This is a genomic window from Rhodococcus sp. NPDC057014 (assembly GCF_042673295.1).
Lineage (GTDB): Bacteria > Actinomycetota > Actinomycetes > Mycobacteriales > Mycobacteriaceae > Rhodococcus_F.
Genome location: NZ_JBHUSF010000028.1, coordinates 1 through 50,220 on the forward strand (window position 1 = coordinate 1; position 50,220 = coordinate 50,220).

Annotated in this window: 46 protein-coding genes and 3 pseudogenes; 17 read left to right on the top strand and 32 right to left on the bottom strand. The window is 65.4% G+C overall.

Translation table 11 applies throughout. From position 1 onward, the window contains the following. Positions 1 to 460: 460 nt before the first annotated feature. From ACFTZB_RS08705 to ACFTZB_RS08715, 3 genes are all read right to left on the bottom strand, one after another. Positions 461 to 1,240, bottom strand: a complete 780-nt coding sequence (locus ACFTZB_RS08705) for an enoyl-CoA hydratase-related protein (protein ID WP_378431100.1) — start codon at positions 1,238 to 1,240, stop codon at positions 461 to 463. Then, entirely contained in the window at positions 1,240 to 1,947 is a 708-nt protein-coding gene (locus tag ACFTZB_RS08710; protein ID WP_378431148.1) for a nitroreductase, read from the bottom strand. Before ACFTZB_RS08710 ends, ACFTZB_RS08705 begins: the two co-directional genes overlap by 1 nt. A gap of 147 nt (positions 1,948 to 2,094) precedes the next feature. Beyond that, positions 2,095 to 3,063, bottom strand: a complete 969-nt coding sequence (locus ACFTZB_RS08715; protein ID WP_378431102.1) for an NADPH:quinone oxidoreductase family protein — start codon at positions 3,061 to 3,063, stop codon at positions 2,095 to 2,097. A 139-nt stretch (positions 3,064 to 3,202) separates the two neighbouring features. On the opposite strand from ACFTZB_RS08715, the gene ACFTZB_RS08720 reads away from it, so the two are divergent. Then, positions 3,203 to 3,814 carry a TetR family transcriptional regulator gene (locus ACFTZB_RS08720; protein WP_378431103.1) on the top strand — a complete coding sequence of 204 codons (612 nt, stop codon included), beginning with the start codon at positions 3,203 to 3,205 and terminating at the stop codon, positions 3,812 to 3,814. 80 nt (positions 3,815 to 3,894) lie between these two features. On the opposite strand, the pseudogene ACFTZB_RS08725 reads toward ACFTZB_RS08720, so the two are convergent. Together ACFTZB_RS08725 and ACFTZB_RS08730 are read right to left on the bottom strand one after the other, a co-directional pair. Further along, positions 3,895 to 4,542, bottom strand: a pseudogene (locus ACFTZB_RS08725) (transposase); the annotation flags it as partial. A 410-nt stretch (positions 4,543 to 4,952) separates the two neighbouring features. Next, the gene (locus ACFTZB_RS08730; protein WP_378431104.1) at positions 4,953 to 5,300 is read right to left on the bottom strand and encodes a serine recombinase; all 348 of its coding nucleotides are present in this window, start codon (positions 5,298 to 5,300) and stop codon (positions 4,953 to 4,955) included. A gap of 322 nt (positions 5,301 to 5,622) precedes the next feature. On the opposite strand from ACFTZB_RS08730, the gene ACFTZB_RS08735 reads away from it, so the two are divergent. Beyond that, positions 5,623 to 5,745 carry a hypothetical protein gene (locus tag ACFTZB_RS08735; protein WP_378431105.1) on the top strand — a complete coding sequence of 41 codons (123 nt, stop codon included), beginning with the start codon at positions 5,623 to 5,625 and terminating at the stop codon, positions 5,743 to 5,745. Between the two features lie 352 nt (positions 5,746 to 6,097). Here ACFTZB_RS08735 and ACFTZB_RS08740 read toward each other — a convergent pair whose 3' ends face one another. Further along, positions 6,098 to 7,021 carry a LysR family transcriptional regulator gene (locus ACFTZB_RS08740; RefSeq protein WP_378431106.1) on the bottom strand — a complete coding sequence of 308 codons (924 nt, stop codon included), beginning with the start codon at positions 7,019 to 7,021 and terminating at the stop codon, positions 6,098 to 6,100. Positions 7,022 to 7,171: 150 nt separating this feature from the next. On the opposite strand from ACFTZB_RS08740, the gene ACFTZB_RS08745 reads away from it, so the two are divergent. Both ACFTZB_RS08745 and ACFTZB_RS08750 read left to right on the top strand, forming a co-directional pair. After that, positions 7,172 to 8,359: a DMT family transporter gene (locus ACFTZB_RS08745; protein ID WP_378431107.1), complete on the top strand. Its 1,188-nt coding sequence runs from the start codon at positions 7,172 to 7,174 to the stop codon at positions 8,357 to 8,359. Positions 8,360 to 8,435: 76 nt separating this feature from the next. Next, positions 8,436 to 8,894, top strand: a complete 459-nt coding sequence (locus ACFTZB_RS08750; RefSeq protein WP_378431149.1) for a LysR substrate-binding domain-containing protein — start codon at positions 8,436 to 8,438, stop codon at positions 8,892 to 8,894. Between the two features lie 134 nt (positions 8,895 to 9,028). Here ACFTZB_RS08750 and ACFTZB_RS08755 read toward each other — a convergent pair whose 3' ends face one another. Both ACFTZB_RS08755 and ACFTZB_RS08760 read right to left on the bottom strand, forming a co-directional pair. Then, positions 9,029 to 9,730, bottom strand: coding sequence for a GNAT family N-acetyltransferase (locus tag ACFTZB_RS08755; protein WP_378431108.1), 702 nt, complete (start codon positions 9,728 to 9,730; stop codon positions 9,029 to 9,031). A gap of 283 nt (positions 9,731 to 10,013) precedes the next feature. After that, positions 10,014 to 10,178: pseudogene (locus ACFTZB_RS08760) on the bottom strand (hotdog domain-containing protein); the annotation flags it as partial. On the opposite strand from ACFTZB_RS08760, the gene ACFTZB_RS08765 reads away from it, so the two are divergent. Beyond that, positions 10,142 to 10,342 carry a hypothetical protein gene (locus ACFTZB_RS08765; protein WP_378431155.1) on the top strand — a complete coding sequence of 67 codons (201 nt, stop codon included), beginning with the start codon at positions 10,142 to 10,144 and terminating at the stop codon, positions 10,340 to 10,342. The pseudogene ACFTZB_RS08760 and the gene ACFTZB_RS08765 sit on opposite strands and share 37 nt — an antisense overlap. Positions 10,343 to 11,245: 903 nt before the next feature. Here the strand turns inward: ACFTZB_RS08765 and ACFTZB_RS08770 are convergent. The 6 genes from ACFTZB_RS08770 to ACFTZB_RS08795 form a co-directional block, all read right to left on the bottom strand. Continuing rightward, positions 11,246 to 11,854, bottom strand: coding sequence for a TetR/AcrR family transcriptional regulator (locus ACFTZB_RS08770; protein ID WP_378431150.1), 609 nt, complete (start codon positions 11,852 to 11,854; stop codon positions 11,246 to 11,248). 400 nt (positions 11,855 to 12,254) lie between these two features. After that, entirely contained in the window at positions 12,255 to 13,952 is a 1,698-nt protein-coding gene (locus ACFTZB_RS08775) for an ABC transporter permease (RefSeq protein WP_378431109.1), read from the bottom strand. Then, positions 13,952 to 15,115, bottom strand: a complete 1,164-nt coding sequence (locus ACFTZB_RS08780) for an ABC transporter ATP-binding protein (protein WP_378431110.1) — start codon at positions 15,113 to 15,115, stop codon at positions 13,952 to 13,954. The genes ACFTZB_RS08775 and ACFTZB_RS08780 overlap by 1 nt, the downstream gene beginning before the upstream one ends. Positions 15,116 to 15,439: 324 nt before the next feature. Continuing rightward, on the bottom strand, positions 15,440 to 16,477 hold the full coding sequence (locus tag ACFTZB_RS08785; RefSeq protein ID WP_378431111.1) for an ABC transporter substrate-binding protein: 1,038 nt from the start codon (positions 16,475 to 16,477) through the stop codon (positions 15,440 to 15,442). Between the two features lie 592 nt (positions 16,478 to 17,069). Beyond that, positions 17,070 to 17,267 (bottom strand): hypothetical protein, encoded by a 198-nt coding sequence (locus tag ACFTZB_RS08790; RefSeq protein ID WP_378431112.1) that lies wholly within the window; start codon positions 17,265 to 17,267, stop codon positions 17,070 to 17,072. A 204-nt stretch (positions 17,268 to 17,471) separates the two neighbouring features. Next, positions 17,472 to 18,833: an FAD-binding protein gene (locus ACFTZB_RS08795; protein WP_378431113.1), complete on the bottom strand. Its 1,362-nt coding sequence runs from the start codon at positions 18,831 to 18,833 to the stop codon at positions 17,472 to 17,474. Between the two features lie 439 nt (positions 18,834 to 19,272). On the opposite strand from ACFTZB_RS08795, the gene ACFTZB_RS08800 reads away from it, so the two are divergent. Beyond that, a complete protein-coding gene (locus tag ACFTZB_RS08800; RefSeq protein ID WP_378431114.1) occupies positions 19,273 to 19,644 on the top strand; it encodes a YidH family protein in 372 nt (123 codons plus the stop codon). Next, a complete protein-coding gene (locus tag ACFTZB_RS08805) occupies positions 19,641 to 19,934 on the top strand; it encodes a DUF202 domain-containing protein (RefSeq protein ID WP_378431116.1) in 294 nt (97 codons plus the stop codon). The genes ACFTZB_RS08800 and ACFTZB_RS08805 overlap by 4 nt, the downstream gene beginning before the upstream one ends. A 206-nt stretch (positions 19,935 to 20,140) precedes the next feature. Here ACFTZB_RS08805 and ACFTZB_RS08810 read toward each other — a convergent pair whose 3' ends face one another. The 4 genes from ACFTZB_RS08810 to ACFTZB_RS08825 form a co-directional block, all read right to left on the bottom strand. Further along, positions 20,141 to 23,428: a protein kinase gene (locus tag ACFTZB_RS08810; RefSeq protein ID WP_378431117.1), complete on the bottom strand. Its 3,288-nt coding sequence runs from the start codon at positions 23,426 to 23,428 to the stop codon at positions 20,141 to 20,143. Between the two features lie 269 nt (positions 23,429 to 23,697). Beyond that, on the bottom strand, positions 23,698 to 24,501 hold the full coding sequence (locus tag ACFTZB_RS08815; protein ID WP_378431118.1) for an SDR family NAD(P)-dependent oxidoreductase: 804 nt from the start codon (positions 24,499 to 24,501) through the stop codon (positions 23,698 to 23,700). A 278-nt stretch (positions 24,502 to 24,779) separates the two neighbouring features. Continuing rightward, the gene (locus ACFTZB_RS08820; RefSeq protein ID WP_378431119.1) at positions 24,780 to 27,056 is read right to left on the bottom strand and encodes an arylsulfatase; all 2,277 of its coding nucleotides are present in this window, start codon (positions 27,054 to 27,056) and stop codon (positions 24,780 to 24,782) included. A gap of 419 nt (positions 27,057 to 27,475) precedes the next feature. Next, positions 27,476 to 27,634, bottom strand: a complete 159-nt coding sequence (locus ACFTZB_RS08825; RefSeq protein ID WP_378431156.1) for a hypothetical protein — start codon at positions 27,632 to 27,634, stop codon at positions 27,476 to 27,478. A gap of 180 nt (positions 27,635 to 27,814) precedes the next feature. Between ACFTZB_RS08825 and ACFTZB_RS08830 the strand changes: the two genes are divergently transcribed. Next, on the top strand, positions 27,815 to 28,354 hold the full coding sequence (locus ACFTZB_RS08830) for a reverse transcriptase/maturase family protein (RefSeq protein WP_378431153.1): 540 nt from the start codon (positions 27,815 to 27,817) through the stop codon (positions 28,352 to 28,354). 684 nt (positions 28,355 to 29,038) lie between these two features. On the opposite strand, the pseudogene ACFTZB_RS08835 reads toward ACFTZB_RS08830, so the two are convergent. From ACFTZB_RS08835 to ACFTZB_RS08870, 8 genes and pseudogenes are all read right to left on the bottom strand, one after another. Beyond that, positions 29,039 to 29,302, bottom strand: a pseudogene (locus tag ACFTZB_RS08835) (aldolase/citrate lyase family protein); the annotation flags it as partial. 157 nt (positions 29,303 to 29,459) lie between these two features. Further along, positions 29,460 to 29,783 carry an antibiotic biosynthesis monooxygenase family protein gene (locus ACFTZB_RS08840; protein ID WP_378431121.1) on the bottom strand — a complete coding sequence of 108 codons (324 nt, stop codon included), beginning with the start codon at positions 29,781 to 29,783 and terminating at the stop codon, positions 29,460 to 29,462. Between the two features lie 29 nt (positions 29,784 to 29,812). After that, the gene (locus ACFTZB_RS08845; RefSeq protein ID WP_378431123.1) at positions 29,813 to 30,280 is read right to left on the bottom strand and encodes a cupin domain-containing protein; all 468 of its coding nucleotides are present in this window, start codon (positions 30,278 to 30,280) and stop codon (positions 29,813 to 29,815) included. 32 nt (positions 30,281 to 30,312) lie between these two features. Then, positions 30,313 to 31,731: an NAD-dependent succinate-semialdehyde dehydrogenase gene (locus ACFTZB_RS08850; RefSeq protein WP_378431124.1), complete on the bottom strand. Its 1,419-nt coding sequence runs from the start codon at positions 31,729 to 31,731 to the stop codon at positions 30,313 to 30,315. A gap of 40 nt (positions 31,732 to 31,771) precedes the next feature. Beyond that, the gene (locus ACFTZB_RS08855) at positions 31,772 to 32,845 is read right to left on the bottom strand and encodes an isocitrate/isopropylmalate dehydrogenase family protein (protein ID WP_378431125.1); all 1,074 of its coding nucleotides are present in this window, start codon (positions 32,843 to 32,845) and stop codon (positions 31,772 to 31,774) included. A gap of 42 nt (positions 32,846 to 32,887) precedes the next feature. After that, positions 32,888 to 34,246: a 2-hydroxycarboxylate transporter family protein gene (locus tag ACFTZB_RS08860; RefSeq protein ID WP_378431126.1), complete on the bottom strand. Its 1,359-nt coding sequence runs from the start codon at positions 34,244 to 34,246 to the stop codon at positions 32,888 to 32,890. A 52-nt stretch (positions 34,247 to 34,298) separates the two neighbouring features. Beyond that, positions 34,299 to 35,168, bottom strand: a complete 870-nt coding sequence (locus ACFTZB_RS08865) for an amidohydrolase family protein (protein WP_378431127.1) — start codon at positions 35,166 to 35,168, stop codon at positions 34,299 to 34,301. A 180-nt stretch (positions 35,169 to 35,348) separates the two neighbouring features. Next, positions 35,349 to 36,221 (bottom strand): GntR family transcriptional regulator, encoded by an 873-nt coding sequence (locus ACFTZB_RS08870; RefSeq protein ID WP_378431128.1) that lies wholly within the window; start codon positions 36,219 to 36,221, stop codon positions 35,349 to 35,351. Positions 36,222 to 36,460: 239 nt separating this feature from the next. Here ACFTZB_RS08870 and ACFTZB_RS08875 point away from each other — a divergent pair, with 239 nt between their 5' ends. Genes ACFTZB_RS08875 through ACFTZB_RS08885 form a run of 3 tightly spaced genes read left to right on the top strand, consistent with a single transcriptional unit; the run spans position 36,461 to position 40,536 of the window. Further along, a complete protein-coding gene (locus ACFTZB_RS08875) occupies positions 36,461 to 37,642 on the top strand; it encodes an ABC transporter substrate-binding protein (protein ID WP_378431129.1) in 1,182 nt (393 codons plus the stop codon). Between the two features lie 22 nt (positions 37,643 to 37,664). Further along, complete coding sequence (locus ACFTZB_RS08880; protein ID WP_378431131.1) at positions 37,665 to 39,446, top strand: ABC transporter permease; 1,782 nt, start codon at positions 37,665 to 37,667, stop codon at positions 39,444 to 39,446. After that, positions 39,439 to 40,536, top strand: a complete 1,098-nt coding sequence (locus ACFTZB_RS08885) for an ABC transporter ATP-binding protein (protein ID WP_378431132.1) — start codon at positions 39,439 to 39,441, stop codon at positions 40,534 to 40,536. Before ACFTZB_RS08880 ends, ACFTZB_RS08885 begins: the two co-directional genes overlap by 8 nt. A gap of 100 nt (positions 40,537 to 40,636) precedes the next feature. Here ACFTZB_RS08885 and ACFTZB_RS08890 read toward each other — a convergent pair whose 3' ends face one another. Then, on the bottom strand, positions 40,637 to 41,425 hold the full coding sequence (locus tag ACFTZB_RS08890; protein ID WP_378431133.1) for an IclR family transcriptional regulator: 789 nt from the start codon (positions 41,423 to 41,425) through the stop codon (positions 40,637 to 40,639). A 174-nt stretch (positions 41,426 to 41,599) separates the two neighbouring features. Here ACFTZB_RS08890 and ACFTZB_RS08895 point away from each other — a divergent pair, with 174 nt between their 5' ends. The 3 genes from ACFTZB_RS08895 to ACFTZB_RS08905 are packed head-to-tail and all read left to right on the top strand — an operon-like array spanning position 41,600 to position 45,311. After that, positions 41,600 to 42,889, top strand: coding sequence for a lyase family protein (locus ACFTZB_RS08895; RefSeq protein WP_378431134.1), 1,290 nt, complete (start codon positions 41,600 to 41,602; stop codon positions 42,887 to 42,889). After that, entirely contained in the window at positions 42,882 to 44,243 is a 1,362-nt protein-coding gene (locus ACFTZB_RS08900; protein WP_378431135.1) for an MFS transporter, read from the top strand. The genes ACFTZB_RS08895 and ACFTZB_RS08900 overlap by 8 nt, the downstream gene beginning before the upstream one ends. Positions 44,244 to 44,300: 57 nt before the next feature. Next, positions 44,301 to 45,311 carry an asparaginase gene (locus ACFTZB_RS08905; RefSeq protein WP_378431136.1) on the top strand — a complete coding sequence of 337 codons (1,011 nt, stop codon included), beginning with the start codon at positions 44,301 to 44,303 and terminating at the stop codon, positions 45,309 to 45,311. A gap of 7 nt (positions 45,312 to 45,318) precedes the next feature. Here ACFTZB_RS08905 and ACFTZB_RS08910 read toward each other — a convergent pair whose 3' ends face one another. From ACFTZB_RS08910 to ACFTZB_RS08920, 3 genes are all read right to left on the bottom strand, one after another. Then, positions 45,319 to 45,810 carry an SRPBCC family protein gene (locus ACFTZB_RS08910; protein WP_378431137.1) on the bottom strand — a complete coding sequence of 164 codons (492 nt, stop codon included), beginning with the start codon at positions 45,808 to 45,810 and terminating at the stop codon, positions 45,319 to 45,321. 123 nt (positions 45,811 to 45,933) lie between these two features. Beyond that, positions 45,934 to 46,638: a type 1 glutamine amidotransferase domain-containing protein gene (locus tag ACFTZB_RS08915; protein ID WP_378431138.1), complete on the bottom strand. Its 705-nt coding sequence runs from the start codon at positions 46,636 to 46,638 to the stop codon at positions 45,934 to 45,936. An 83-nt stretch (positions 46,639 to 46,721) separates the two neighbouring features. Beyond that, positions 46,722 to 48,011 carry an NADH:flavin oxidoreductase/NADH oxidase family protein gene (locus ACFTZB_RS08920; protein ID WP_378431139.1) on the bottom strand — a complete coding sequence of 430 codons (1,290 nt, stop codon included), beginning with the start codon at positions 48,009 to 48,011 and terminating at the stop codon, positions 46,722 to 46,724. Positions 48,012 to 48,065: 54 nt separating this feature from the next. Here ACFTZB_RS08920 and ACFTZB_RS08925 point away from each other — a divergent pair, with 54 nt between their 5' ends. Together ACFTZB_RS08925 and ACFTZB_RS08930 are read left to right on the top strand one after the other, a co-directional pair. Beyond that, the gene (locus ACFTZB_RS08925) at positions 48,066 to 48,242 is read left to right on the top strand and encodes a hypothetical protein (protein ID WP_378431141.1); all 177 of its coding nucleotides are present in this window, start codon (positions 48,066 to 48,068) and stop codon (positions 48,240 to 48,242) included. A 115-nt stretch (positions 48,243 to 48,357) separates the two neighbouring features. Then, entirely contained in the window at positions 48,358 to 48,615 is a 258-nt protein-coding gene (locus ACFTZB_RS08930; protein ID WP_378431143.1) for a Rho termination factor N-terminal domain-containing protein, read from the top strand. A gap of 62 nt (positions 48,616 to 48,677) precedes the next feature. Here the strand turns inward: ACFTZB_RS08930 and ACFTZB_RS08935 are convergent, their stop codons facing one another. Next, the gene (locus ACFTZB_RS08935; RefSeq protein WP_378431144.1) at positions 48,678 to 49,178 is read right to left on the bottom strand and encodes a hemerythrin domain-containing protein; all 501 of its coding nucleotides are present in this window, start codon (positions 49,176 to 49,178) and stop codon (positions 48,678 to 48,680) included. Positions 49,179 to 49,393: 215 nt separating this feature from the next. On the opposite strand from ACFTZB_RS08935, the gene ACFTZB_RS08940 reads away from it, so the two are divergent. Next, positions 49,394 to 49,645: a DUF6480 family protein gene (locus ACFTZB_RS08940; RefSeq protein WP_378431146.1), complete on the top strand. Its 252-nt coding sequence runs from the start codon at positions 49,394 to 49,396 to the stop codon at positions 49,643 to 49,645. A 119-nt stretch (positions 49,646 to 49,764) separates the two neighbouring features. Here the strand turns inward: ACFTZB_RS08940 and ACFTZB_RS08945 are convergent. Beyond that, positions 49,765 to 50,220, bottom strand: a 456-nt coding sequence (locus ACFTZB_RS08945; protein ID WP_378431147.1) for a Rieske (2Fe-2S) protein, incomplete at its 5' end; no start/stop codon positions are given.

Below are 50,220 nucleotides of genomic sequence, written 5' to 3' on the forward strand. Positions count from 1 at the left end.
AGTTTGCGGCCGAATCGATCCGACAGGTATGCAGTCGTCGGAACGATGGGAATCATCACCAGAACAACTGAGTCACAGTTTCCTGTGCCGATACCCCCACGGGATTGCCCGGACCTCAATGCCCGAGCAGATCGTTACGGGGGGGGATACCCATCAGGGTGTGCAGCCCTGCAGGTGGTAAGCGACTTTGGCCCGAGACACATCGGGCACCAAGAGTGACCCATGCCATATCTGGCGTGACCTACGTTACAGCCCGAAGGTCGGCGCGTCAATACTAAATCAGTTGTCCCCCAGCCTCTTTGATGGCATTGCGCCGCACACAGCACGGCATTCGATGTGGACGCAGGTAGACGCAGTGTCGGCGACCGAATCGAACGCATCGGCGATGCGGATTTCGATTTCAACGTATTCCCCTGTCCGGTTCGACATCTCGAGATACAGGCGTGATCATGTGTAGCGCTCAGCTGCCCTGCCATCGGGCACGGCGTTTCTCGCGAAACGCGAGGAGCCCTTCATGAAAGTCGTTGGAATTACGCACTGTTTCCTCCGCTTCCGAGGTGTGAGCCCAACCTCGATCGTCGTCGCGACGCACGACGGCATCGACCGCGCGCAGGGTGGCCTGGACTGCTGCCGGGGCGTTGGCGGCGATCCGTTCGGCGGTAGCTGTCGCAGACTGCTCCGCGGTCCCGTCGTCGACGATGTCGTTGACGAATCCGCAGCTGTGGGCCCTGTCCGCGGTGAGCGGTTGACCGGTGAGGAGCATCTGTTTCGCGATGTTCAGCGGCAGGTGTTGATGGGCGCGGAAGAGGGCGCCCGCGTTGGCGACCACGCCGTGGGTCACCTCGGGCAGGCCGAACCGTGCCGAGCGACCGGCAACGATGATGTCCGAGACGAGTGCCAGTTCGAGGCCACCGCCGTAGGCGAATCCTTCGACGGCCGCGACGAGAGGTTTGGTTCGAAATCGGCCGACGACGCCATATCTGCCTCCCCGAGGGGTGCGCTCACCGGGTCCGTCGATCAGGTCCGTCCCGGCGCAGAAGTTTTGCTGGCCACCGCTGAGGACGCCGCACCAGATTTCCGGGTTGTCGTCCAACTCGTTGAATGCGGCATCGAGCGCCGCGGTCATGGCGGCGTCGATGGCGTTGCGTTTGGAAGGGCGATGGAGGCGGATGAGCAGCACTCGACCGCACCGCTCGGTGATCACCCGCGCGGAATCAGCCCCGTCGACGTGTTCGGACATCAGTTGTCGATCCAGTCGACGACGTCGTCGATGGGCGCGCGGGTGGTCCGGTAGCTGTTCGAGAGGTGCTCGACACGGGGAAACCCGAAGGAGATTCCGCACACGACGGTGCGGTCGGGATCCAGGCCGAGCTCGCGCCGCAGCACGCTCGGGTACATCGCGAGTGCCGCCTGGGCCACGGTCCCGACCCCGTGCGCGGCGGCGGCGGTGAGGAAGTTGGCCACGTAGCCGCCGCAGTCCACGGCGCCGTAAGGCCCCAGCGCCTCGTCGGAGTGGATGATCGCGACGTGGGGTGCTCCGAAGAACTTTAAGTTTTCCAACACCTGCTCGTGCTGGCGCGCCCGGTCCCCACGTTCGATTCCCAGGGCGTTGTAGAGCTGGAAGCCGCTTTCACGACGGCGATCGAGGTGAACGCCGCGGTATTCGCGGGGGAAAGGGATGTCGGTGTCCTCGGTGACGCCGGCCGAGGCTGTCGTGTACAGCGCATCGCGGAGTCGTTCGGTTCCTGCACCGCGGGTAATAGCCACCTGCCACGATTGGCTGTTGCACCACGATGCCGTCAGCTGGGCGGTCTGCACTATCCGCCGAATGGTGTCCTCGGGGACCGGCTCCGGCGTGAACGCGCGGTAACTGGCCCTGACCGCGAGAAGGTGTTCGAGCGTGTTTGCCGCATCCGCCGGAATCTGTGCAGATCGCCGTTCCGCCATGACGTCTCGGGTTTCGGTGCTGACCACGGTAGGCCTTTCTGTTGGGCCGTGTCGACGACACGGGCTTCCGGGTTGTTCGGTGACAGAGGTCAGGTGGCACCGCAGAGGCGGCACACGCACGGCTCGCGACGCGGCGCCACCAGACGATCAGCGCAGACTCAGCGAGATCTTGCCCGTCGCTGCACGCTCACTGAGCGACTGCAGGGCAGCGGCGGCGTTGTCCAGCTCGTAGAGCGTGGGCTCGGGGACCGTGAGGGCACCGGAGGTCAGGAGCGGCAACAGCTCGTCCCACTGCCGGGCGAGGTATCCCGAATCTTCGCGAATGAATTCGCCCCACCCGACGCCGACCACGGAGATGTTCCTGAGCAGGAGCCGGTTCACCTTGACCGTGGGGATGCTTCCCCCGGTGAAGCCGAGAACGAGGGCGCGCCCACCCGGAGCCAGGCTACGAAGGCTGTCGGTGAACCGATCCCCACCGACCGGATCGACGACGATGTCCACCCCCTTGCCGCCGGTCAGCTCGAGCACACGATCCTTGAACCCGTCGACCAGAACGGTGTGTGTGGCACCGTTGCCTTTGGCGACAGCGGCCTTCTCTGCACTGCTGACGACGGCGATCGTCTCGAGTCCCACAGCGGCCGCGAGGTGGAGTGCGGCAGTGCCCACTCCGCCGGCCGCCCCGTGCACGAGGACGATCTCACCTCGACGGGCACGGGCGCGTTCGACCAGCGCGAAGTGGACCGTCAGGTGGTTCATGACGAACCCCGACGCCGCGGTGAGCGACACCGTGTCCGGGAGGGGAAATGCATGGCCGACCGGCACCGCCACCGTCTGCTGCCATGAACCCGACAGCGCGAGCACCGCGACACGCTGCCCCTCCGTCAGACCACTGCCGCGCGGGGCGGACCGAACGATGCCGGCGCCCTCGACCCCCAGCACGCAGGGCAGCGACTGAACCATCTGATAGCTGCCAGTCGTCTGTAACAGGTCGGGGAATGAGACTCCGGCCGCATGCAGGTCCACCACGACCAGATCGCCGACCGGATCTAGATCTGGCAGCTCTGTCACACGAAGTCCGGACGGTCCGATTGATTCGACCAGCTGTACTGCTTTCATTCACTTCTCCGAGTCGAAAGTAGGGGTGGGACAACCAGGCGAGTGACCGCGTGGACATCGGCTTTTGGCCACTAAATGCCTTCCTGGCACTGAGTGGCAGGTTAGCACCAAGTGGCATCGAGTGGCTAGGATGCAATGCATGAGTCCCAGTGCTTCCGAGCCGTTACAGCAGCGCATGAAGGACCGCATGCGGTCGGAGGTCGCCGAGACCACGATCGGACTGTTCCTCGGCAAGGGCTTCGACGAGACCACCGTCGACGAGATTTGCGATGCCGCCGGGATCTCCCGCAGGACCTTCTTCCGCTACTTCCGCAGCAAAGAGGATGTCGTCGTATCACGGCTGAGCAAGCTCGCCGAGGAGGGTTGCCACTGCTTCGTCGCCTGCCCCATCGACGATGACCGGTGGACAGCGCTGCGACTGAGCATGACCCCGTTCGAAGAGTGGGCACACGCCAACCCGGCCCGAGCCCTCGCGCTCTACCACCTGGTCGAAGAAGCCCCCTCGCTGCGCGCGAGCTACCTCGACCGCGTCGACCGGTGGCGAGCAAGCCTCGCCACAGTCATCAGCACCAAGTTCGACCTGGATCCCCGAACCGACCTCGATGTCGCCGTCATCGCCGCGGCGAGCGTGGGAGCCTACCTGGCCGCGACCCGGGCGTGGGCCCAGTCAGACGGAACCGACTCCCTGCCAAGCCTGTTCGATCGAGCCTTCAACGCACTTCGCCCGGAGGCCCCACCACTCTGGGGCTGATCTTCACGCACACCACCCCAACCAGAGCAGCTGCACGCCGCACTCCCCCTCTCGGCAGAGATGGCGTGCAGCACAACGGCTTGAAGACAGTGATAGAGCTGGCCCAGGAGCCGGTTAAGACGTTACGCAGTGCGCGGCGGCGTGCCGGTCTCCGTGTTCGGCGCCGGTCAGGGTGGTGCTTGATCGGGTGAGGTCGCGGGATGGCGGCGAAGGCCCAGACGAAGCCGAGTGCGGCAAGTCGATTGTTCTTCACGTGACGGTGGGTAACGCAGGTGCTGCGCCCGGACGCTCTCGTGACGGGTGCGGAGCCGGCGAGCGCCTCGAGCCCGCGAGCGTCGACGACCCGACCGCGGTCGTCGCGATCGCGGCCAAGACCCTGGCGCCGGTCGCCTGACCCAGGCCCGGAAAGCTGGTGATGATTCGGTTGGTGTGACGACTGCCGGCGAATGCCGCGAGGAAGCCCGGGCGGTACTCGCGCAGCAGTGCCCGTGGTTCTTGGGTGGCCTTGGTGCGCCGCCAGATCGCATCCTGCGAGGCACGGGCGAGCACCGTGATCGCTGGCCGAGGTGATCGGACTTCTTCCCTGCCATCGAGTGCCGATCGCGGTACCGGGCCACCGTCATCGGATTGATGGCATAGACGTTTTTCTCCGTACCACGCAGCGCCGCGACAAGCAGGCCTCGTGAGGTCTCGATCGCCACGGGAATCGGAGCGTCGGGCGAATCACCCGTTGCTGACCGGACTCGGTTCGGCCGCCTGCGAACAGGGCCGCGAGTCCGCTACATCACCTGCGCCCCACTGGTCAACGAACTCGTCGAGGCCGCCGACGCCCGACCAACGGGCCAGACCACTTGACGAAACTCACCGGCATACGGGCCACGTCGTACCGAAACGCAACCGCGAAGGCTCGACCGATGTGGCCGGACCTTCGCGCCGCAGGGTGCGCGTACGCGGACTCTCACCCGGGACCGCCACCGGACTGGCGACCTCGTCGGTGCCGGCATGGAGTGACCCGACGGCGGTGCAGAACCAACGGTTCTGAGGTCGACCCGTGATCAGGTACTCATCGTCGAGTGACAAGTGACCAGTCGAGCCGTTCTCTCATTCACTTCACTGCCGCCGCCGTCGTCGCCGATGACTACCCAGGTGAGGCCGTCAGACGCTGGTGCGACTTCGCTGGATGAGCGTCGACCCTGGACCTCAGTGGTTTGCCGGCCTTGGCCACCCGACGTCCCGCAACCGTCAGCATCGGTCGTGGAATCCCGATCCCCATTACCGGCACCCCGGTGAGGTAGTTCTCCTTGAACAGAAACATCGAGGCGTCGGCCACTTCGTCGTGGGTGAGCGCCGAGGCCACCCACCCGACCTCCGCTCCGATGGCATCCGCGTCCAGAATCGGGCTGCGATAGCCCTCCGTCGTCTTCGCGAGAAGCCAACGCAGAACAGCGTCACGAACCGCCCACTGACGATCGGTGGCTGCACTCACATTTCAGTCCTCCAGATAGATGCCATTAACGCTGCCCTGCACCATAGCCATCGGCAGGAAATAAGCAAGCTCCGTGAAATTTACTGCGCGCCTTGCACCTCGGAAGCTCTGACCGTCATTGCAGGACGACCGGGTGCACGGTGCCGAGACGCACAGCGTCTCCGATCGGAGGTACAACCCGGTGACGTTGTTCCAAACCGGCCCCGTCCTCACGACCCGCCCGTACATGAGTCGCATCGTATCGGCCGCTGAACTGGACTTATTTCTTTTGTTGGGTATGGTCGAGGTCAGTTCGCGGTTGCCGATTCGGAAAGGACCGACAATGGCTGACAAGTCCGCCGTCAAGAGTTCGAAACAGTCTGCACGTGCTCTCAAGGAGCGCCGGGCGGAGAAGCGGGAGAAGGCCCTCGATTCGGCCCAATTCATCCGAAAGCGCAAGAGCTGACGGATAACTGACAACAACTGTTTCAGTTCGCCCTGTGTGTGACCACCTGATCGGGGGGCCAACTTCCGGCCTCTGGCATCTCGTCCCGGCCTCTCCCGGCCGGGACGATATGTTTCCCAAAGAAGTCCGGCTGAGCGAGACAAGGGCGACTCACCCAACATCCGGCGAGATCACTGTTTCCTGTGCCGGGCCCGCCGCATCGATCGGCAAGTCCGTCGGCCTTTGAGGTCGGTCGGGTGCAGCCACCAGGACGCCACACCCCACGGGTCGTCCCTCGCGCCGAGGACCCGGTTGATCTCGGCGACGATCGGGCGGACCTGCCGACGTTGACTGTTCCTCTCTCACAAGCAAACTACGATTCGATACCGCTGCCGGCGTTCAGAGTGGACGTGGCCTCGCGCAGCAACCCGGTGACTGCTGCCACCAAATTGTCGGCGATCTTCCCTCGGGGGTAACTCCGGAGAACGATCCGGCGGGTACCGAGCCCGGGCACGTCGATGACATCGACTCCCTCGCGCAGCATCCCCCGCAGCGCGAGCGATGGCAGCACCGTCATCCCCTCCCCGGCGGCCACCAGCGCCAGCGCGGTCTGCGTGCCGAAGTAGCGGTGCACAATCTGCTTGTTGCTCCCGGAGATCCGTCGCAGTCTCCGTGCGGGGTACGCTGTTGCCGCTTCGGGCTCACCAAGCCACGGCAGCGGGGTGTGTTCGAGGTCGGTGATGTCGGTGATCAGCGTCCCCGCCGGAACGACCAGTTTCCAGGGCTCATCGAGAAGGGGAACCTCGGCGATCCCGGCCGGTGGGGCGGTCTCGGCTGCTCCGGCGTCGAGTTCCACTATCGCGGCATCGAACTCGCCCTCCTTGAGTGAACGCAGATGCGGGTCCAGTTCGGTCTCCACCAGTTCGAACACCACCCCGGGCAGAGCGCGGCGCCACTGCGGGAGAGCGGGGGCGATCACGACCGACAGGAAGCTCTGAAAGCCCGCGATGCGCATCCTCCCGTGCAACTCCGCCGGGCCCTGCTGCAGCCGGGACCGTACCCCCGCCAGGGTTCGCTCGACCTCTTGCCCGGCTTCGGCGAGCAACGTTCCCTCCGCGGTCAACACCGAGCCCTGCGAGGTGCGCGTCATCAACACCTGCCCGGTTTCGCGTTCGAGCCGCGCGATCTGCTGCGACACCGCCGAGGGGGTCATATGCAGCTGATCCGCAGCCGCCAAGATCCCACCCGCCCGCGCCACAGCCAACAGGTAACGCAACCGTCGCGGATCGATCTCCATTCACAAATACTAAACCCCGGGTACAGATTCTTTCACTTGTCCTGAACACCTGAGTCGCCTCATACTTCGGTACGAACATCATGAGAGGGGGAGGAACCCGTGGCCCTGCAATCCCGTACACGACGAACCGATCGGCGCGCGGAGACGACAGTGCGGGCGAAGACTGCGATTCGTCACCACCCCGCCGCGTTCTGGTTATTCGGACTCGCCTCGGCGATCGCGTACGGGCTCACGCCGACGGCCGCCGCGATCGGCTACGCGGGCGGCGTCTCCCCCGCCGTCCTGGTCTGCCTCCGCAGTCTCGTCGGTGCCGTTCTACTGCTCGGGTTCGCTTGGGCGACCGGACGACTGCGCCGGGTGCCGCTGCGCCCGGCACTCGGACTGTCGCTGGTGTGCGGTCCGCTCTTCGGTCTGCAGTTGCTGTGCTTCTTCGCCGCCGTGCGCATCACCGGCGCACAGGTCGCCGTCGTCCTCGTCCACGTCTACCCGCTGGTCGTTCTCATGCTGCTGTGGCTCGGCGTCGGCAGCCGAGTCCACCGCGGCCAGCTGCTGCTCGCCGTCCTGATGACCGGCGGGATCGCGCTGGTGGCCGGCAGCGGCGCCACCGCCGTCGCACCGCTCGGAGCCGTGTCCGCGTTGCTCTGCGCGGTCGGGTACGCCCTCTATCTCGTCGTAGGGGAACGCTGGGTGCGGCAGACCAGCGCCCTCACCGCAGGCGGTCTCGCGGCCCTCGGCGCCGGTGTCACCAGCGGCGGCATCGCCCTGATCGGACGCGACAGCTGGTCGTTCGCCCCCACCGGGTGGGCCTCGATTCTGGTCCAGGGACTGGTGCTCATGCCGGTCGGAATCGCCGGTTCGTTCCTCGCGGTACGCGCTCTGGGGTCGGGCCCGGTGAGCCTGCTCGGCCTCCTCGAGCCGGTGGTCGGGGTCCTTGCCGCGCAGCTGTTCCTGGGAGAAAACCTGTCCGCGCCGCAATGGGCGGGCATGACCGTCGTGCTCGTCACCTCGGCGACGCTGCCCTGGGCCGGTGCCCGCCGCCCGGCACGGACCACCCCGGCGACAACTCCGGATTCAGGAGCGCGCTCGGCACCAAACCCGGAACCGGCGCAGGAGCAACGCTGCGCCACCGGCGCCGACGCCCGGACACACCCCCGTACCGCTGGACGCCGAAGCCGAAGCGCCGGCCGGGGTTCCGGCGCCGCCGCACGCACCTGCACCGGGCCCGGCACAACACCGACTACACCGGGAACCGGGGACGCGAGCGGCACTTCCGACACAACCCGCCGCCTCGCCAGAACCGGTAGCTCACCCGACCGCCGCGCGCCGGCACCCCAGTAGTTCCTTATCCGACGAAAATCGACCGCAGACCCCGCTCGACATCGCCGGTCAACGCCACGGACACCAGCTCCGACGGCTGGGCCACGGCCCGGTCGAGGGCGCGTTGTCGATCGGCGGGACGGTGACCGCCGGGGAGGGACTGCTCCCCTGCCTGCTCCTCGAGTACAACCAGCTGTTTCCGGAGCTCACCCTGGACGTGAGCATCCAGAACACCAGCGAGACGCTCCGGCTGCTCAACAGCGGAGAGATCGCGGTGGCACTGGTCGCCGCGTCCGAGAAGAGCGCACACGGACGGGTCCTCGTGGCGCGGGAACGACAAGTCGTGATCGCGTCGCCCACCCACCCCCTCGCCGGCGCCGCGCAGGTCGACGCCGCCGACCTGCGCGGCAGTACCGTCCTGTTGCGCGAATCGGGTTCGACGACCCGCCGCTACCAGCAGGACCTAGTGGAACAGTGGAACATCCCGGGGCACGCACCTGGACCTTCGGCAGCACCATCGCGATCGTCGAGGCGGTCGCCGAGGGACTCGGAATAGATTTACGGCTTGGTCGCGTGGCCAAGCTATCCCTGCAACCGGAGCCGTCGACGCGACCGGTTCACCTGCAGGGCCGGGTACTGTCCCGGTCCGAATAGTTGGCACATCGGCAGGCGAACACTTCGAGGGCCACGTCAGGGCGTGCGGAATCCCCGAAAGGTCACGTGCTGGTATGTGCGGAAGCCGAGCCGCTCATAGAGGGCGATCGCGCCGGTGTTCGATTCGGCTACATGCAGGAATGGACGCTCGCCACGCGCAGTGATCCGTCCGACGAGCGCAGTGACCAGGCGGGCGGCGTGCCCGCGGCCGCGGGCCTCGGGCGCGGTACAGACTGCGCTGATCTCTGTCCACCCCGGTGGGCGCAGCCGTTCACCGGCCATCGCCACCAACCGGCCGTTCTCGCGGATACCGAGATAGCTGCCGAGTTCGTGGGTACGCAGCCAAAACGGTCCCGGTCGGGTCCGCTCAACGAGGTCGTGCATCTCCGGCACACTGTCCGCGCCGAGTTCGACCACACCCGACTCTGCCCGATGCGACTCGGCCCGAGCATTGCTCGACCAGATCATCTGACGGCCGTTTAGGACGAACACCGGTACCCAGTCCGGTGGCGGCGTCGCCGCGCAGCTGAACAGGTCGGCGAGCTCGCCCGGGCCCAGTAACCGAGCCAGGTCGGCCCACACCTGCGGTTCGCAGTCGGCGGCGACGGCGGAGAAGGTCGCCACTGCCGGCAAATAGGTGGCGGCCCGGCCGAGTCGACGAGCGAGATGTGCGTGGCGGCTTCGTAGTGACTCGCCCACCGGGTCGTCGAGTACAGCAGCGTCGCGGCGATCGATCATGTGCCCTTCCTTGGTTCCTGGATCCGAGGACCAAGCCGACTTCGAAGCAGTCGGCGACACGAAATCCGGTCGATACTGGCGTACATCGTCGCATCCCATGGAAAGGGCAGGCAAAGTCAGGTCTTTTGATCGGGACTACTACGAGTCTCGGTCCATATGCCCGCACATCCGGACCGGGCAGTTCCTGTGGAAGCGCGCTGGTGACATTCATCATTCACGTTCCAGTTGCCGGAATGCACCATTCGAGTCGACGCTCGACGAGCCTGGGGCGCGTGCCAGAGTGGACGCGGTCCAGGGACAGGGTGACCACGTAGGTGCCGGCGTAACGGCTGGCGCAACTGTAGGCGACCTGGTCGAGCAGTGTGAGCAGCTGACCGCCATGGACGTTGCCGGACCCGACAGACCCGGATTTTGTTCGCACGCAACACCGCAAAGATCGCGACAGCACGGCGCGGACTGGCGATCTCGGGTTCGGTCGGGCGCGGCAAGTCGACCCCGGCGATGCTGATCGGCAAACGGCACGAGAAGACCATGCGTAAGAAGCTCGGCCGCGATGACGACAGCTTCGCTCCCGTCATTTACACCTTCGTACCGCCGGGCACGACACTGTAATGCTGACGCTGGCGTTCGCGAATTTCCTCGGGTTGCTCACCCCCGCGCCGGGCCACCGCCCAGGACTTGACCGAGCAGATCCTCGGCGTGTGCGCGCACTCGGCACATCACTTGCCCTTGTCGACGAGGGCACAACCTGAAGACGAACCACCAGGCCGGCAGCGATGCCGCGTCCGCGCCGAAGGTGTTCTCCGAACGCCTCGACGCGACGTTCCTCTACGCCGGCATCGACCTGCCGCAGGCCGACCTGTTCTCCGGGCACTCGGCCGCCAGCTCAAGGGCCGGATGACGGTCTATGAGATGCGCCCCTACGGTTGCGGCACACAGGCACAACCACCACACGGTCCGCATTGATCTATTCGGAGCAGGTCAGAATCGCGCGGATGATCACCCGACGACGGTTTTGCACGGTGTCACCGATCCCGACGTCGACGACGTGCACCGACGCGTCCTAGTCACCAATGAGGTCGCGAAGATCGTTCCGGCCACGGCCAGGGCAAACCTGGCGAGCCGTTGACCGTGTATGACCGTCGTGGCACGATTCACCACGCTCCGCAGAAACGCACGCATCTACGACCCGTTCCGCGACACCCACTACAACATCCTGCGGCTGATCTGAGTTGGCTGCGGCATCATCGTCTGTGCATGTCAACGCCACTCGGCGCCCGCAGCGGACCCGTGAATCGCTACGGAAATGCCAACTACGCTGTCCGTCAACGTCTTGATTCTCGTCAACATAGTTGGCATTTCCCGCAGGTCGCGTATGCCAACTCGACTGGCAGCGGACACAAGCCGCCGTCAACGAGCGCCGGACTTGGTCGCCACGGCGTCACGTCACCGCGCCCAGACCGTCAGTCACCTGGCGAACCGTCTGGGCAATATGGTAGCCGACTCGTGGCACGGTCACGCGCGGACGATACGCAGGGCGGCATCGCGAACGTGCTGGTTGAGCTGGTCGAGAGTCATGTCACCGTCGGGGCGGTACCACCGCCACACACTGACCACGAGTCCGAGGACCAGTCGAGCCATCAAACGCGGATCTGCGTCGGCGAAGACTCCCCTGCCCATCCCCTTAGCGATGAGAAGTGACCACGCTTCCTCGACAGTGTTCACAAGAGCCCGTGAGGTCTGGCGTTCCGCTTCTTCCTTCTTCGAATGACGCGGAGCGGCGAGCAGATCCATGTGGCTCTGCAGAATGCGGCGTTGCAGCGCGTCCCGTGGGCTCGCTTCCAGAGCACTGGTGACGGCCGCACCCAAGGCCTCCACCGGGTCGTCGATGCCGTCAATCGCAGTCGAGTACCGCACGAGCGACTCGGCGAGTTCAAGGCGCATGATGGTCAGTAGGCAGTGAGCTTTGGACTCGAAGTAGTGATACAACGCCGGCTGGCCGATGCCGACCACGTCGGCGACGGACGCCCACTTGGTATGTTCGAAACCCACCTCCCCGAAACGCTCGATCGCGGCCGTCAAGATGAGCCCGCGCTTGGAACGCGGACCGTCGCGGAGCGTCATCGCTTCAACGGACACAGCTCCCCCAATCCGTGAGTCGTCGTGCCGGTTCACCCAGCGTAGCCGAACTGAGATGAAGTCGGGTCGACATGGCTGTGGATCTGTCCCCGGGTACCCCTGAGTCCGTGCCAGACAGCGGCCGGGACTTCTTGTCACTCAACTAGATTCCCTTCCCCGTGTTCGCGTTGGACTGCCAACTCCGTACCGCCTGCCAGCCCTGGCAGACGATTCGAAGCTCGGCTCCCGATACAGACCTGATTCCGTCGGCAATCACCGCAGGGAAGATGCCCGGGCCCGCTAGAGAATGGTTCTACTATCCTGAGCTCCGCCGCTCAGCCGCACGCCCAACGATCTCGTCGTTCGACGAGCCCGGACACACCCAAAGTCTGCGAACGTTCCTATTTCAGAGGTTGCTGAGCACGTTGCGACCACCCACCAGCATGGCGATTCCGACACCGACCGTGGTCACCACCGTCATCAGCAAGGCCATCGCCGCAACCAGCGGATACGAACCGTTCTGCCACATTTCGAACAGCAGAGTCCCCATCACCTGCGTAGTCGACGCACGCACCAGGAGCGACGCCGCGAACTCGTGGGTCAGCAAAATGAACATCAGCGCCACCGCGCTCAGGATTGTCGGACGCATCAGCGGAAGCATGATCCTCATGCTCGTGACAAACGGTGATGCTCCGCTGGTTGCCGATGCCTCGTTGTAGGTGTTTCCGAGCGCAAGCATTGCAGTCATCTGCATTCGGGTGGCGAACGGAAGCATGAGCACGACGTAGACGAGGACGATCACCGTCCGTGTGCCGTACAGGATCAGCGGCGGCTCGGTATAGGTCAGCAAGAAGCCCACGCCGAAGATTACCGCGGGGATGCCGAGTGGCATTGCCGTGATGAAGTCACCAATGATGGCGAGCACCTTGAAGCGTCGGCCGCGTACCATGAGGTTTGCCATCAAGTATCCGATGGGTACGCAGATCACCACCGCGCCAAGGGATGTCAGCACACTGGTGATGACCGATTCGACTACCGTGTCGGTTGCGGCGAGTTCGCGGAAGTTGTCGAGGGTCAGCAAGCTCCAGGAGAGAGACCCCGACCAGTACGGTGTCAACGACACGATGATGAGCCCGATCAGGGGAATTACCAACGCGAGCAACGCATAGAGCACGATGGACAGGGAGGCCCAAGTGGCCCGGCCGGTCGACGGCGCGAATGCCTTGCCACCGTGGGTGACGAATCGGGTTTGGTTGCCGAGTAAACCCTTCTGGATCAGGACTAGAGCAACTCCGAAGATGACCAGGGGTGATCCGGCGGCGGCGGCGGCGGCGAAATCGGCCGGCGACTCCGATACACGGTGGTACATCTCGGTGGTGAGAACCTTGACACCGTTGTTCTGACCGAGCAGCAGTGGTCCGGTAAACTGGCCGAGGCCGAGGAGCAGCGCGATTCCGCCGCCGTAGATCAACGACGGGCGCAGCAGTGGCAGGACGATGCGGAAGAAGACGCCGACCGTGGACGACCCGCTTACCTGTGCTGCCTCGAGATGCTCGGAACTGATGTTCTGCATGCCCGCGCTGACGAAGAGGTAGACGAACGAGGTCAAACCGAACGCGGTGAGGATGATGATCCAGGGAACCGTGTAGACGTCAACCGGCCCGGAGTCCGATCCACTCCACCACGGCAGCTTTCTGAGTAGCACGTTGAGGTAGCCAGGCCCAGGCGAAAGCAGAAACGCCCAGCCGACTATGTTCGCGACCGCCGGCATGATGATGGGTAGCGTGGGAATGATCCGCAAAAATCCCAGTTTCGCCGGGAGTCGGCTGGCGGCAAAGGCCAGTAGGGTACCTAGCACCATCGCGATCACCAGCGATCCAAGCGCGAGCGCGATAGTGGTCCAGATTGTTTCGGCGATGTCGAAGCGCCCGTACTGGCTTCGGTAGCCCTGCGCGCCGTCCTCGAACGCCATGGTCTGCAGCCGGATCATCGGCAGCACCACGAGATAGCCGAGAACGGCCAGCAACGCCAGGTACCCGATACGCGCGCGCCAGTGGGTGGATACCGCGAGTGACCGGAGGGGCGCTGCGGCCAGCGTGGCCATCAGAGCTGTCCTCCTGCACCCGCGGTGGCCAGTTCAGACACGGTCGGCGACGGGTCGTCCGGGTCGGCGAATACCCGCAAACTGGCGGGCGAAAAGCTGACCACGTAGGGAGCTCCCTGCCTGCTGCTGCGCAATACTGCACCGTGTTCGGCTGCATCGGCCCGGAGCGCGAGGCGCTCGGTGCCGGTCTGTACGGTCACGTCGAAGTGCCGGCCGCCGTATTCGTAGGTGACCAGTTCCGCATGCAGGGCCACATTGCCGTGCGGGACTTCATTCATCGATGTGTGCAACAAGACATCGTCCGGACGCAGTCGCGCGACCGCAGACGTACCGTAGTCGGCGGAGTCTCGCACCACCGCATGCGTCAAGTCGAGTTCGTCGCCGGCCGAGGTGATCCAACCATTGTGACTGTGACGCAGTTCCAGTCGATTGGCCATCCCGATGAATGCCGCAACATATTCCGACACCGGATTCTCGAAGACACGTTCCGGCGCATCGTACTGTTCGATCTTGCCAGCCTTCATGATGGCTAACCGGTCGCCTAGGGCGAACGCCTCGGCCTGGTCGTGGGTGACGAAAACCGCTGTGAACCCGAGGCGTTTATGTAGCTGATGAATCTGCGAACGGACCTGATCGCGCAACCTGGCATCGAGGTTGCTCAATGGTTCGTCGAAGAGCACCAGATCGGGTTGGGCCACCAGCCCCCGGGCCACGGCCACCCGCTGCTGCTGTCCGCCGCTCAGCTGCGACGGATACCGATCGAGCAGCTTGCCGCAGTCGACCATGTCCGCGGCGGCTTCGACTGCCCCGGCGGAGATCCTTTCGCGGAGTTTGCGGACCTTGAGCGGGTATCGAATATTGTCGCGGACGGTCATGTGTGGCCACAGCGCGTACGACTGGAAGACCATCCCGATATTTCTCTTGTGCGCGGGAACATCCAACTTTGCCTGCGCATCGAACACTGCCCGATCCTGGAAGACGATCGAACCGTCTTGGGGCGTCTCCAAGCCGGCAAGGCAGCGCAGAGTGGTCGTCTTGCCACACCCGCTCGGCCCGAGAAGGACGAGGAACTCGCCTTCCTCGATCGCGAGGTCGAGTTGGTCGACGACGACATTTGCGCCATAGGTCTTTGTCAGGCCGGAGACTGTGAACTGTGAGGTCATCTCATACCTTCTGTGTCTGTTTCTTCACTGTGCGGGGTGCAAGCAGCGGGCCACCGCCGTCAAGGCGGTCGATCCCGGGTGACATCACTGCTGCGTGTGCCGGCGAGGAGACTGTCGACGGTCGCCAGACGTGGTGCGCGGCTCCAGGCAGGTGGGGTGATGGGAGCCGGTCAGATGGACGGTCGCACCCTTCGTGGCGAGCGGTACGCCGTCGCGCCCCCGACGTGCCCGGACCCCGGTGAAGAGCACGTTCACGTGCATCGATTCTGTGTGCCATGGCCATCCTTCGTCTTGCGAGCGTCGGGCGATTTCGAAATTGGATGGTCAGCGTTGGAAGAGCTTGGCCCATTCCTGGGTGTATTGCTCGATCTTTTCGGGAGCCAGGTCAGCGGTGTCTGGCGAGTCGATGTCCTGCGCGCGAGCCACCGCGCCCGGGACGTCTGGCAGGACGGCGGCGTATCCGGAGTTGAGCGCGGCTTGTCCCTCGCGGCTCACCATGAAGTTCGCAAGCACCTGAGCGGCATTCGGATGCGGTGCCACGCTCAACACCTGGCTGTACCACCGCGTTCCCCACGGTGAGGCGGGCAAAGTCCATCCGACCGGCGCCCCGGCATCCACCTCGGTCACAAGTGGCTGGACCGTCGGCGAGACGGCGATTTCACCAGACGTCAGCGCCTGGGCGACACCAAGAGCGCTGGTGTAAACCCGTGGCTGCAACTCAGCCAACTTGCTCCAGTAGTCCTCGCCATAGGTCTTCGCGTAGTAGCGGTAGAGATCCGTGTACGTCGCACTTCCCGACGGGTTCACGACACCGATCTTGCCTCGGTATGCGGGGTTGATGACGTCCTGCGGAGTTTGCAGACCGTTCGGAACGGTGTCGGTATTCCAGCCCATACCGAAAACCGCTGCGCTGGTGAGGAAGAACCGGTCGTTGATCACGCTCTTCTCAGGCTCGTATTCGGGCGCCTTCAGATCCGGTCCTACCAGTGCCGTGGAGTAGGTACCCGAATTCGCAGCGTTCTCGATCCACCGTGCATCGGCGAGCATATGTACGTCGGCTGTGCCCTTACCGATCCTGTTCTCGGTCTCCACGCGCGGGCTGAGGTCGACATCGGTTCCGCGTACGACGTCCAGCGTGATCTGTGGATACTTTGCGTGGAATGCGGTCTTGAGCGTCTCCAGGTTGGCCGGCTTCTGACTGGAGTAGAGCAGGACGCTGCCCTCCTTGTTGGCCGCGGCCACGACGTCCTCCCAGTTTCCTTCCACCGGACTCGTGGAGGAGGGGTTGTCACTACACGACGTCAGGCCGAGTGTCGCGGCGGCAATGGCGACAGCCGCTATGGCTTTGCTCAGAGATTTCATGGTGCGATTTCTTTCCTGAGGGCTCGCCGAGTCCTCATAAGGTCGGTCGGTAGGGCATTCAGTGAGGTGTTACGAATCTGGTTGCGAAGGATGACCACGCCAACCGGCCCCGGAGGTCGCGCCCTACCCGCTCCAGGCAAGCAGAAAGCCATTCGGACTCCCGTCAATAACTGAACTGATCTCAGTTTGAGAACCTAATCGCGACCGGCTGTGATGTCAATCACGAGCGGGATGGCAATGTGACGCGAATACCTGTTGAAAACGAAAATTGCGCCCTCGCAGACTCTGTGCCACTACGGGCGGCTCTCTGTGTATCCGTCGGGACCGTTCGGTCGCAGGTGGGTTTGGCTCCAGATGAGCGCGCATGATCACAGACCTAGCGGCTCACCGAGCCGCCCACCACCGACCTCAGACAGCGCCCGAGGGTGGTCGCCCAACCAGAGTGCCTGGGCCTGGATCGCCCAGCCCCGAGTTCGACCGACCGCATCAGAACGCTGCGCTCGGAGCTACACGTCTCGGGCTCCACGGGGGCGATACACCACCCGCCTCGGTCACTTGTCTGTACGGCGTAGTGGCAAATGTTTCCGACGACTCAGAAATTCACGGGCATGCCGTCGACGCACAGATCCAGCTGAACGCGATTGACGACGATTGCCTTTGCAACAGCTCTTTGAGCGTGCGCGCTGGACTTCACGATGTACCTGCCGCAGTACTTCACACACCCCACCGCGGGCAGCAGCAGGTCCTGCGAGATCTCGCTTTCCAGTTCCTTCCGTGAAACCACCGCCACTTTCAGCGGTCCTGATTCCGTTTATGACCGGGATCGCGCAACCTCTTGCATTGGCCTCAGCAGACATCTACACCACTTCCACAGTTCGCGCAGTCGCTCACCCACAGGCTCGACTTGCAACGGTGGGTGGAAATTCGGGGGCCAATCGGTCCAGCCAAATACGCCCGGCCGAGCCCTCGGGGGTAATTGAGAAGTTTCTGTTCTCTAGATCGATGATCGCGAAGTCCGGTTTCCTTCGGCTAAGGAGAGGCGGTCATTCGCGGCCTGGTCCGCCGCGGCAAGTCCGAACACGAGCGCCGGCGCGATACCTCCCGCGTAGGCGTGGTCGTAGAGCCCGCCGGCGTCCGAGCCTGCGGCAAACAAACCAGGGATCGCAGCACCGGCATGGGAGAGGACGCGACCGTGTGCGTCGATCCGTATGCCATGGAAGGGGAAGGTCAGCGCAGGACAGGCCTCGATGACGTAAAAGGGCCCCTGGGCCAGGGGAGCATAGTCATGACGGCGAGGCGGCTGGGCATCGGCGCCAACGCTGTTGATTGCCCGGATCTGCTCCGCGATCGCAGCGCCGTCGTATCCCCAATCCTCGGGGAGGTACGCGAGTTCCTCGAGGCTCTCGGCGAGTCCGCACCGACCGCCGCGACGTTGGGTGAGGTCAAATTTATCGATCGCGACCGCACCTTGGACGTAACTGCCGGTGATCCATTCGCGATACACACGCGCGTCGGCGACAAGCAACCCACGCGACTCGGTTTGGTCGAGCAGGGCCATTGTTGTCAGATGATCACCGAGGGTTTCGTCGACGAATCGCCGGTTCTCGAGGTTGAACAGCAGCGCATGCTCGCTGTAGTACAGCGACAGTGCAACGAAGTCGCCTGGGTCGCGGAAGTTCACTCCGGTTGGAATGAGATGGCCGTAGAAGCCTGATCGGTCGGTTCCCGCGGCGGCGCCGACCGCCTCCGCCAAGCGCAGTCCGCCCCCGTTGCTGGTGGGGTTGGAGCGGAGTGGCATTTCCGCGGCTGCGGGATGGATGTGCATGTTAACCATCTCGCGATTCCCCTGGAACCCTCCGGTGGCCAGGATCGTCGCGCGCGCGCGAATCTCCCGTTCGGTGCCATCCTGCAGCCGCACACGGGCACCAACCACCACACCGTCCTCGCTGAGAAGCTCGAGAGTCTCGGCTCCGGTGTGCAGCCCACCATCAGCGCGGATCCGCCTGCGACATTCATCGATGTATTGATTCGTGTCGAACTGATGCCCTCGGCCGTATCGCAACACCGGCACAGCGTCCGCGCAATCGACGCCGAGTGATCGAATCCACGCTATACCGCTGGTAAATCCGTCGACGAGCGCACGGCGCAGCGAAATGTCCCCGTTCGGGTTGACCGCGTCCATCACCTCGTGCGAGGGCGCCGTCCAGGCGTATCCCGCGAACTGGGCAGATCCGCCAACCGCCTCGGCCTTTTCGATGACGATGACAGAACTTCCAAGGTCTAGCGACCGGGTCGCCGCAGTAAGTCCCGCCATTCCTGCGCCGACGACGAGAACATCGCTGTCGATTCCCCGCATGTGCTACTCCCTTGGGTCGGCAATATGTGTCTCCGCTCACTATAGATGCCAAACTGAAGTTGGTTCAATAGCCGATCTCACCGCCTGGACAAGCGGGAGCGCCCACCCACTTGGAACCCGAGGGCGCTCATGAAGATTCGCTTCAGAAGCCTTTCACCTAAGCACGCCTTCCTGGGGCGGTCAGGTCGGCGACCGATCATGACTGACCCGCGACGAGGTTTACACCTGAACTGAATTCACGTACCTTCGCCTTCGATCCTCTCGCGACGGAGTCGGAGATTTCGCACACGCCGGAACGCGGCCGCAATGGATTTGCAGAGAAGGAACGAAACCGGACTATTAGGTCATGACGAAGGAGCGGACGGTTCTCGCGTCAATCCGCTCCCCAGACCCCCGACCGGGTGTTCTGGTGTCGCTACGTGATCAGAGAGGATTGCTCGTGACGCAACTCCAGAAGCGCTGGCCCAAGTGGGTATACGTCCAATCCGCCGAAGAGCCCGATTACCGCTTCAGCTTCGCGAACGAACGTACCTTCCTCGCCTGGATCCGAACCTCTTTGGCCCTGTTGGCGGTCGCGGTCGCGGTCGACGTCGTGGACTTGGCCCTCTCCGACCTGGTTCGGAAACTGCTCGCAGCCCTGCTTGTGGGCAGCAGCCTTCTCTGTTCGATCATCGCGTGGACCAGGTGGGCTGCCTCGGAGCGAGCGATTCGGCTACGGGAACCACTGCCCCCGTTCCGGATCGCGATCCTTCTCTGCAGTGGTCTGCTGGTCGTCGGATCGATCGTGATGGCGACGGTCGCCACGTCATGAACATGACGGCTGTCGATGCGGGATTGGCCAACGAACGCACAACCCTCGCCTGGCAACGCACTGCCCTCGCCATCGCCGCCGGAGGTGCCATCCTCGGTCGACTGACTTTCGGCCGCCTCGGCTTCCTCGCCTTCGCGATCCTCGCTCTCGCCATCACACTCAGTCTCTGCGCATTCTGCGAGTCTCAGGGCCGCTCCCGACGGCCCCGTCGCGGCCGAGCGACACTGGCATTATCGTCTGCCACGGCACTTCTCGCCGCCGTCGAGGCACTAGCCCTCGCCGCTCACTGAAGAGCGATTGCCTCCAAGTCTTCGGTAAAACGTGAAGCGGCACTGACAGTCACAGCAGACCTTGCGCCCCACCCCACACACGTCGAGGGTGATCCTCTCGTCTCGGCATGGACCGCCCGCGGTCCTCCTGGACAGCAATCCCGTGAAGGCGACCTTGGATCGACTGCCTTCAAGTGTCATCGCTAACCCGGATGTGTCGGCTGCGCTCATCGTTGGAGTTGCTCGACGACCCAGGCGGCGACCTGTGCGCGGGAGGTGAACCCGAGTTTGGTCAGGATGTGCTCGACGTGGCCCTGCGCGGTGCGTTCGGAGATCACCAGCTTCGCCGCGATGGCCTTGTTGGTCATGCCTTCGGCGACGAGTTCGGCGACTTGTTCCTCACGCTTGGTCAGTTTCACCGCCGAACCGGCAGCGGGATCGGTTGTGTGCGGGGCACGCTCGTCGAGGGCGTAGGCGACGGCAGCGTCGAAATCCAGGTGGCGTCCTTCGCGACCAGCCGCCTCGAATGCCTTGTCGCCGAGGCCCCGACGTGCCTTCTCCGCGCAGGCGTCGTGATAAACGAGCATAGTGGGATAGATGACCGCGACGCTGCCGACGGAGCGCCCCAATTCCTCTGCCGCTCCCATCAGAACTGCCGCCCGCCTCGCGTCGCGGTGCTCCCCGGCGATCCAGGCCAGTGCCTCGAGACAGGATGCGGCGACGCGGGGAAAGTTCGCGCGGGTCAGCTGCAACGCCTGTTCGACGAGCCGCTCCCCACGCGTGGTGTCACCCTGCTGCCACGCGACCACGCCCAGCGCCCACAGCGAGTACGCCCTGTGCAGGGCTTCGCCGCACGCCTCCGTGATCGTGAGCACGCGCTCGTGACACTCGATTGCCCGCTCCGTCTGGCCGCGCAATTCGTAGGCCATCCCCAGCATGCTCAGAGCACCGGTCTCGAGGGTGCGATCCTCTCTGGTGCCGAATACTGCGAGGGCACGTTCGAAATACGAACACGCGCGAGCGAGGTCACCGCCGAGCAGGGCCAATGTGCCCTCGGCGTAATCGATAAACGCGTGCGTCATCGGGTCGCTCGTGTGCGCGGCGATCGTCCGTCCCTGCGCCACCAGCGCGGCGCCGGCGGGGAGGTCGCCCAGCATCCCAGCCAGCACGCTCGCCGCATACAGCGATTTGATGTGTTCGACGCTCGACGGGCCGGCCCAGGTGGCCAGGAAGCGGTCGAGCCAGCGCCGCCCCTCGCTGTAGAGACCCTGAGAAAGCCAGAACGGGAACAGTGCGGCGGCGACGTGGAGGCCGGCGGCGGGATCGTCGGTGACGCAGAATTCCAGCGCCTCCCGGATGTTCGGTTGCTCCCGTCGCAGGCGTGAAGTCAGCTCGAGCTGGCGCGCGCTGATCCAGTCCACCTCCGCGTCGACCGCCAGTGCCTGGTACCAGTCCCGGTGCCGGCGGTACAGAGCCACGTTTTCACCGGTCTGTTCGAGTTTCTCGCGGCCGTATTCGCGGACGGTCTCGAGTAGCCGGAACCGCACCACTGTGCCGGCTTCCTGGCGGATCAGGATCGACTTGTCCACCAGCGAGGTCACCGCGTCAAGCAGGTCGGCCGACGTCAGATCCGCGCCGCAGACCTGTTCTGCCGCATCGAGTTCGAAGCTTCCCGCGAATACCGATACCCGCCCCCACACCAGTTGCTCCCGAACGGTGCACAGCTCGAAGCTCCAGTCGATCGACAACCGCAAGGTCTGCTGCCGCGACGGCGCGCCCCTACTTCCGCGGGTCAGCAGGGCATAGCGGTCGGTGAGGCGCTCGAGGATTTGCTCGGGCGACATCGCCCGCAGCCGGGCCGCCGCCAGCTCGATGGGCAACGGCAACCCGTCCAGCCGGTGGCAGATCCGCGCCACCGCGACCATGTTGTCCTCGGTGATTTCGAAACCCGGGACAGCGGCGGCGGCGCGTTCGGCGAACAGGGTCACCGCGTCATACCGGGGCAGTCCCCGCAGCGAGGGTTCCCGATGACCATCCGGGACCGTCAGCGGGGGCACCCGCAGCACCGCCTCCCCTCCGATGCCGAGGGGTTCGCGGCTGGTGGCGAGGATTCGCAGCCCGGGGCACGCCACTAGCAGAGCCTCGGCCAGCACGGCGACCGCGTCGATGACGTGCTCGCAGTTGTCGAGAACCAGCAGCAGCTCCCGCGCGGCCAGGTACTCCACCAGCACCTCGAGTAGCGGCCGCGCCTGATGATCCCGCAACCCCAGCGCGCCGGCCACCGCATACACCAGCAGCGACGGGGTACCGAGCTCACCGAGCTCGACCAGCCACACCCCGCCGCCGTAGTCACGTCGTAAATTCGCGGCCACTTGCAGCGCCAGCCGGGTCTTCCCGACACCGCCGATCCCGGTCAACGTCAGCAGCCGGGATCCGGTCAACAGGTTCTTCGCCTCGGTGAGTTCGTGCCGGCGACCTACGAAACTCGTCAACCCCAACGACAAATTCCCCTTCGACGCTCGGGCCGGCACTGGGTGCGCAATCTGAGGACGAAACGTCGCGGATCGTGTCCGCGCTGGTGGCGGCTCCTGGCCTGACGAGGCTGCGCCGGCTTCGGCGTGCAGCGCCATCTCGTCGACCGCAAGCCCGTGATCGTGTTGGATCCGGCGCAGTTGCTCACCGAAATCTGCGGCAGTGGCTGGCCGCTCGCCGGGAGTGCCGGACATCGCGCAGGCGATCGCCACAGATACGTCTCCAGGGACGCCGTGCTCACGCAGGTCGGGCGCCGGCTGGGTGGTGATCCGCAGGAACTGCGCGACAATCTGTTCACCGCTGTGGCGTTCGAACGCCGCATGACCGGTCAGTGCACTGAACACGGTGGCGCCGAGGCCGTAGACGTCCGACGCCGTGGTCGGCGGGTCACCAGTGAGGACCTCCGGCGCGGTGTAGGCCGGGGACCCGGTGACGGTGCCGGTGGCGGTCACGAAACCGCCGGCGACGTGCGCGATACCGAAGTCCGTCAGCGCGGGTTCACCGTAGTCGGTGAGCAGAATGTTCGCGGGCTTGATGTCACGGTGCAGGATACCGAGCCGGTGCGCGGTCTCCACCGCGCCGGCGATCTTCACCCCCAACCGCAGCGCCTCACCGAGCGGCAGCGGACCGTCGCGGTGGATACGGGTGTCGAGGGAGTCCTGCCGGTGGTACTGCATCACGAGGTAGGGCAGCCCGTTGTCGGTGGCGCCGACCTGCAACACATTGACGATGTTCGGATGCCCGGTCAGCCGTCCCATCGCCCGCTGCTCCCGGAAGAACCGCTCCCGGTTCTCCTCGTCGAGTTCGACGATGAGCACCTTCACCGCCACCGTGCGGTCCAGGGCGGCCTGCGTGCAGCGGTAGACCACCCCGAAACCACCGCGCCCGATCTCGTGGGCGTCGTCGAACCCGGCCGCGCTCAGCTCCGCGGCGACCGGGGGATCCGTGGACCGCTGGGTGACGAGCGGGTCACTGTCGTCCATCGAAACGGCCTACCACGCTGTCGTCTCGCAGTACGTGTGCCCCGAAATACGGGAAACCCCGCTGCGCGTGAGTCATGGGAAGGCGATCGTCGAAATACCACATGCGAAACCTCTCGACACTTCCCCTCAGCATATCGCCGCATGTGGTTGTGACCGATACCGATGGCCCTGTGACTGATGATGCTTGCGCGGTCGTTGATCTCGCTTGTGGTTCAGGTGCTGTGTGGTTCACGTGGAGGAAGCGCCCCACACCCTGCGCAATTTATCGCTCATGACACCGTGAACCGCCCTCCATTACTGAGCAGGACAGCACCGACCACGTTGGCAGCCCCCGGCGAGGCGAGGTAGCAGATGTTATCTGCAAGCTGCTCGGGCGTCGCATATCCGATGACCCCTGTGGCCTCCATCGCCTTGCGTACCGCCGCGGGCGTCCGGGAAGCCATCGGTGTATCGACCGGGCCGGGGGCTACCGTGTTGACGCGGATGCCATAGGCGATCGCTTCCTTGGCCACCGACTGCGACAGTGCGTGAACGCCCGCCTTGGAGGCGGCGTAGTGGGGATAACCCACCAGGGTGTCGAACGCCGCGGAGGAACCCACGGTCACGATCGCTCCCCTACCCTGTGGACGCATCGCCTGTACGGCAGCGCGAAGGACATGGAATGTGCCGGCGAGGTTGATCGATATGATCCTCTGCCAGTCGGCGTCGGTGAGCCGACAAAGCACGTCGACCGGTTCTCCGCTTTCCCGAGCCTCCAACAGCCACTCTTTTGCCTGCGCGTCGTCAACCCCGGCGGTATGCACCACCACGTCGAGCGAGCCGGATTCGGACACGACGCCCGCGACCAGAGCATCCACAGCCGAGGAGTCGGTGACGTCGACAACATGACCTCGACCCCGGACCTCCGACGCTACCGCCTTCGCGTTGTCCCCATTGACGTCGGCAACATGCACGGCGCAGCCCATCGCAGCGAGTCGGCGAGCCACGGCCGCACCAATGCCGGAACCACCACCTGTCACCAGAGCGACTTGGCCGGCAAACGTCCCGCCGATCCCATCCTGTGGCTGAGTCATCTCACGCCTCCTCTCGCCCGACTCCGTCGCCGGGCCTTCGAAATGTATCCCTGTTGGGAGACACGGTTGTTGACGACGCGACAATGCGCCAAATCGTCGTCTGTGCCCGTACGCCGGACAATCAACGCCCGTTGCCGAAGCAGTTGGATCGCGAAGAACAGTTTCGGCATTACTCGTCCTCCGTCGAAGTGACGGATGGGCGGCAACCACAAGCGCGAAAGACTGGACGCGGCGCGCCCGAACCGGCCACATTGTCGCCTGGTTCAGTTCAGCGCAGTTCAGTCCGCCGCGTCGCAGCGGTCTCCCTGTCTGCGACCATCGACAACGGGCGCCTCCGGACGGGCGACCTCCATGACGACTCGGTCCAAGCGGGCGGTGTATGGAAACGCGCCGCAGTATCGATCGCTTACGCACGTCCCGGAGCTACGGCCGACGTCGAGCGTCTCACTGTAGGAGTATCGGTAGGGAACCGTTCGCGGCACTTGCCCCACGGCGACCTCGTGTCCATCAACCGAGATCGTTACGTCCCCACCAGCGCCCGGCTCGGGGACGGGTATCCGGAAGTCGACGGCGATCTCCGTGGCAGTAGACGGGGGTAGCGTCCCCGATACATAGTACGTCGCCGTTCCACAGTAGTTGTGTGCGTAATGCACCGCCCCGCCTTGAATGAAGACTGCATATCCGCCGAAGCGGCCCCCCATCGACACGAGCACGCCCTCCGCGTCCGCGCTGAACTCGCCGTGGACGACGATGCGGTGAGACTTGCCCTTCACATCGGGGGCGATCGCCTCCGGGATGCGCACGGTGTCGGCGTAGAGCACGGCACGGGCCTGCGCGGCCAACCCGCTCGGCTTGTTGCCGAGCCCGTATCGCGCGTACAGGTCATCGTCTAAAGGAAGAACCCGGTTCCGGCCCGCTTCTGCCCACCAAAGATTCTGCAGCTCCGCGAGCTTCTTCGGCTCCTCACCGGCGAGGTCACGACTCTGCGAGAAGTCGTCCTCGATCCAGTAGAGCTCCCATGGGTCGCTGAGGAAGTCGCCGGACCCCCTATTCTTCTCCCATGGGAGCCGTCCGAGGTGGCGGGCAGAAGCCATCCAGCCGTCCGCGTAAATACCACGGTGGCCCAGGACCTCGAAGTACTGCATCGACCGCGCCGAAGGACGCGACGCGTCAGCCATGCTGGAGATCATGGAGACCCCGTCGATCGGCTGCTGGACGACGCCCCCGACTGTCGTAGGCACCTCGATCCCCGCCGCCCCCAGAATGGTGGGAAAGATGTCGACGCAATGGTGAAACTGCGACCGGATCTCGCCAGTCGACTTGATTTCCGCCGGCCAGGAGACCACCAGGCCGTTACGGATACCACCGAAATGCGACGCTACTTGCTTGAACCACTGGTGGGGAGTCGACCCGGCCCAAGCCCAGCCCACGGGATAGTTGTTGTAGGAGGCCGGCCCGCCGATTTCATCAAGTCTTGCATGCAGTTCGGTGAGGTCTTCAGGTACACCGTTGGCTCCGGCCCATTTGTTGAAGTTGCCGTTGATGCCGCCTTCAGCGGAGGGACCGTTGTCGCCCACGACGTAAACAATCAGTGTGTTTTCAAGCTCCCCCATCTCCTCGATGGCTTCGAAGATGGCACCGACCTGCTCGTCGCAGAAGCTGAGAGCGGCAGCGAACGCCTCCTGCAATCTGGAGGCAACCACCCTCTGGGTGGGCGAGATATCGTCCCAGGCAGGGATCTCGTCAGGACGGGGCGTCAACTCCGTTCCCGACGGCACGACACCCATGGCGAGTTGCGCGCGAAACACTCTCTCGCGCTCGATGTCCCAACCATGGTCGAACGAGCCGCGATAGCGTTGGAGCCAACTCTCCGGGGCGTGGTGGGGGGCATGGGCCGTCCCGGGTGCGACATACATGAAGAACGGGCGCGACGGATCAACGGTCCGCTGTCCACGCACCCAACTCACCGCGTGACGACTCAGGTCCTCGTCGAGATGAAGACCGGGCTCACGCCGATCATCGTCGACAATCGTCGTGTTCTCGAACAACAGTGGGGCCCACTGATTTGTGTCCGCCCCCATGAAGCCGTAGAAGTAGTCGAAACCCCGACCGGTGGGCCATCGATCGAATGGACCGAACGGACTGGTCTCCCAGACTGGAGTGTTGTGCCATTTGCCGAAGGCTGCAGTGGCATAACCATTGTCGGACAAAATTCTCGCGATCGAGGCAGACTCGTCCGGCCACACGGAGTTGTAGCCCGCGTATGGGACGGCGAGTTCCGGAACGCTCCCGAACCCCAGCCTGTGATGATTCACGCCGGTTAGCAGGGAGGCGCGCGTCGGGGAGCAAAGCGCTGTCGTATGGAACTGGTTATAGCGCAGTCCCTCGCGCGCAAGGCGATCCAGGTGGGGTGTGGCGACAGAACCGCCGAAGCAGCTGGCGTGCCCGAAACCGACGTCATCCAACATCACCAGGACGACATTGGGGGCTCCGACTGGCGCTATCCGCTTCAGCGGAAAGCCGTCGTGATCAGCCGGTTGACTCGTCAGACTCACGGTAAATGGCCTCTCGCTGGTCGTTACATCGGGTCGACATAGTGCCGCCAAGCACTTTCATCGACATGGTCACATGTTCGCGGGACGCGCTGTCCAGGCCTTCGACTAAACCCTGGGTCGGCTCCTGCAGTCCGGCCAGCGGGTTCAGGGACGTCGTCTTCCCGCAGTCGTTGCGACTAATCATCACAACAACTCGCAACGTCGAATCTCGAACGAATCGCGATCGAGGATCGTTTCCACATCGCCGGGGCGAAAACGTGAGACTCAATTGTTCGACTTTCCTACGTTCGAGCAGCGGGGCGGTGGGCGTCGTCTCCTGAACATGGCCGGGCGCTTTCCGTCATCGTCTCTCTCCATCGGGCTCGGCGGGTGCGGACGCCCTAACGTCCGTGACCGTCATCACTCTAACTTAATTCAGTTCAGTAATGCAACGTGCACTGGTGAATACCGGTGAGCTGTCGTGGCCCGATCCCGATCGGGCGGCATGGCGGGTACGACAGATGCAACGCAAGCTGCACCACTGGGCGGTCGACGATCCCGACCGCCTCTTCGATGATGCGTTCGACCTCGTCCACCACCCGGATTTCCTCACCGTCGCATGGGAACGGGTGCGGGGCAACAAGGGTGCACGTTCGGCCGGAGTCGACCGGCTGGCACCTGCGTCCATCACCGGGGACGCCGAGACGGTCGCATTCCTGGGTCAGGTTCGAGACCAGGTGAAGTCTCGGACCTTTGCTCCTCTGCCGGTGCGGGAAAGAATGATTCCGAAACCGGGGAGCAACAAACTCAGGCGGCTCGGTATCCCCACGGCGATGGACCACACAGTGCAAGCGTCGTTGTTGCTGGTGTTGGAGCCGATCTTCGAGGCGGATTTCAAACCGATCAGCTACGGTCTCCGCCCGAGGCATCGAGCTCAGGACGCGATCGCTGAGATTCACGCTCTCGGGACCCGGAATCATCACTGGGCGTTCGAGGCGGACATTGCGGCGTGTTTCGACGAGTTGGCCCATTCCGCCGGTGCGGAGGGCGGGCCGGAGAGGAGGGCGGGCCGGGGAAACGGACCGGGAGCAACCCCGGCACCGCGCCCCGGTACCACCCCTACATCCATCGTGGGCCGGTCGAGCAGGTCCCCGAGCACTCGCGTTGGACGATCACCTGGGATCAGGATTCGGAGATGGCGCGCCATGATCTGTTCGGGCACCTGTTCACCGAGGCGTCTACTTTGCTCATCCCGCTTCGCCCTGGCTGCGTGGCACGAACGAGAACACGAATGGATTGCTTCGGCAGTACTTTCCTAAGGGCACCGATCTGTCCGTCCACGGCCCGAGAGGCTGCGCGAAGTCGAGGAGCGTCTGAATAATCGCCCTCGGATAACCTCGAATGACGAACACCGGCAGAGGTTTTCGCCGAGAATCTTGCTCCATGAACCGACAGTGTTTGCGACGACTACTCGCCCCCCTTGAACCCGCCTGCCAGAAAGGGGTCAGTTTTGAGGTGCCGCTGACAGTCCTGGCCATGGAGCTTTCTCGGCACCGGACGAGGCCAACTCGCCACGACGGGATCAGTAGCCAAAGCCCGCAATGTCCTCGCCAAGTCCCGGCTGGAGCCAGACTGCGCCAGTACTGCCGCTGAGCGCTCGGCGGACCGCGAAGCTCCACTGACCTAGCTCTGCGGCCCGTGACCAGCAGGGTTGGGCCGGTACCCCTGAGCTAGGGTACCGAAGGTCATGAATGTTGTGACGATCAACTGGCCCGCCATCGTGACTTACGTGTCGACGCTCGAGGATGTGGGCGGCATCGACGTGACTGGACCTCGATCATCCCGCCATCCGGAGACAACCTACACCAGCGGGTGCATCAGCTCTGGCTCAGCGCTGGTTGATCTGGGCGAGGAGTGGCGTTTCGCGTCGGAGCAAACCAGGCCAAGGAGGCAGATCAGGGCGACCACGGCGAGGACGACGATCATCAGTACGACTCGCCAAGTCCGTCGATGGGCGGATGGATCCGCTCTGCGCGGCTTGCGACGACTAGCCGAGAGCGGGTGTAGGCCAGGGCGACGGGGGCGTCGGTGGCACCGGTTTCCTTGCAGCAGTCGCCGCTTCCGAAGGCCAGGCGGATCGTGGAGATGGCGTGCGCGATGGGGCGGGCGTCTTCGAGGCCGAGGGCACTTTCGATCAGCGCGACGATAGGGGTGTTACCGGTCAGGCGTGCCGCGGTGGCGTCGACCTGTTCGGCGTTCTCGGTTTGGAGCGCATCAGGATCGATCCCTTCCGGTGGTGATTGATGGACCGAACCGCGCTGCCTGTTCGCCGGCCGACCGCTTCGGCGACGCCGATCGGCGCGTGCAGCCGTTCGCCATGCCGGTGAGCGGGCGTGGCGAACGGCTGGTGTTACGTCGCGCCGGTCAGGCGGAGGGTCCGGTGGTGGTCTGGAATCCGACGGCCAACGCGTGCGTGTGTTCGACGACCGGCGGTTCGGCGAAGTGTTCGCCGACCAGACCGCGCCACTTCTGGAAGTCCTCGGATTCGCGAAAGTGGACGGTGTGGTCTTCGATGGTGTTCCACTCGACGATCAATCGATAGCGTTGGGGAAGCTCGACGGAGTGTTGCACCTGCATGCTGCGGCATCCGTGGGCGCGTTGGAACAATGGGACAGCCTCCGCAACAGCGGATTCGAATGCTTCGTTGTGGCCGTCGCGGATCTCGAGCTGGGCGATCTCCCAGACCATGGCGTCTCCTTTCGATGGGGTTGGAGCGGTCAGGCGATGTTGGTGCCGTGTTCCTCGTCGATGCGGGTGGTCACGCCGGTGGCGAGGATGGTGCGGTTCGCGTCGATGGACGCGTAGGTCCAGAAGATGTGCAGTTCGTCCGTCTCGGAGGTGTTGTGGAAGAAGTGCGGGATGCCGGCGGGGATGAAGGAGTTGTCGCCGACGGTGACCGGGTATTCGACACCGTCGATGTGTGCGACGGCGGAGCCCTTGATGATGAGCACGCTTTCGTCGCAGTTGTGGATGTGTTCGGGGATGGCGGAGCCGGGGCCGAACATGGTGATGCCGTTGAGGAAGTCTTTCGCGCCGACCTGCTGGGAGACCAGCGGGATGGTGCGAGCGCCGCCGCCGCGCTGGCGCGGGGTGATCTCGGAGGCGCGCAGCACCACGGCGGGTCGGCCGTCGTCGCCGGCCGAGGCGGTCACGTGGTGTCCGGGAGTGATGGCGGTGTTGGTCATGGAAGTGATCCTTCGTGTCGTGCGGGAGGTGATTACTCGGAGACGGGTGCCTGAGAGCCGGGTTGCTTCATCGCCCACCAGGTGCGGACGTTGACGAATTCGCGGATGCCGGCGGAGGCGAGTTCGCGGCCGTAGCCGGAGCGTTTGCTCCCCCCGAACGGCATCCGGGCATCGGACGCGACCACGGAGTTGATGAAGCAGGCTCCGGATTCGATGCGTTTGCCGACCGCGACGGCAGCGTCGAGGTCGGTGCCCCAGACGCTGGCGCCGAGCCCGAATCGGGTGTCGTTGGCGACGGCGACAGCCTCGTCCGGTCCGTCGACGGTGATGACGGTGGCGACGGGTCCGAACGTTTCCTCCTCGTAGACCGACATTCCCTTGTGGACGTCGGCGAGCACGGTGGGGGCGTAGAAGAATCCCGCGGTGTCGTCGAGGGGATGACCGCCGTGCAGCAGCGTGGCACCCTGCTGCACCGCCGCCTGCACCTGCCGATCGATGCCGTCCATCAGATCCTTCCGGGCCATCGGTCCGACGTCGGTGCCGTCGGCCTCGGGATCACCGACCTGCAGCCGACCGACGTTCTCGAGAAGCAGCCGCGTGAATTCTTCGGCGACGGAGGCGTCGACGATGAACCGCTTGGGAGAGATGCAGCTCTGCCCGTTGTTGAGGAAACGTCCCCGCGCGGCGAGGGCGGCGACCTTGGGAAGGTCGGCGTCGGCGAGGACGACGAACGGGTCGGAGCCGCCGAGTTCGAGGACGGACTTCTTGATCTCCCGGCCGGCGATGGAGCCGACGGCGCTGCCGGCACGTTCACTGCCGGTGATCGTCACCGCACCGATTCGCGGGTCGGCGATGAGGCGTTCGGTGGTGGCCGGCACATCCGGTTCGGCGACGAGCAGCGCGGTGAACAGTCCCTCGGGCAGGCCGGCGGCGAGCAGAATCTTCTCGCTTTCGATTGCCGATCCGGTGGTGTTCGGGGAGTGCTTGAGCAGGGCGGCGTTTCCGGCCATCAGCGCGGGCGCGGCGAAGCGGAACACCTGCCAGAGCGGGAAGTTCCACGGCATGATCGCCAGCACGATCCCGACGGGCTCGTAGGAAACCCAGCTGTCGTCGGCCGAGGTGGCGTAGGTTTCGTCGGCCAAGAACGCTGCCGCGTTGTCGGCGTAGTATTCGAGCCCGACCGCGCACTTTTCGACCTCGGCGCGGGACTCGACGAGCGGCTTGCCCATCTCCCGGGTCACCAGCAGCGCCAGGGAGTCCTGGCGGTTGCGCAGTTCGGCGGCGGCCGATCGCAGGATCTGTCCGCGGGCGGCGAAGTCGAGCTGCGCCCACTTCTTCTGCGCGGCGGCGGCGGTGTCGAGAACCTCGTCGATCTTGCTGTCCGACATGGTCGGATAGGTCTCGAGTGGTTCGCCGGTGGCGGGGTTGACGGTGGTGATCGATGCAGTCATGGGGTCCTCTTGCGGGTGTCCGCGGAAAGTGGGGCTGGGGTCAGCGGAGTTCGTTCATCGCGGACAGGACCGCGGCGGTGAACTCGTCGGTGCCGAGGGAGCCGCCGATGTCGCGGGTGCGAGTGTCGGGGTTGTCGAGCACACGGTCGATCGCGCGCATGACGAGCTGTCCGCCTTCGATCAGGGCGGGGTCGTTCTTACGCTGTCCGATCCAGTCGAGCAGCATCGCGGCGGAGATGATCAGCGACGTCGGGTTGGCGACGCCCTGACCGGCGATGTCGGGTGCCGACCCGTGCTGGGCCTGGGCGACGCAGATGTCGTTGCCGGCGTTGATCGCACCGCCGAGGCCCAGGCTGCCGGTCAGTTCGGAGGCTTCGTCGCTGAGGATGTCACCGAACATGTTGGTGGTGACGATGACGTCGAACCGGGAAGGCTTGCGGATAAGCAGCGCGGCGGTGGCGTCGACGATCAGTTCCTCGAGTTCGATCTCGGGGTATTCGGCGGCGACCTTGCGGACCTCGCGCAGGAACAGCCCGTCCGAGAGTTTGACGACGTTCGCCTTGTGGACGGCGGTGACCTTCTTCCGGCGGCCCTGCGCGAGTTCGAACGCGGCGCGGGCAACCCGCTCGCAGGCGGCGGCCGTGATCTTGCGGATCGACAGGGCGATGTTCTCGTCGGGCATGAATTCGCCTGTGCCGGCGAACATGTTGCGGTCGGAGTAGAAACCTTCGGTGTTCTCCCGCACGATGACCAGGTCCATCTGCTCGCGCAGGATGCTGAGCCCCTCACGGGAGCGGCACGGGCGGACGTTGGCGAACAGTTCGAACTTGGTGCGCAGTTCGGCGGACGGGTTGATGCCGCCTTCCGACCGCGGCGGGTAGTCGTAGTGGGAGACCGGCCCGAGGATGACGCCGTCGACCTCGGGGATGCGGGCCATGGTGGCGTCGGTGAGGGTGGTGCCCTTCTCCGCCAGGCTCTTCAGTCCGATGTCGTGGATCTCGAATTCCAGATCGAGGCCGAGGGCGTGGTCGGCGGCCTCGAGGACCTGCAGGGTGCGGGGGGTGATTTCGGGGCCGATGCCGTCGCCGGGCAGAACGAGGATCTTGGTGCTCATGGGAATGTCCTTTTTCGGTGGGAGTGGTGGAGAGGGTGTTACTTACATGCCCCACACGGCGGCGAGGGCGAGGATTCCGGCGACGGTGATACCGCCGCCGATGCGAGTGGCGATCTGCGCGAACGGCATCAGCCGCATGCGATCGCTGGCGGTCAGGATGGCGATGTCACCGGCGCCGCCCATACCGGAGTGGGTGGAGGTGATGATGGCGCCCTCGACCGGGTGGATGCGCACGAGCTTGGAGGTGAAGAATCCGGTGACGACCAGGGCGGTGACGGTGGCGACGATGGTGATCAGGTTTCGGGGTGCGAAACCTTCGATCAGCTTCTCCCACGGCGTCAGGACGAGCCCGAAGGCGAAGAGCATCGGGAACGCCATTGCGGTGAGGAAGAACGTGTAGACGATCTTCGAGCCGGCCTGGATGCGCGGGGTGACGCCGTGGGCGAGCTTGAGCAGCACCGCGAGGAACAGCATCGTCACCGGGCCCGGAAGACCGAGCACCTCGTGCGCCATCTGCCCGGCCAGGTACAGGGCGACGGCCACGATCATGGCGGCGGCGATGTTCTGGACGCTGAACAAATTGGACTGGTCCCTGGTGTCCTCGGCCTCGAGGAGGTCGTCGTTGACGCCGGGCTGCAGGCGGCCGAAACCGGTCAGGTGCGGACGCTTCTTGCCGAGGTAGCTGAGCAGACCCGACAGGATGATGGCGGTGAGGTTGCCGACGAGGATGGCGGGCATCACCTTCGCCAGCAGTTCACCCTGCTCACCGAAACCGACCTGGGCGTAGCCGAGGGTCAGCGGGACCGCACCCTCACCGACGCCGCCGGCCATGATGGGGGCCACGATGAAGTAGAGGGTGTCCCGGAAGCCGATCCCGACGAGGGAACCGACTGCGGTGCCGACGATTCCGGCGACGACCGAGCCCGCCGCGAGTGGGACGAAGATCTTCACGAACCCCTTGATCAGGACCGTGCGGTCCATGCTCAGGATGCTGCCGACGATCACCCCGGCGATGAACAGGTACAGGATGTTCGTGGATTTGAAGAAGTCGCTGACGATGTCGACGTTCGACGCCGGGATCCAGCCCTTGTAGTTCAGGTAGGACGGCACGAACGTGACCACGACCGCGGCGCCGCCGATGTTGCGGATCACCGGGGCGCGTTTGCCGATCTCGCCGAGGGTGAACGCGAAGACGGCCATCACGGCGATCACCATCGTGATGTCGCTCTTGACGACGTCCATCGCGGTGAACCCGATCAGCAACCCGACCAGCAGGATGTAGATCGGAATCGGGATGATCCCGATGTCGCGGTCCATCAGGGCCCACCAGCGGGCGCGCCAGGGGTGCCCGGACAGTTCCTGCGGGTCGGCGCCGCGGGGCGCCTTCGTGTGTGTTGCCATGGTCGGTCCTTTGACGGGGCAGTGACGCCCGTGATTTCAGGGGAAGGTGAGGTCAGAAGCCGAACAGAGCGGCCGGGTTGTCGACGAGAATGCGGTGGGCGTTCTCGTCGGATCCGGCGGCGCGGCGGATCGCGGCCAGCACGGACACGTCGTCGACGTCGAAGAACGGGTCGATCGCGTCCTGCGTCCGGGTGATTTCCTTGGGGAGGCGACCGGTGTGCGGCCAGTCCGAGGCCCACAGCAGGCGATCGACATTCGCCCGGACGAGGCGGCGGGACAGGGCTTCCACATCACCCGAGGCGGGTCGGTTCGGCAGCCGGTACGGCGCGGACATCTTCAACCACACGTGCCCGGTGCGGAGAATCTCGGTCAGTTCGAAGAGCCCCGGCGCGGCACTTCCGGCGGCGGGGTCGACACCAGCGTAATGGTCGAGAACGACCGGCACCGGCGAGGATTCGATGATGCCGCGGTGGGCGAGGACGAACGGCATGCCCGCGTAGATCTCGACGGCCAGCCCGAACGGGGCTGCCCGGTCGATGCACGCGGCGAGGGCACTGCCGTCGTCGCCGTGGACGGCGACGTTCACGCGCAGGCCGCGCACGCCGTGGTCGCGCAGAGATCCGAGTTCGGCATCGGATGTGCGAGCGGTGTCGATGACCGCGACACCGCGGGCAACGCCCGGGCCCAGCTTGCCGAGGCCGTCGACGAGCGCCGAGTTGTCGGTGCCGTAGACGCTCGGCTGCACGAGCACCACACGCCCGACCCCGGTCTTCTGCATGAAGGTCTCGAGGTCGCTGACCGTCGCCGGCGCCGGTGTGTACGTCCGGTCGTCCGCATACGGGAAACGCTCGGGATCGAGCACGTGGACGTGGGAGTCGCAGATCGTGGGCGCATCGGAGGGGATGTTCGTGCTGCCTGACATTGCTGGTCCTCTTCGGTGAGTCGCGACACCAGAACTCTTCGGTGTGCTCCACCACACTAAGCCCTCTGCTGGTTTTTTACAACCACTTAATACCAACAATTCCGGGCGCGACCCGCCGCAAGCGTCTGACATGCAGAAATACGCGAAAGGACTGAGCGACCACAGCCCCGAGAAGAGCGGTCAGTGCGCGGTCTTCTCCACGCTGACGGTGGCGAGGTGGCGGTACATCAGCGAGCTCGCGCGGGCGTTGTCGCCGTCGAGCAGGAGGTTGGCGATCTGCACGTGCTCCCGGCAGCGGATGATGGCCTTCTCGCGCTGCAGAGACTTCCGGTACTCGATGAGCCGGCGCGTCTTGTCGATGCGTTGCAGCGCGTCCACGAAGTAGGCGTTGTGGCTGCAGCCGATGATGACCTCGTGGTGATGGGAGTTCAGGTCGAACAGTTCGGCGTTCGAGACCGTCCAGATATCGCCGTCGACGAGCCGTTGCTGGGCGTCGCGAGACGCCTCGAGGGCGGCCCGGTCGAGTTCGAAGGTGGTCTCCAGGATGGCGGCCGGCTCGATGACCAGCCTGAAGTGGTAGCTGTCCTCGTACATCTTCAGCGAGGTCAGCATCGGCAGGAACTCCCAGCCGTAGCCGGGGAGGCGGTCGATCCACCCCTCCTTGGTCATCCGGCGCAGCAGTTCGGCCAGTTCGGAGCGGGTGAGGTCGTAGCGGCGGGCGAGTTCGTTCTCGGTGATCTTGTCGGGCAGTTCATTGTTGAGCCGGTCCTCGGCGACCCGGAGGTAGACCTCCTCGCGGTGGCCTGAATCGGCGACGGCCGGAGCCGACAGCGCATCACCGGACTTGAGGACGACAAATCCGCCTCGTTCGGCCGGCCCGACCACCCCGTCCTGCTCGAGAAGTCGCAGCGCACCCCGGATCGGAGACCGCGAGACGCGCAGGTCGTCGGCCAACCGGCGTTCGACCAATCTGGTTCCGGGTTCGTGCCCGTTCGCCCGGATGTACTCGACGATCTGCACGGCGATCTGGTTCACCAAGGGTGTTGCGGTCATCGTCACGTCCTGCCGCCTCTCGGAGTCGGTCAATTTTATCCACGAAAGAGGCACACCCCGGCAAACCTGGGTGCACCCCCAACCCTGTTGGTATTAAGGCATTGCGAAAAACCTTACCTGGCGCTAGTGTTCCACCTCACACCCGCCGCTCCCCACCACACGGCGGGCGGATCGAACTACCGGTATCGGCGCTCTCCGCCGTCGACGGAGACGATGACCCCATCCGAGGAGACCATCACATGACACACGAGCAGGGTGACCTGCGGCGCAGCGCACCGTGGACCTCGCGGAGGCGGGTGCGCCGCGGACTCGGCGCCTTCGCCGCTGCGGCCGTGACCGCGGGCGCACTCACCGCGTGCGGGGTGGGCCGGGACTACGGCGACTACCAGGTGGCGCTGCCCGATTACTACCCGAGCGACTACGCATCGTCCGTCGTCGAGGCCTCCAAGAACGAAGGCGGTGCTCTCACGATCTACTCGAGCACCGACCAGCAGAGTTGGGCGCCGATCTTCAAGGCATTCCAGAAGAAGTACCCGTGGGTGGACCGCATCAACGCCACCAACCTCGACAGCGACGAAGTCTTCCAGCGGGTGCTCAGCGAGCAGGCGATCGGGCAGACGTCGGCCGACGTCATCGTCACCGGGGCCGCCGACGCGTGGGCCGACTTCGTCGAACGCCCCGGAACGGTGGCCCCGTACCAGTCGCCGGAGAAGGAACATCTGCCCGACTTCGCCGAGGCCCTGCCCTCGGTGTATTCGCTGTCGGTGGACCCGATCTCGATGATCTACAACACCGCGCTACTCGACGAGCAGGACCGGCCGACCGGAATCGCCGATCTGGCCGAGAAGGTGACGGCGAACCCGGATCGATTCGACGGCGCCGTCACCGTCCGAAACCCGAAGGGCGCCTTCGGCTTCACCGTGGCCCGGGCGTTCGTCGAGAACGATCCGGCGGCCTGGGACGCCCTCGCGCAGATCCTGCCCTACAGCAAGAACGAGACCTCCACCGGATCGCAGGTGGAAAAGGTCACCGCCGGTGAGTATTCCGTCGGGTTCTTCATGGGTTCGCCGGCCCTGACCGCGGAGCAGCGCACCGGCGGATTGATCAAGGCGGTCTTCCCCGAAGACGGCACACCGCTGCTGCGCCGCGGCATGTCGATGTTGCAGGGTGCCCCGCACCCGGCGACGGCAAAGCTGTTCACCGACTTCGTGTTGTCCGCGGACGGCCAGGCCGCCGTCGCCGAGGGCGGACTGACCGCGTACCGCGACGGAGTGGAGCGCGTCGACGGCGGTGTGCCCACGTACCGCGACGTCATCGCCTCGGTGGGCGAGAAGAACACGATCCTCATCCCGTACACCAAAGCATCCGACGAGGAAATCCAACAGTTCTCGGACCGTTGGTCTTCGTTGCAAGCCGGCTGAGCCGAGATAGCGAATTCACACCATGACACTGACGACACCTCCCGACACGCGGCCCACCGCATCCTTCGTCCCGCTACGCCCGGGTGAGCTCGGAAGCCCGCGCTACCGCAAGTTCCGCAACATCGGCCGCGACACGCTCATCCAGTACGCGGTGCTGCTGATTCTCGCCGCCCTCGTCCTCGCACCTGTCGTGCCGACCCTCTACCAGTCGTTCATCGACCGCCCGCTCTACGAGAGCGGCGGCATCTTCAGCCTCGACAACTACGGCCGCCTGTTCTCCGAGGCCGGGTTCGGCGACGTCATCGTCAACACGGTGCTGTTCGCAGGCCTGACCACGATCCTGGCGCAGCTGTTCGCCGTCCCGATGGCCATCGTGATCACCCGCACCAAACTTCCTTTCGGCAACTTCATCGCCGGATCGATGCGCTGGCCCTTCTACATCTCCTCACTGCTGCTCGGCTTCGGGTGGATCATCCTCTATGGGCCCGCCGGATTCTTCAGCGTCCAGTTCCGCGAGTTCTTCGGGTTCGTTCCGTGGAACCTGTATTCGATCCCCGGGATGGCGCTCACCGAAGCCGTCGCCCTGGCCCCGATCGCGTTCACCTTCTGCGTCGGCGCGCTGCGCCAGGCGGACGCCTCCCTCGAATCCGCCGCGCAGGTGTGCGGCGCCGGACCGGTGCGCATCCTGCGGTCGGTCGTCGTTCCGATGCTGCGGCCGCCGATCGTCTACAGCTCGGTGCTGATCGTGAGCATGTCGCTCGAAACGCTCTCGGTACCACTGCTTTACGGACAACCCTCCGACATCACTGTCTTCTCGACGTTCCTCTACACCAACGGCCTGCAGGCCATCGACCCCGACTACGGCGTCCTCGGCGCCGCCTCGGTCCTGATCCTCGTCGTGACCGTCGGGATGGTCGCGATGCAGGCGAAACTGCTGAAGAACTCCAAGCGGTTCGTCTCCGTTCGCGGGAAGGCCACCCGCCCCAGGCAGTTCGACCTCGGGTGGATCAAGTGGATCTCGGCCGCGTTCATCGCCGTCTACCTGATCTTCGGTGCGCTCCTGCCCATCGCGACGCTGGTGTTCCGCTCGTTCACCTTGGTACTGACCCCGCTGAAGTCGCCGTTCTCGACCCTCACCTTCGCGAACTACGTTCCGATCTTCAGCTACCGCTCCTACTACATGTCCATCGTCAACAGCGTGATCATCGCGATCGTCGGTGCGGTCGTCGTCGGCGTGCTCGCCACCCTCGCGGTTCTCGTCGCTCGCCGGTCGACCATGAAGTGCGGCAAGCTCGTCGAGTACCTCGCCCTCGCCCCGCAGGCGATGCCCGGACTGATCGTCGGTATCGGATTCTTCTGGGCGCTGGCCTTCTCCCCCGGTTTCGTCTCCACCCTGCTGACCGGCACGATCTGGATCCTGGTCATCGCGTTCGGCCTGCGGGCGCTGCCCACCGCCTACGGCAACATCTCGCCGCTGCTGATGCAGATCGGCGAGGAACTCGACAACGCGGCCCGAGTCAGCGGCGCCGACTGGTTCAAGACGTTCACCCGGGTGCTGGGCAAACTCATCGTTCCCGCGTTCGCCGGCGCACTGATCCTCGTCTTCGTGACGATGATCAAGGAATACTCACCCGCCGTCTTCCTGGCGAACTCCGAGTCCAGCGTCATCGGCACCACCGCACTCCAGTTGTGGGCCGAAGGAAACGCCGGATCCGTCGCGGCACTCGCCACCGTCCAGATCGCCATCACCGTCCTCTTCGTCACCGTCGCCACCAAACTCCTGAAGGGCCACTCCGATGCCTGAACTCACCGTCACCAATGTCAACAAGACCTTCAACGGGTCCCAGGTTCTGCACGACATCAACTTCACCGTCCACGACGGCGAGTTCTTCACCCTCCTCGGCCCCAGCGGGTGCGGTAAATCCACCACCCTCTCGTGCATCGCCGGACTCGACCGCCCCGACACCGGCTCCATCGAACTCGACGACGTCGTGTTCTTCAGCGGACGCAACGGCACCTTCATTCCACCCGAGGGCCGCAACCTCGGCATGGTGTTCCAGTCGTATGCGCTGTGGCCGCACATGAGCATCGCCGACAACCTCGCGCTGCCGCTGTCACTGCGCAAGGTGCCCAAAGCCCGGCGCGACGATCTGATCGACGACGCACTCGACAAGGTCGACCTGCTGCACCTGCGCGGCCGCTACCCGCACGAGATGTCCGGTGGCCAGCAGCAGCGGGTCGCCCTCGCCCGGGCCCTGGTCTACTCGCCCCGCGTCCTTCTCCTCGACGAGCCCCTGTCGAACCTCGACGCGAAACTGCGCGAGCAGGCCCGCGCGTGGCTCAAGGGACTGCAGGCCTCGGTCGGCATCACCACCATCTACGTCACCCACGACCAGGAGGAAGCGCTGGCGATGAGCGACCGGATCGCCGTGATGGCGTCCGGCCGGATGGTGCAGATCGCCGCACCCACCGAAATCTACGACCGGCCCGCCGCCCGCGAGGTCGCCGCGTTCGTCGGAAGCTGCAGCTTCCTCGACGGCCGCGTCGTCCGGGCCGACGCCACCGAAACCCATGTCGAACTCGGATCCGGTCAGATCGTCCACGCCGCCGGAACATTCGACGTCCGCGCCGGCGACCCCGTCACCGTCGCCGTCCGACCGGAGCGGGTCACGATCACCACCCCCGGACACGCGGTTTCCCCGGGCACGAACCTCATCCGGGCCCACGTCGACTCCTCGTCGTACGTCGGCGCCCGCTACGAATACCTGCTGTCGATCGGCGGCGACCAGATCGCCGCCAACTGCCTCACCCCGAACCACCGCGGTGAAGTGGACCTCGCGATCGACCCGGAGAACCTCTTCCTCTACCCACAGAAGACTCTCGTCGCCGCCTGAGCACCGGATCCGCTCTTCGATGCTGCCGGGATCGCCGCCGCACGCTGGACCTGTGCGGCGGCGATCGCGCGGATGCGTCCGGCCGGACCGCGGCTGGTGCTCAGCCTCGCCGGGCCGACAGACTCGGGGCGCCCGGTGAGGTCAGGGTTCGTTGGATCGTGGCGCTGCCCGCTTTGAGCAGTTTCGCGATGTCCTCGATGTGCGCGATGAGCCGGGAGGTGGGCCCGGAGATGTTGATGACGGAGGTGATCGTGTCGTTGCGGTCCCGCACCGGTGTGCTGACCGACGTCAATCCGATCTCCACCTCCTCGCTGGCGACGGAATACCCCTGCGCTCGTTCACTTTTCAGGCGTTCGAGGAGTTCGTCCAGATCAGCCGGGGCGGCGAGCGTCGAAATGGGAGTGAGCAAATCCTCGGCGGTGAGCGCCTCGACGAGTTCGTCGTCGCTGTCGAAGAGCAGTGCCCGTCCGGAGGCAGTGCAGTGCATCGGCGAGCTGCGCCCGACCCACCCGCCGGCCCGCAGCGACTGGTGGGACTCCTCGCGGAGCACGGTCAGGGACCGGTTGCCCTGTTGCACCGACAGCAACGCCACCTCCCCCACCCGGGAGACGAGGGTCTGCAGGACCGGCCGCGCCGCCCGCAGCAGCGGGGTGTCGCCCGCGCCGGTGGCCAGGACCAGCAGCGACCATCCGAGCCGGTAGCGGCGGGTGTCGGGAACCTGCTCGACCAACCCGCCGCGCTCGAGTGCCTTGAGCATGCGCGAGACCTGGCTGCGCTCACGGCCGACCGCGCGAGCCAGGTCGCTGACGGAGTGTTCACCGTGGGCATTGCCGCCGCGCCCGAACGCGCGCAGCAGCGCGGCTACCCGTTCCGCGCTCGACTCCGACATCAGGCCGCCTCTCGTTGCTGTGAGAACAACACTATTTCACGATTATGCGCTAAAGCCCCAGTAGAACGAAAAAAGTGTTGCTGTGTAAGCACGGTTGGTTGGACGCCCTGGATGCGATTCCTACAGTGGTCACCACACCCCCAAGTGGTTCGCATCACACGAAAGGTCCACCTCATGGTCATCGCACAGACCACCGCCGAGCCGGAAACCCGGCTCTACGGTCAGCAGACAACCCTCTCGCTCGGGAACTTCCCCGGGCTCGGTCGTACCTTCGGTGACGTGCCCACGTTCGTGCGGAACTATGCCCTGGTGAAACTGGCCGCCGCCCGCGCCAATCACGAGGTCGGAGTCCTCGACGAAGCCAGGAGGGACGCGATCGTCGCCGCATGTGAGGAGATCGCGGCCGGCGCGCACCCCGGCCAGTTCCCGTCGGCGCTGCTGCTCGGCGGCGGTGGCACCACCACGAACATGAACGTCAACGAGGTCGTCGCGGCCCGGGCCTCCCAGTTGCTCGGCGAGCCGGTTCACCCGAACGACCACGTCAACGCCTCGCAGTCGACGAACGACACCTACCCGACCGCGATGGCCTTGACGATGCTGGACCTGGCGCACGAGCCGCTCGAGGCGCTCGACGAACTGGCCGCCGCACTGGAGGCGAAGGGCGCCGAGTTCGATCAGACCCCGCACCTGGGGCGCACCTGCGTACGCGATGCGGTGACCCTCACCGCGGGCCGGTCCCACCGCGCGCAGGCCGCCGCGATCCGCCGCACCGCCGGCGCTCTCGGTGACGCGGTCGCGGAGATGCACACCGTGGCGCTCGGGGCCACCGCGGTCGGGACCGGGCTCGGCGCACCGGCGGGCTACCGCGCCATCGCGGTCCGCGAACTCGCGACGGTGACCGGCCGCGACCTGCAACCGGCCCCCGACCTGTGCGACGCCCTGGCCAACCTCGACCCGTATGCGGCCATCGCCGATGCCGGCGCCCGCGCCGGCCTCACCATGGCGAAGATCGCCGCCGACATCCGGCTGCTGTCCTCCGGTCCCGCGGGCGGCTTCGGGGACCTGACCATCCCGGCCGTCCAGGCCGGGTCGTCGATCATGCCGGCCAAAGTCAACCCGGCGATCCCGGAGTACGTGATGCAGCTGAGCTACCGGATCCGCGGCGCCGCCCACACCGTGCAGTGCGCCGTCGCCGCCGGCGAGCTGGAACTGAACATCATGGAACCGGTGATCGTCGACTCGATCATCACCATCCTCTCCGACATCACCGCCGCCGCAACCTCGTTCGCCCGCCGCTGCGTCGCCGGGATCACCTGGGACGGGCCCCGCCGCGAGGAGAACCTGCGCGGCGCCCTCGACTCCTGGGTCACCCTCGCCGCCACCACCGGCTACGAAGCCTCCACCACCCGCTACCACGACCAGGCGCAGACCGCCCCCGTCACGAACGGTGCCCGCCATGACTAACCTCGCCCACCGCACCGCACCGGTCGCCTACGAAGACGCCCCGCTGACGAAGTTCCAGATCAAGGTCACCATCGCCGGCACCGGCGGACAGTTCAGCGACGGGTTCATCCTCGGCATCATCGGCATCGTCATCACCGCCTCCACCGGCGCCCTCGGATTGACCCCGCTGTGGATCGGTCTCCTCGGTGCCGCCACCCTCGCCGGCCTGTTCGTCGGCGCAATCGTCACCGGCCCGATCGCCGACCGGATCGGCCGCCGCGGCATCTTCGCGTGGGACATGCTCCTCTTCGCGGTCCTGTCCGCGATCCAGTTCTTCATCGAATCGCCCTGGCAACTCCTGGTTCTACGACTGCTGATCGGGGTGGTCCTCGGCGCCGACTACGTCGTGAGCAAGTCCCTCGTCACCGAACACGCACCCCGCAGTTTCCGCGGCCGGCTGATGAGCCTGCTCGCCGTGGCCTGGGCCACCGGCTACGTCGCCGCCTACCTCGTCGGCTACCTCCTCACCCAACTCCACGGCGAATCCTGGCGATACATGCTCGCCGCCAGCGCCCTTCCCGCGCTGCTGATCTTCTGGTTCCGGCTCGGTGTCCCCGAATCCCCGCTGTGGCTGACCCAGCACGGCCGCACCGCCGAAGCCGCCGCCGTCGTCCGCACCCACCTCGGTACCGGCGTCCTCCCACCCCCGGTGGAGACCACCACGATCGAACGCCGCGGCATCCGGGTGCTGTTCACCCCGAAGTTCCGCAGGCGCACCGCCGTCGGCGCCATGTTCTACGTCTGCCAGGTCATTCCGTTCTTCGCGCTGGGCACCTTCTCCCCGCAGGTCATGGAATCGCTGGGCGTCACCAGCAAACTCGGCGCCGGGGCCGCCTACAACACCTTCCTGCTCATCGGCGCCGTCCTCGGCCTGCTCTTCATCGACCGACTCTCCCGCCGCACGTTCCTGATCGGCACGTTCTTCCTCGGCGCGGCCCTGCTCGCGGCCCTCGTCGCCTTCGCCGACACCAGCCCCGTCGTCGCCGTCGTCATCTTCGCGCTGTTCGCGTTGGTCCTGGCCGCCGCCGTGAACCTCGAATACGTCTACCCGCCGGAACTGTTCCCCACCGACCTGCGCGCCTCCGGCGTCGGCATCGCGGTCGCCGCCAGCCGCATCGGCTCCGCCGCCAGCACCTTCCTACTCCCGATCATCGTGGCCCAATACAGCGTCGACGTCGCCCTGATCGCGTGCGTGATCGTCCTGGCCATCGGTGGACTCATCTGCTGGGCGTGGGCCCCGGAAACCGGCACCGAAGCCCTCGGTGAAGTCACCGAAGAGGTACAGAAGGAATCCGTTGAGCACACACACCACTGACCCCACCACCCGGATCGACGCCGCCCCGCACCCCGGTGCAGCCGAGAGGAGTAGCTCATGAGCGCCCGTCACCGCGTTGCGCTCTGCACCCTCGGTGGGACGATCGCGGCTTTCCCGCACGCCGGGGGTCCCGGTGTCCTCCCCGGCGCGCAGTCCCCGAGTCTGCGCCCGGCGATCGAGCAGCTACTGCCAGGGGTCGAGATCACCGAGCACAGTCTCGCGCAGGTTCCCTCCGCAGCAGTAGATTTCGACCTGCTGCGGTGCGTGATCGCCCATGCCGAAGCGGAGGTCGGCGCCGGGGCGAACGGTGTGGTGGTCACCACCGGTACCGACACCCTCGAGGAAGTGGCGTTCGCTCTCGACTTGATGTGGTCGGCACCGGCCCCGCTGATCGTCACCGGGGCCATGCGCCACCCCGGAACGCCCGGCGCCGACGGGCCCGCCAATCTGGTCGGCGCGCTGCGGGTGGCCACCGACCCCGCCACCAGCGACGTCGGGGTCGTCGTCGTCATGAACGACCGCATCCACATCCCCTCCCAGGTCCAGAAGCGGCACACCAGCCACGTCGACGCCTTCGTCAGCGCCGCCGGCCCGCTCGGTGAGATCAGCGAGGGCGTCGTATATCTCCACACCCCTCCACCGCGCCGACGCCCCCTGGGACTTCCCGACGGGCCCTTCCCTCCGGTTGCACTGCTGCGCACCGCGATCGGCGACGACGGCCGCCTGCTCCCCCACCTCGTCGACGTCGGCTACCGCGGTCTGGTGATCGAAGCCGCCGGCGGCGGCTCCACACCCCCGTCCTGGGCACAGCCGCTCGAACAGATCGCCCGGCACATCCCCGTGCTCTACGCCGGACGCCCCGGCACCGGTCCCGCCTTGCGGTCGACCTACGGCGGCGTCGGCGGCGAGATCGACCTGCAACGCCGCGGCCTCATCCCCGCCGGGCTGCTCGACGGGCTCAAAACCCGGGTGCTGCTGACCATCCTGCTCGCCACCGGCGCCGACATTGACCTCATCCGCCGAACCCTCGCCCACCCCACACTGCACCCTTCGGGGAACGAGCGCTGATCGTGTCTCAATCCTTCGCTTCGCGGACGTCCGTTCCCTGCTCGGCGAACGCCTTGAAGTCCTGCATGTGCTGTCGCGACTGCTTGCGGAAGGTGCCGGGCATCAGGAGCCCCACCAGCCGCATCAGCACGCCGCTGAACCGGTACTCGCTCTCGCTCTCCCAGAGCGTCGTCTCCGGGCCGGCTTCGGTCAGCCGGTCGCGCACGGCGCTCCACATACCCTCGCCGACGATCTCACGGTCGAAGTGAACGACGCTCCCCTTCGGGATCGCGTGCAGGTCTGCCGGTTCCCGACGCGTGATGGTCTCGGTGCACTCGAACTTCTGCTTCCCCATCTGCAGCACGACCCGCGATGTGGTGCCGACCTGCCCGTGCACCCCGCTCAACGGTTCGTGCAGCACCAGACCCCGCAGCCACTTCGGCATGTGTGCCGGGTCGGCGAGCAGCTGTACCGCTGCCTCCCGCGGCAGGGCGATCTCGGTCGAGACGGTGTACTTCATGGCGGAGCGCTCCTGGGTTCCGAGTGACGACGCCGACGTTAGCAGCCTCGCAGTTACTCCCCGCCGTGTCGTGCGTCGGTTACGCACTCCGCACCCGAACCCCGGCTGGCGCACCCGCGGAGGTCAGAACTTCCCGATGTCGGCGACGAGTCGCTCGGCGAGTTTGTCCGAGGACTGTGGGTTCTGCCCCGTGTAGAGGTTCCTGTCGATCACGATGTGCGGCCGTAGTGGAAGGAGTCCTTTGGAGTAGTCGACGCCCGCCTCTTTCAGCTTGTCCTCGAGCAGCCACGGTGCCTTCTTCGCGAACCTGTTGAGCCGTTCCTCGCGGTTGGACAGCCCGGTCATTCGGTAGCCGGCGAAGGGTGAGGTGCCGTCGGCGTCGGTCGCGGCGAGAATCGCCGCCGGTGCGTGGCACAGCAGGGCGAGCGGCCTTCCGGACGCGAGTCGATGGGTGAGCAGCGCACCAGAGGTCGTGTCGTAGGCGAGGTCCTCCATGGGGCCGTGACCGCCGGGATAGAACACCACATCGAATTCTTCCGGGTCGACGGAGTCCAGCGCGGCGGGGCTCGCGAGTACATCGTCGATGCTGTCGAGGTAGCGCTTCACGTCCCGACGCTTCCATGGCATTCCACCGGAGATCCCGAGGCTGAGTTGATCGAGCGTCGGGGCCTTGCCGCCCGGGGTCGCGACGGTGACGTCCCAGCCTGCGCCGGAGAAGATGCGATGGGGCACCGCGACCTCTTCGGCCCAGTACCCCGCGGGGTGCACGGTGCCGTCGCTGAGCGTCCAGCGGTCGGCTGCCGAGATTACGAACAGAACCTTCGTCATCAGTTTCCTCCTGATGTGATCGTGCCTCGTCTCGCCTCGCGAGCCAATCGTTCTCGGCGCAAGGTGTGTGAATCTGCCTTCAGTCACGCCCGCAGTGCGGCGTCGAGGCTGCCGGTTTCGACTCGCTGCGTCGACGCGAGCCAGCGTGAGTAGCGGCGCAGCGCACGGCGCTTCAGGAGCTGATCACCCAACAGCGCGACGGCGGGTCGGACGCCGAGTGCGGGATTCTGCCCAGCGGCCATCCTGCGCATCTGGTACCGGACCATGGCCATGCCGGCGAGAGAGGCCAGCGGCTTGTCCGACCAGGTCACCGATCTCAGGGTGCCGGCGGCCGGCAGGTGCTCGCGCCAGCGGTGCGGCAGGTCCGGAGTCACGGCAAGTGCTGTTCCCATGCCGATCACCGCGACGTTGCTGGCCAGTACTCGTTCGGCGGTGTCTCGGCGGGAGATCCCGCCGGTCAGCATGAGCGGCACCGCACTGGTTGCGGCCAGCTCTGCCGCGAGATCGAGGAAGTAGGCTTCGCGAGCGGCGGTGCGTCCGTCGGCGGGGCGGCCGGACATGGCGGGACTTTCGTAACTGCCCCCGGAGATTTCGACGAGGTCGACTCCGAGCGGTTCGAGCATGGCGATCACTCGGCGGGCGTCGTCGGCGTCGAAGCCGCCTCGCTGGAAGTCTGCGGAGTTCAGCTTCACCGCGACGGCGAAGGTCGGCGACACGACGTTCCGGATGCCGCGGACCACCTCGAGCAGCAGCCGAGCGCGGTTCTCCAGCGAGCCACCCCATTCGTCCGTGCGCGTATTGACCAGCGGAGACAGGAATTGCGAGAGCAGGTAGCCGTGCGCGGCGTGGACCTCCACGCCGTCGAACCCGGCCTGCTCGGCTCGGTGCGCGGTGGTGGCGAACCGGGTGATGGTGTCACCGATCTGCTCGGCGGTCATCGCGACCGGGCGGCCGAATCGCTTGGAATGCCGGCCGACGTCGACTGCGACGTCCGACGGGCCCCAGACGACCCCGGGCATTGCCGCCTCCACCTGCCTGCCGGGGTGGCTGATCTGCATCCACATGGCCGCGCCGGAGACCTGGCCGGCCCGTGCCCACGCCTCGAACGGCTCCAGCGGCGTGTCGGCGTCGAGGACGACGCCACCGGGCCCGGTCAGTGCCTCCGCGTGCACCATCACATTTCCGGTGATCAGGAGGCCGGCTCCGCCGATTCCCCACCGTCGATACAGATTGATCAGGCGGTCGTCGGGTAGCTGCGCCTGCCCCGCCAGCCCCTCTTCCATGGCTGCTTTCGCGATTCTGTTGCCCAACACCTGCCCGGATCGCAGTTCGATGGGCGAGAACAAATCTTCCGATGCCGATCCCCGTGTCATGTGCACGTCACTTCGATCAATGGCTCGTGGCACTCGACCCTGAGCCAGACCAACGTGCTGTCGACCGGCAGCACGTACCTCCCCCGCAACATCGACCTCCGGATCGGGCAGGGCCGCATGGCCGACGACGTGCGCTCGCTCGCACCGATCAGGACCGTTCGACTCGACGTCACCACCGAAGCCCAACTGGCCCTGCACATGCCGGTGCCGATCTCGGTCCCGAGCCGCTGACTCGGCCCCGTTCGGACTGGTCCGTAGCAGCGACGGCAACACGCCGATACCCGATTGGTACGGAACAGCGGATCCGGGTACCCGTCGAGCATCACCGAGTCGAGGAGGGACCACCATGCCACGGTCATCGATCAAGGACGAGAAGGTGTACCAGGAAGTACGGAAGGATGGCGCATCGAAGGAGAAGGCGGCGCGGATCGCGAACTCGGCCGCCAACCGTGGACGGTCCAGTACCGGTCGCAAGGGCGGCACATCGTCGTCGTACGAGGACTGGACCGTCGCCGAGCTGAAGAAGAAGGCGAAGGAAGTCGGGCTGTCGGGCTATTCGTCCAAGCGGAAGGGCGAACTGATCAACGCGCTGCGCAACCACTGATAGCGTGCCCGACACCAGCACGGCGCAGCACTGGACGCCGGCACCATCCGTGCTCTGAACCCCTACTTCAGGACGGCGTCGACTGTTTTCTTCAACGCCGACGGCTGGGCGGGAGAATTCGGCGCCTTTTCCTTCAGTTCGAGCAGTCCTTCACCGATCGTCTGGAGCTTCTTCCGTCCCAGCTCTTCTCGCACCTTGGGAAACCACTCCTGCTCTTCTTCTTCCATGTGGTGTTCGACGTTCTCGATCAGCACGGTGGTCTTCGCGTCGAACCGCTCGTGGTCCGGTTTCATCGCTGCCAGCTCGACGACCAGCACATCGGCGACATGATGTTCTTCATAGGATTCGAGGATGTCGTCCTCGAGGTCCGGGGCGAGCTCACGGACTTTCGGGTACATGCCCTCGTTTTCGATGTAGGTGTGCACCGTCAGGGCCTCGATGATCTTGTTCACGATGCGGCCCTCCTCCACCGCGGCGCCCGATCCCGCACCGCGGAAGTCGCGAAACAGTTTCCGGATCTCCTTGTGGTCGTTCTTCAGGAGCACGATCGCGTCAGTCGACATGACAGCCTCACGATAGGTTCGGGAAATGCGTGCATCGCCGATCGCGGTGCACAGTCGTTGTCACAACGTTTACCCACTCGCCACGGTCCCAACACCGAAGCATTCCACCGCTGCGGCCCCCTGGCCGTGTGCACATCGCGAAATCCGGGTACTCCTATGCGACAGCCGTCGGTTCAACGGACGAGACGGCAGCACTCCACGAAAGGAGGCGCTACATGACGACCGCTCAACCTCCGGACCCCGATCCGGCGAACACCCCCGATCTCGAGCCGGGAGGCGGGGTCCCGCCGGGCTCGACCCCGCCCGACGCCGCACAGACTTCAGGACTGTCCGCGCACGAACCGCGCACAAGTTGGTCGTTTCCGCCGACAGGCATCGCCACCATGGTGGTGGTCGGGGTGATCGTGGTCGTATTCGTGGCGATCGCAATCCTGCTCGTACTCGACATCGTGGGCGTCTTCGATTGATCCGTGGGTCTTTCGGCGCAAACCCGGTCGTTTAGGTTCGGGATGGCCGATCTGGTTTGTCGGACTGTGTGGCTATTGATCAGATGCGCACCGGCTGCAGTTCCGTCGACACGCTTCCGTCATTCCTTCCCGCTGGCAACGGGGTTGGTGCGGAGCGTTCGCTGCTCGTCCGGTTGGCGCACCTGGATCCGTCCGTCCCGAACGCGGGCCTCGTACACCTGCTGCGGACGGGTCGCGGGACCTCGCGCAACCCGGCCGACCGTGACGTCGAAGCGGCTGCCGTGCCACGGGCATTCGATGCACCCGTCGTCGAGGGAGCCGTCATGCAGCGGAGCACCCCGATGGGTGCAGCGGTTGCTCAGGGCGACGACGGTGCCGGACCGCTTCACCAGCAGCACCGACACGGTGCCGACCAGAACTGCGGCCATTTCCTTGCCGGTCAGGACGGTTTCCGGGGCTGCGTCCGTCCAATCCGGAGGCAGCGTCGAGAACGCGGTGGTGTCGACTCCGACTTCCGCGGCGTAGGACAGATGGCCACCGAGCCAACCGCTGACCCCGAGCAGTCCCGCCCCCGC

What these genes read in the sequence shown, in the direction of transcription:
- ACFTZB_RS08705 (WP_378431100.1), bottom strand. Translation starts at nt 1,240, where the DNA reads ATGTCCGAACACGTCGACGGGGCTGATTCCGCGCGGGTGATCACCGAG.
- ACFTZB_RS08710 (WP_378431148.1), bottom strand. Translation starts at nt 1,947, where the DNA reads ATGGCGGAACGGCGATCTGCACAGATTCCGGCGGATGCGGCAAACACG.
- ACFTZB_RS08715 (WP_378431102.1), bottom strand. Translation starts at nt 3,063, where the DNA reads ATGAAAGCAGTACAGCTGGTCGAATCAATCGGACCGTCCGGACTTCGT.
- ACFTZB_RS08720 (WP_378431103.1), top strand. Translation starts at nt 3,203, where the DNA reads ATGAGTCCCAGTGCTTCCGAGCCGTTACAGCAGCGCATGAAGGACCGC.
- ACFTZB_RS08735 (WP_378431105.1), top strand. Translation starts at nt 5,623, where the DNA reads ATGGCTGACAAGTCCGCCGTCAAGAGTTCGAAACAGTCTGCACGTGCT.
- ACFTZB_RS08740 (WP_378431106.1), bottom strand. Translation starts at nt 7,021, where the DNA reads ATGGAGATCGATCCGCGACGGTTGCGTTACCTGTTGGCTGTGGCGCGG.
- ACFTZB_RS08755 (WP_378431108.1), bottom strand. Translation starts at nt 9,730, where the DNA reads ATGATCGATCGCCGCGACGCTGCTGTACTCGACGACCCGGTGGGCGAG.
- ACFTZB_RS08770 (WP_378431150.1), bottom strand. Translation starts at nt 11,854, where the DNA reads ATGACGCTCCGCGACGGTCCGCGTTCCAAGCGCGGGCTCATCTTGACG.
- ACFTZB_RS08775 (WP_378431109.1), bottom strand. Translation starts at nt 13,952, where the DNA reads ATGGCCACGCTGGCCGCAGCGCCCCTCCGGTCACTCGCGGTATCCACC.
- ACFTZB_RS08780 (WP_378431110.1), bottom strand. Translation starts at nt 15,115, where the DNA reads ATGACCTCACAGTTCACAGTCTCCGGCCTGACAAAGACCTATGGCGCA.
- ACFTZB_RS08785 (WP_378431111.1), bottom strand. Translation starts at nt 16,477, where the DNA reads ATGAAATCTCTGAGCAAAGCCATAGCGGCTGTCGCCATTGCCGCCGCG.
- ACFTZB_RS08795 (WP_378431113.1), bottom strand. Translation starts at nt 18,833, where the DNA reads ATGCGGGGAATCGACAGCGATGTTCTCGTCGTCGGCGCAGGAATGGCG.
- ACFTZB_RS08805 (WP_378431116.1), top strand. Translation starts at nt 19,641, where the DNA reads ATGAACATGACGGCTGTCGATGCGGGATTGGCCAACGAACGCACAACC.
- ACFTZB_RS08810 (WP_378431117.1), bottom strand. Translation starts at nt 23,428, where the DNA reads ATGGACGACAGTGACCCGCTCGTCACCCAGCGGTCCACGGATCCCCCG.
- ACFTZB_RS08815 (WP_378431118.1), bottom strand. Translation starts at nt 24,501, where the DNA reads ATGACTCAGCCACAGGATGGGATCGGCGGGACGTTTGCCGGCCAAGTC.
- ACFTZB_RS08830 (WP_378431153.1), top strand. Translation starts at nt 27,815, where the DNA reads ATGATTCCGAAACCGGGGAGCAACAAACTCAGGCGGCTCGGTATCCCC.
- ACFTZB_RS08840 (WP_378431121.1), bottom strand. Translation starts at nt 29,783, where the DNA reads ATGGTCTGGGAGATCGCCCAGCTCGAGATCCGCGACGGCCACAACGAA.
- ACFTZB_RS08845 (WP_378431123.1), bottom strand. Translation starts at nt 30,280, where the DNA reads ATGACCAACACCGCCATCACTCCCGGACACCACGTGACCGCCTCGGCC.
- ACFTZB_RS08850 (WP_378431124.1), bottom strand. Translation starts at nt 31,731, where the DNA reads ATGACTGCATCGATCACCACCGTCAACCCCGCCACCGGCGAACCACTC.
- ACFTZB_RS08855 (WP_378431125.1), bottom strand. Translation starts at nt 32,845, where the DNA reads ATGAGCACCAAGATCCTCGTTCTGCCCGGCGACGGCATCGGCCCCGAA.
- ACFTZB_RS08860 (WP_378431126.1), bottom strand. Translation starts at nt 34,246, where the DNA reads ATGGCAACACACACGAAGGCGCCCCGCGGCGCCGACCCGCAGGAACTG.
- ACFTZB_RS08865 (WP_378431127.1), bottom strand. Translation starts at nt 35,168, where the DNA reads ATGTCAGGCAGCACGAACATCCCCTCCGATGCGCCCACGATCTGCGAC.
- ACFTZB_RS08870 (WP_378431128.1), bottom strand. Translation starts at nt 36,221, where the DNA reads ATGACCGCAACACCCTTGGTGAACCAGATCGCCGTGCAGATCGTCGAG.
- ACFTZB_RS08875 (WP_378431129.1), top strand. Translation starts at nt 36,461, where the DNA reads ATGACACACGAGCAGGGTGACCTGCGGCGCAGCGCACCGTGGACCTCG.
- ACFTZB_RS08880 (WP_378431131.1), top strand. Translation starts at nt 37,665, where the DNA reads ATGACACTGACGACACCTCCCGACACGCGGCCCACCGCATCCTTCGTC.
- ACFTZB_RS08885 (WP_378431132.1), top strand. Translation starts at nt 39,439, where the DNA reads ATGCCTGAACTCACCGTCACCAATGTCAACAAGACCTTCAACGGGTCC.
- ACFTZB_RS08890 (WP_378431133.1), bottom strand. Translation starts at nt 41,425, where the DNA reads ATGTCGGAGTCGAGCGCGGAACGGGTAGCCGCGCTGCTGCGCGCGTTC.
- ACFTZB_RS08895 (WP_378431134.1), top strand. Translation starts at nt 41,600, where the DNA reads ATGGTCATCGCACAGACCACCGCCGAGCCGGAAACCCGGCTCTACGGT.
- ACFTZB_RS08900 (WP_378431135.1), top strand. Translation starts at nt 42,882, where the DNA reads ATGACTAACCTCGCCCACCGCACCGCACCGGTCGCCTACGAAGACGCC.
- ACFTZB_RS08905 (WP_378431136.1), top strand. Translation starts at nt 44,301, where the DNA reads ATGAGCGCCCGTCACCGCGTTGCGCTCTGCACCCTCGGTGGGACGATC.
- ACFTZB_RS08910 (WP_378431137.1), bottom strand. Translation starts at nt 45,810, where the DNA reads ATGAAGTACACCGTCTCGACCGAGATCGCCCTGCCGCGGGAGGCAGCG.
- ACFTZB_RS08915 (WP_378431138.1), bottom strand. Translation starts at nt 46,638, where the DNA reads ATGACGAAGGTTCTGTTCGTAATCTCGGCAGCCGACCGCTGGACGCTC.
- ACFTZB_RS08920 (WP_378431139.1), bottom strand. Translation starts at nt 48,011, where the DNA reads ATGACACGGGGATCGGCATCGGAAGATTTGTTCTCGCCCATCGAACTG.
- ACFTZB_RS08930 (WP_378431143.1), top strand. Translation starts at nt 48,358, where the DNA reads ATGCCACGGTCATCGATCAAGGACGAGAAGGTGTACCAGGAAGTACGG.
- ACFTZB_RS08935 (WP_378431144.1), bottom strand. Translation starts at nt 49,178, where the DNA reads ATGTCGACTGACGCGATCGTGCTCCTGAAGAACGACCACAAGGAGATC.
- ACFTZB_RS08940 (WP_378431146.1), top strand. Translation starts at nt 49,394, where the DNA reads ATGACGACCGCTCAACCTCCGGACCCCGATCCGGCGAACACCCCCGAT.